The sequence below is a fragment of the Pseudomonas sp. DWP2-2 genome (assembly GCF_049897065.1).
In the GTDB taxonomy this organism is placed as follows: domain Bacteria; phylum Pseudomonadota; class Gammaproteobacteria; order Pseudomonadales; family Pseudomonadaceae; genus Aquipseudomonas; species Aquipseudomonas paracarnis.
In genome coordinates this window covers 114,774-171,730 of record NZ_JAFCVN010000001.1, presented here as the reverse complement: position 1 = coordinate 171,730, position 56,957 = coordinate 114,774, and the positions used below count along the sequence as shown (strand labels likewise).

Below are 56,957 nucleotides of genomic sequence, written 5' to 3'. Positions count from 1 at the left end.
ACCGGCGCTTTTGTGCTCGGCCACGCAGGTTTGCTCGACGGGCACCGCGTGACCACCCATTGGCACTACACCGAGCGGTTGATCAAGGCGTTTCCCAGCGCCATCGTCGAGACCGATCGCATCTATTTGCAGGACGGGCGCCTGATCACCTCTGGCGGCGTCACCGCAGGTATCGACCTGGCCCTGTCGGTCGTGGCCCAGGACCATGGCAAGCAAGTGGCGGTGGATGTGGCCAAAGTGCTGCTGGTGGTGATGAAGCGCCAGGGCGGCCAGGCCCAGTTCAGCCCGATGACTGCCGCCGTGGCGCCTCAGGAAACTCCGATCACCCGCGTGCAGAACCACGTCCTGGCGCATCTGGATCAACCCTTTACCATCGAGTCCATGGCTGAGTTGGCCGGAATGAGCGCACGCCACTTCGCGCGGCTGTTCGCCAAGGACGTGCAGATGACGCCCATGGCGTTCCTGCAGGGCGCGCGCATCGACCGGGCCCGGCACCTGCTGGAAACCACCGACCTGCCGCTCAAGACCGTCGCCTTCCACGCAGGCTTTGGCAGCGTGCGGCATATGCGTTTTCTGTTCAGCGAAAAGCTCGGGCTGAACCCTACCCAATACCGACAACAGTTCAGTTAACGACACCATGTCCGTCTCAGGCACCCGATTGTCCGTATCGCTCCCCGTGCCAGCATTGTCCTGTCATCGCCAACTGGCAAGATAGCGTCGAGCCCATGGAAAAAGGATGCGCAGGCACTCAAGCACGGGTGTTTCAGCGCTTTGACGGACATGCAAAATGGTACGGCGGTGAGCTTTGGCCCCTACACCTTTCATCGGCAGCAGCGGTTGGTCAGCAAGGCGGGCTGGCCGGTGCCACTGGGCGGGCGAGCCTTGGATATTCTCGCAGTACTGCTCGAAGCGCCCGGGCACTTCGTCAGCAAGGCGACCTTGATCGAACGGGTGTGGCCCAACAGCGTCGTTGAAGACAGCAACCTGCGTGTGCATATCGCCGCGCTGCGTCGTGCCCTTGACGGCCAACGCTGGATCCTCAATCACCCCCAGCGCGGTTACTGCTTCGCTGCGCCTGCGCAGGACGCGCTGCCGACGCTGCTGCCTCAGCACAACCTGGCTGCACGGCTCAGCCCGGTGTGGGGGCGAGATGAACTGGTGGGCGTGCTGGCGCGACGGTTGCCTGTGCAGCGGTTATTGACCCTCACAGGCGTGGCCGGTATTGGCAAGAGCACGCTGGCCCTGGCCCTGGCCGAGCGGGTATTGCCGCGTTATCGCGACGGCGTATGGTGGGTCGACATGGCCGTTGTGCAAACCCCGAGCGAACTGCTCGGTAGCCTGGCCAGGGTGTTGCAGTTGCATTCGACGCCCGCGAGCCTCAACGAACTGGGCCGGCGCCTGGCCTCGCGCCACGTGTTGCTGGTACTCGACGGCGCTGACCTGCTGCTGGGCGCGTGTCGACAACTGATGCGTGCGCTGCGCGAGGCGGCGCCGGGCATCAGCGTGCTGATCACCAGTCGCGAAGCCTTGCTGGCCCCTGGCGAGTGGATAGTGCGCGTGCCTCGGCTGGCAGTGCCGCCGCCAAAGGCGTTGGCCAATGTCGAGCAGGCGATGGCCTGTCCTGCGGTGCAACTGTTCGTGGCGCGCGCGCGTGCCAATCAGCAGGGGTTTGATTTGCGGCCTCAGGACCTGGCGCCGCTGGGCGACCTGTGTCGGCGTCTGGACGGCCTGCCGTTGGCCCTGGAATTGGCGGCCGCCCAGGTGGATGCGTTGGGCATCGGCGGTGTGCAGACGCAAGTACGCACAGGCTTGCAAGTGCTGGCCCGTGGGCGCCGCACGGCAGTGGAGCGCCATCGCTCACTGACCGCGGCCCTGGATTGGAGCTACGAGCGCTTGAGCCTGCCGGAGTGCTGGCTGTTTCTGCAATTGAGTCTGTTCAAGATGGCAGTCACCTTACCCACCCTGAGTGACCTGGTGACCGGTACCGAGCTCGAACATGCCGACCTGTCTTACCTGCTGGCGCGCCTGGTCAACGTCTCGCTGCTGAGCGTCGAGCCCGGCCTGGGTCCGGCGCGCTATCGGCTGCTCAACTGTGTGCGCAGCTACGCTTTGGGGCAACTGCGCGACCCGCGTCAGGTCGCGCGTTTGCAGCAGGGCTACGCGCCTTGCCTGGGGGCGTTCTCAGGCCGGCCGTTTGTCCTGCAACTCGTCGAGCAGGCAGCGCACGCGCAGTAGATCCTGAGTGGCGAAGCCTTCGCTGAAACGTGCGTGGATTGAACTGAGCAAGTCCCTGGCGAGCTGAATGCGCCCCTGCTGTTGCCACAGTAGCGCCAGGGCTGCGCCGCAGCGCAGCTCCCAGGCCAGGGCTCCTTGCTGGTGCGCCAGGCCCAGCGCCTCCAGCAGCAGGGTTTCAGTGGTGTGCTCATCCTCTAGCTGCAAGGCGTACACCCGCAGAATCTCCGGGGCGCACCAGCCCGCCGCGCCACTGCGCGCGCGTTCCAGGGTTGGCACATCCACAGCATGGGTGCCGAAGGTGATCAAGGTGTCTTGGATCAGGCCCAGGCCCTGCCAATCCGGTTGGCCAAGAATACTGGCGTAATGTCCGGCCCAGGTCTGGAACAACTGCACAGAATGCTTGTGCGACTGCTCCAGCAGCAGCCTTTGCAGGGCTTGGGCGTCGTCTTCGGCGCCGTTGTAGCGGGCGATCACCACCCCAGCCAGGGCCAGGGTGTAGCAAATCGAGGTGCCGTGGTTGATCTGTAGCGCCAACTCCAAAGCCTGACTGGCGGTGCGCCAGGCGCGCTCGGGAAAGCCCTGCAACCACAGGATTCGCGCCAGCACGGTCAAGGAGGCGACGCCCTGGTCGTACTGCACGCCAACCCCGAAGGCAAAGCGGTTCACGTGACCGCTTTGGGACATGCGCTGCAGCACCTGCTCGGCGTGGTGCCGGGCGAGCGTCTGGTTGCCGGTGTAATGCTGACCCAGCGCACGCAGCCGCTGCGCGCTAAGGCCCAGCAACGGCTCGGTGCGTGGGTCGAGGCGTTCGAACTGCACACTCAGCGCCTGCGCTGGGCCGTAGCGCCCGGCGCACAGGTTCACCGCCATCAGCCCGGAGACCGCCCGCAACTGGCCGCCAAGGTCCTGGGTTGTCTCGGCCAGGCGTGCGGCACCCTCGAATGCCGCAATGGTCCGAGGTGCGGCGCCCATGGCGTGGTAGGAGAGGCTGCCCAGGGCCAATTGCAGTTGCAGGGTCAATTGCGTGCAGGGCGCGGTGACCTGGCCGATCAGCGCCAGCGCCTGGTCCACATAGCCGCCGTGCTCACGCAGCAACGACAACTCTTGCCACAGCGGCATCGCGCTGACCGTCAGGCGGATAGCCAGCAGCTGCGCACCGTCGTCAGCAAAGCCCCAGTCGAGGGCGGCACGCACGTCTTCGCGCAGCGGTGCGTAACGGTCGATCCACGGCTGTGTGGCGATCAGGTCCCAGTCGCCTTGGGCCTGTTCCATCAGCGCCAGGCAGCGTGCAGCGTGGCGCTCTCGTGTGGCATGCAGTTCGCAGGCCTGGCTGAGCTTTTCCAGGGCGTAGGTGCGGGTGATGTCCAGCAGGCGATAGACCATCTCGTCATCGCTTGCTTCCACGTTCAACAACGACTTGGCCACCAGTTGCGTAATGGAGCCCAGCACTTCGGCGGGGGCCACTTGCTCCCCGGCGATCACCGCCGCTGCGCTGACCAGGCTGAAGCCGCCACGGAAGACCGCCAGGCGGCGCAGGCAGATTTGCTCGCACGCCGTTAGCAGGTCAAAGCTCCAGTCGAGCGTGGCGCGCAGGGTCTGCTGGCGGGGCAGGGCACTGCGTCGGCCGCGGGTCAGCAGCCGAAAGTTGTCTTCCATCTGCACCAGCAGGCCCGGCAAACCAAACCGTTCGATTTGCGCGGCCACCAGTTCGATCGCCAGGGGAATGCCGTCCAGGCGCTGGCAGATATCAATCGCCAGGGGCAGTTCAGCGTCGCTGAGGGCAAAGCTCTCCTGGTGGGACATGGCGCGCTCGATCAGCAATTGCATGGCCGGGTAACCCAGGGCCTGGGCGCGGTTGCCGGTGGCGGGCGGGCAGGCCAGCGGCTCAAGGCGCTGCACATATTCACCTTCGGCGCGCAGGGCTTCGCGGCTGGTGGTGAGGATGTGCAGGTGCGGTGCATGGCGCAGCAGGGTTTCACTGATCAGGGCGATGTCGTCGAGCAGGTGCTCGCAGTTGTCGATCACCAGCAGCATCTGGCGTGCCTGCAGACTGCGGGCGAGGCTGGCCAGGGAGGCATTCTCGCCCGGTGTCAGGCCGAGCAGGGCGGCGAGGTTGGGCAGGATCATGGACGCGGCACTGAGCGGCGCCAGGTCCAGCAGGTGAATACCGTCGCGGTAATGCCCGATCAGCAATTCCGCGACCCGCAGGGCGACGGTGGTCTTGCCGATGCCTCCGGCGCCGGTCAGGGTGATAAAGCGTTGCTGCGGCAGTTGTTGTACCAGGGCGTCGATCAGCGCTTGGCGGCCGATCATGCGCGTGCGCCGCAGGGGCAGGTTATGGCTGGGGCGTTTGGGCGCACCGTCGGTGGGCAGCGTCATGGGTTCGATGCTCAGTGGCGCAACAAAACTGTAGCCGCGCTGGGCGACCGTAACGATATAGCGCTGCCCGGCCTGGCCGTCGCCCAGCGCCTTGCGCAACGCAGCCATGTGCACACGCAGGTTGCCGTCTTCCACCACGCTTTTGGGCCAGACCCTTGCGATCAACTCCTGTTTGCTCACCACATTGCCGGCGTGCTCCAGCAGGATCAGCAGAATGTCCACCGCCCGCCGCCCCAGGCGCAGCGGGCGGCCGGCCTCCAGCACCAGGCGCTGGCGCGGGTGGATGCGGTAGGGGCCGAAATGCACGGCCTGGTCGCTCAAGTCATTCATGGCTGCCCAGGTTCTGGAGGAAGGGAGCGACCAGCATATTCCAGGTACGTGCAGACCACTAGGCAGCGATCACATCAGGTTTGCTGCGCGAGTGGTGATTTCGCCAGGTCATCGGGTTGACGCCTTCGCTGCGGGTGAACATATGGCAGAAGTGCGCCTGGTCGCAAAAGCCACATTCCAGGCTGATCTGGGTGAGGCTCAGGGACGAGCCGGTAATCAGTTCCTTGGCGCGCTGGATGCGTTGCTGGCGGATCCATTCCTGGGGCGACAGCCCGGTGGTGCACTTGAAGGCGCGGGAAAAATGGCTGCGCGACAAGGCGCAGGCCTGGGCCAGGTCGGCGATCGCCAGGCTTTCGCCGAGGTTGGCGAGGATCAGTTGCTTGGCGATGCGCTCGCGCCGGGGGCACAGGCCACCGGTGGCGGGCAACCGGGGGGAATATTGCTCGAGTCGGGCCATGACAAATATCCGCAGTCGATGGGAACGTTCCCGGTGGATGGGTGCAGTGTAGACGCGCTTCATCTTGTTGCCGGAGCGCCTGGCTGACGAGTTAATCGTTGTTAATTTCGCCAGGTGCGGTGCCGGAAAAGACAGCACAGCTATGCAATCCCAGGCGTGCAGTGCATGCTTCCCTGGCCCCCTGGAAAACGTTTGGATAGCGCCCATGAACCGCAACGATCTGCGCCGCGTCGATATGAACCTGCTGGTGATTTTCGAAGCCTTGATGTTCGAGAAAAACCTGACCCGAGTCGCCGAAAAACTGTTTATCGGCCAACCGGCAGTGAGCGCCGCGCTGGGCCGTTTGCGCGATTTGTTCGACGACCCGTTGCTGCTGCGTAACGGCCGTGCCATGGAACCCACGGCGCGCGCACTGGCGATACTCAAGGAGCTGCAACCTGCCATGGACACCATCTCGGGCGCCGTCAGCCGCGCCAAGGATTTCGACCCCTCCACCAGCTGCGCGGTGTTTCGTATCGGCCTGTCCGATGATGCGGAGTTCGGGCTGTTTCCGTCGTTACTCAGCCGCCTGCGCGAAGAAGCGCCGGGCATCATCGTAGTGGTGCGCCGCGCCAATTACCTGTTGATGCCTTCGCTGCTGGCCAGCGGTGAAATTTCCGTGGGGGTCAGCTACACCACCGACCTGCCGGCCAATGCCAAGCGCAAGAAGCTGCGGGATATCCCCTGCAAAGTCCTGCGCGGCGATGACGGCGAGGCGCCGCTGACCCTGGATGATTACTGCGCCAGGCCCCATGCAATGGTGTCGTTCTCCGGTGACCTGAGCGGCAATATCGACCTGGACCTGGCCCGCATCGGCCGCTCGCGCCGCGTGGTACTGGCGGTGCCGCAGTTCAGCGGGTTACGGGCGTTGCTGGCGGGGACGCAGATTATCGCGACCGTGCCGGATTACGCCGCGTGCGCGCTGACTGAAGGCACACGTCTGCGCGCCGAGGACCCGCCGTTTGCGATTGATGCGGCGGAGCTGTCGATGGTGTGGAGCGGGGTGCATGACAACGACCCGGCGGAGCGGTGGTTGAGGGGCAGGATTGCGGAGCATATGGCGCGGGCCACATAGATTTGCCGGCCATTGCAGGAGCGAGCTTGCTCGCGAAAAACTCCCAGGCGCCACGTTTATTCAGAAAGTAGGGGTTATCGTTGACGTTTTTTGCGCGCAAGCCCGCTCCTGCAACAAGCCAAACAGCACATACATCCAATTCTCCCCAGCCGCCAAGCCGCCAGACTCTCCCCATCGCTCAATACTCCGGGGAAGCACTCAGCCATGGATTCAACCACCAACACCGGCCCCGACGAAGTCGTCACCCTGGTCGTCAAGCACCGGGTCAAACCCGGTTTTGAAGTCGAGTACGAAGCCTGGTTGCGCCGCATCGTGCGCATCGCGGGCGAACGCCCTGGGCACCTTGGTGTTGACGTGGTGCGCAGCCAGCAAAACGGCATGGCGCTGTTCACTTGCGTGCTGCGCTATAGCTCCACCAGCGCCCTTGAGCTGTGGCTCGGCTCCCCGCAACGCCAGGCCCTGATCGACGAAGCCGCGCCGATGCTGGCGGACGGCGACCAGACGGAAATCGGCGCGGCCAATGAATTCTGGTTCACGCCCCAGGCCGAGGGTGGTGCCAAGCCGCCGCGCTGGAAGCAGGCGGTGGTCAGCCTGTTTGTGATCCTGCCGCAAACCCTGCTGCTGCCGTTTATCTGGGGGCCGATCCTGCGGTTGCACCCGTTTCTGTCCAATTACGTGGTCTCCACCTTCCTGGTCACCCTGACCATCGTGTTGCTGGTGGTGTACCTGCTGATGCCGGCGGCCACCCGCCTGTTCGCTCCCTGGCTTGAAGCCTCTGTAAAGGAAACCCTATGAACGCCGATCTGATTCTGTTCAATGGCCAGTTCCACACCGTGGACCGGGAAAACCCACGCGCCACCGCCGTGGCCATCCACCAAGGGCGCTTTGTCGCCGTGGGTACCGACGGCGAAGCCATGGCCCTGCGCGGCAGCGGCACCCAGGTCATCGACCTCAAGGGCCGCACCGTAATTCCCGGCCTCAACGACTCGCACTTGCACCTGATTCGTGGCGGGTTGAACTACAACCTTGAACTGCGCTGGGAAGGCGTGCCGTCCCTGGCCGATGCCTTGCGCATGCTCAAGGACCAGGCCGACCGCACGCCCACGCCGCAATGGGTACGCGTGGTGGGCGGTTGGAACGAATTCCAGTTCGCCGAAAAGCGCATGCCCACCCTGGAAGAACTCAACCAGGCCGCCCCGGACACCCCGGTGTTCGTGCTGCACTTGTACGACCGCGCCTTGCTCAACCGCGCAGCCCTGCGGGTGGCGGGCTACACCAAGGACACGCCGAACCCGCCGGGCGGTGAGATCGTGCGCGACAGCAACGGCAACCCCACCGGCATGCTGGTGGCGCGGCCTAACGCGATGATCCTGTATGCGACCTTGGCCAAGGGCCCGAAACTGCCTTTGGAATACCAGGTCAACTCCACCCGCCAGTTCATGCGGGAACTCAATCGCCTGGGCCTGACCAGCGCCATCGATGCCGGCGGCGGCTTCCAGAACTACCCCGATGACTACGCGGTGATCGAGCAACTGGCCAAGGATCAACAGTTGACGGTGCGCATCGCCTACAACCTGTTCACCCAGAAGCCCAAGGAAGAGCTCAGCGACTTCAAGAACTGGACCGGCAGCGTCACCCTGCATCAGGGCGATGACTACCTGCGCCATAACGGGGCCGGCGAGATGCTGGTGTTCTCGGCGGCGGACTTTGAAGACTTCCTCGAGCCCCGCCCGGACCTGCCGCTGACCATGGAACAGGAGCTGGAACCGGTGGTGCGCCACCTGGTGGAACAGCGCTGGCCGTTCCGTCTGCACGCCACTTACGACGAGTCCATCTCGCGCATGCTTGACGTGTTCGAGAAGGTCAACCGCGATATTCCGTTCAATGGCTTGCCGTGGTTCTTCGACCACGCCGAAACCATCACCCCGAAAAACATCGAACGCGTGCGTGCCCTTGGTGGCGGTATTGCGATTCAGGATCGCATGGCGTTCCAGGGCGAATACTTCGTCGAGCGCTACGGCGCCAAGGCCGCCGAAGCCACACCGCCGATCAAGCGCATGCTGGCCGAAGGCGTGCCGGTTGGGGCGGGCACCGATGCCACCCGCGTGTCGAGCTACAACCCCTGGACCTCGCTGTACTGGATGGTCAGCGGCCGTACCGTCGGTGGCCTGGAGCTGCACGCCGAGGGCTTGCCGCGCCTTACCGCATTGGAGCTGTTCACCCACGGCAGCGCCTGGTTCTCGTCCGAGCAGGGCAAGAAAGGCCAGATCAAGGTCGGCCAATTGGCGGATGTCGCCGCGTTGTCGGCGGACTTTTTCAGTGTCGAGGAAGAAGCTATCAAGTGGATCGAGTCGGTGCTGACAGTGGTCGGCGGCAAGGTCGTGTACGGCGCTGGCGACTTCGAAGATTTCGCACCGCCACGGGTACCGGTGCTGCCCGACTGGTCGCCGGTGGTCAAGGTGCCAGGGCACTGGCGCCCGACGTCGCCGATGCAGGCCCAGGTTCACCAGTGCAGCGGCCCTTGTGGCGTGCATGCCCACAGCCATGAAAAAGCGCGCCTTTCCAGCGTGCCGGTCAGCGACTTCCAGGGTTTCTGGGGGGCGTTCGGCTGCTCCTGCTTTGCTTTTTGAAAAACACCCCATCCCCAAAGGAGTTACCCATGACTTACAAGCGCTTGAACAAAGACGATGCTGTTGTGCTGTTGGTTGATCACCAGACCGGCCTGATCTCCCTGGTGCAGGATTTCTCCCCCAACGAGTTCAAGAACAACGTGCTGGCCCTGGCCGACGTGGCGAAGTTCTTCAACCTGCCGACCATCCTGACCACCAGCTTTGAAAGCGGCCCCAACGGCCCGCTGGTGCCTGAGCTCAAAGAACTGTTCCCCGACGCGCCGTACATTCCGCGCCCTGGCCAGATCAACGCATGGGACAACGAAGATTTCGTCAAGGCCGTCAAGGCGACCGGCCGCAAGCAGATCATCATTGCCGGTGTGGTGACCGACGTGTGCGTGGCATTCCCGACCCTGTGTGCCCTTGACGAAGGCTTCGAGGTTTTCGTGGTCACCGACGCTTCCGGCACCTTCAACGAAACCGTGCAACAAGCCGCCTGGGCGCGTATGACCGCCGCCGGTGCGCAACTGGTCAACTGGTTCTCGGTGGCCTGCGAGCTGCAAGTGGACTGGCGCAACGATATGGAAGGCCTGGCCAACCTGCTTTCGCCGCGCATTCCCAACTACCGCAACCTGATGAACAGCTACTCGGCGTTCGCTGCCAAGTAACCTGCTCTGTAAAACACCGCAAAACCCTGTGGGAGCTGGGCTTGCCCGCGATTGCGATGCATCAGTCAACAGTATTGCTGGCTGATACACCGCTATCGCAGGCAAGCCAGCTCCCACATGGGTTTATATTGCCCACAACATCAGCGCCTGACACAGCTCCAACATTTGATGGTGTTCACATTTTGGTTTGTGGTGTGACCACTGACGGGCTATAAAACAGCCTATCGTCCCCTGAGAAGCGACAATGAACCCCTTCGAAGACATGCGCCTGTTCTGCCAGGTCATGGAATCCGGCAGTTTCACTGCCGCCGCCGAGCAATTGGGCTTGTCCAAGCAATTCGTCAGCCGCCGCCTGATCCAACTGGAAGACCGCCTGGGCGTACGCCTGCTCAACCGCTCCACACGGCGCCTGGACGTCACGCCGCTGGGCCAGAGTTACTACGAGTCGGCCTTGCGCCTGCTCGGTGAGGTGGAGCAAGTGGAGCAGGGCATCGCCGGCCAGAACAGCGAACCCCGCGGCACCATTCGCCTCAGTGCACCCTTGTCGTTCGCCATGGCGCACCTGGGTTGCCTGTTGCCGTTGTTCCTGCGCCAGCATCCGCAGGTCTGCGTTGAAGTCGACCTGAGCGACCGCCCGGTGGACTTGATCGGCGAAGGCTACGACCTGGTGCTGCGCATCGGCACCCTGGAAGACTCCACCCTGATCGCCCGGCGGATCGCCGCTATCGAGCGGGTGTATTGCGCCAGCCCCGACTACCTGGCGCTGCGGGGTACGCCATTGAAACCCGAGGATTTAGCCACGCACGACTGCCTGCCTTACGGCCACGGCCGTCAGGTGCAATGGCGTTTCAAAGGCAAGGTGCAAGCGTTGAGCGTCAGTGGGCGCATGCGCGTCAACAACGGTGACCTGCTGCGCGATACCGCGATAGCCGGTTTGGGCGTTACCTACCTACCGACGTTCATTGTCAGCGAGGCCTTGAAGGATGGGCGTCTGGTCAAGGTACTGGAGGACTTCGCTCCTGAGGCCTTGACCCTGTCGGCGGTGTACCCGCAGCACCGCCAGAGTTCACGCCCGGTGCAAGCGCTGGTGGAGTTCCTGCGCGAACGCCTGGCTAGCGGCTGCTGAACAGTTGGCGGATCAGGTTGGGCGTGCTGCCCGTCCACCGCTTGAACGAGCGCCGAAAATTCGCCGCATCGTTGAAATTCAGGTACGCCGCTACTTGCTCGTTACTCCACCCCTTGGCCTGGTACAGGTGCAACGCCACATGCTTGCGCACCCGGTCGACCTGTTGCTGAAAACCGGTGTCGTGCCGTTGCAACTTGCGCTTTAGCGTGGCCGGGCTCATGGCGAAGGTGTGGGCGGCCTGTTCCAGGCTTGGTGGCTGGCGCACGTGTTCGCGCAGGTAGGCATCGAGGCAGTCCAGAAAACTTGTGGCAAAGCCCAGTTGCTCGATTTGTTCAAGGGCTTGCTGGCGCGCGACCTGGCCCGCCGTGGCCGAAGCACCCGGCCAGGTGTGGGCGAGGTATTCACGGGGGAGGCACATCATGTTCAGAGGGCGTTCGAAGCGCGTGTGTTCGCCCAGATGCACCCAGTATTGCTCGACATACCGAGGTTCGGCATGGCTGAAGCTGCACACCCACGGCAAGCGCTGGCCGCTGAGCCATTGGCTCATGGCAACCAGTGAAGTCATGCTGGCTTCGAGCAGAAAGCGCCAGTGTTCGCCGGCGCCGCAACTGTCCAACCAATACAGGTAAGCGTGGTGCTCATCCAGCTCCAGTTGCAGCGTGGCCAGCGGGCTGAGCAGCACTTGTTGCTGGATCAGGATATCCAGGGCCTGATGAAGGTTCTGTGCATGCCCCAGCGCATGACTGGCGGCGCCGTAGTAGCCGGGCAGCAGGCGTTGGCCAAACAGGAAACTGCTGTCATCGGCATCCAGCAGTTTGCGGCTGTTGCCGATCAAACCCAGGAACTGCTGCGGGCTCAACCGCGCATTGCCGGCCAGGATGTCTTCGTGGAACAGGCCGGTGCCGCGCAGTAGGCGATGGCTGTCGATGTCCCGGGACAAGCCCAGGTCGATCAACGTGGCGGGTTGATAGTGACCGGGGATGAAGCGGCTGTCGTTTTCATACCAGCTGGTTTTCACGGCCATTTCAGGCACTTTTCGCAAGGGGTTGCTTGGCCCGGGCCAGGCCCATATTCAGCCGCTTGAGCAGCTCGTGAGGTGACTCTTGCAAGGCCATCACCACCGCCGTGGTCGCCGTCAGTTGCAGGCGTTCGCCCTGTTGCCGGGTCTTGTGGGCGAGGCTCTGCACCGCGTGTTGCAACTCCAGCGCCAGGCCCTGGGCCTGGCGCTCGCCGGTGTTGGGCAGCAGCACCACAAAACGATCGCCCGCCAGGCGGCACAACAGGTCCTGGCGGCGCAGGTTGAGCAGCAGCACATGGCTGACCGCCTGTAGCACCGCATCACCCTCGGCATGCCCGTAGGCCTGGTTGATGGTGGCGAAGTTGTCCAGGTCCAGGGCCAACAACGACAGTGGTTGTTGCTGCGCTTGGCTGTCGCGCAGGCTGTCGGCGAGTTGGCGCTTGAGGTAGTCGGCACCGGCCAGGGGCGTGAGTTTGTCGAACAGCCGATGCTCGCGAAACAACCGCTCGCGTTTTTCCATCTGTGCGCTGATCGCCAGTTGTTCGTGGTGCCAGTGATAAATGCCAATCGTCAGCAGGATCATGCCCACCGGCATTGGCCCTGACTCCAGCCAGTGATCCCAGGAGATGCTGTCAGGCAGGCGGATGAATTCGTCGAGGCTGTCGATCCACCAGGAAAAAAAGATGCACGACAGCCCCAGCGCCAGGTATTGGGTGACCCGTCCGGCGGGGCGGCTTTTCAATACCAGGCCCAGCCAGATCAGCGCGAGCAGCGCCGAACCGCCTTCGCCGATGATATCCAGCCACACCCATTCGCTGACGCTCTTGAGCTCGCCGCAGGCCAGGTGCAGGATCAGCCCGAGGTTGGCGGCGATCAGGAGCAATGCGAGTTTCCAGCGGTGGGGTTTGAGCACGGAAAACATGGCCACGGGTCCTTGGGCAAATGAGTAATGGGCGTCAGCACAGCAGATGGATGTGACGGTTGGATGACGGGCGGGGAGGGTCGAATCAGCTCATGCCCTCGGCCTATTTTTTAGCTGGACATAGAGCCCATGTGGGAGCTGGCTTGCCTGCGATGGCGACCTGACAGGCGACACTGTTATACCGAGTACATATCCATTCCTGCGATAACGGCCACTTAGGGTTCCGCTTTTACAGCGGCTCACTTTTGAAAAGAGCCCAAAAGTAAGCAAAAGGCTCTTGCCCCACCACTCGGCACCTCGCTTAGGCTCGGTGTGCCCGTAATCCGCCAGTGATTTGGGGGGCCGCCGCCACGCGCCATCCATGGCGCGGGGCGGCTAAACCGGCATCCCTGCCGGTTTACCCCCCAAATCCCTGTCGAATTCCGGCCAGCGTGGTTTAACGGGGCGCCTAAGATCAAGATCAAGAGCAGATCAAGAGCGGCTCGCTTCGCATCGTGGTTACCTGGGCGGCACATTCGACTTCTCTGTCGATTGAACTGCCGTCTTCGCAGACAAGCCAGCTCCCACATTTGGACTGTGGGGTGTCAGAGAGATAAGCATCGGCTGTCCGGCCGCTATCGCAGGCAAGCCCGCTTGCTCCCGCATCTGACTGAGGTCATTTCAGCTCATTTATCCGCTCCAGAAGCCTGTAAACCCCGCTTTGACAGGCTCTGCCCGCAACCTTGTCACAGAACCGTCACGCCTGCCCCCTAGCGTGCCCTCCCAGTTGCCGGGCCCCTTGCCTGGCGCCAACGGATTCTTGGGGAGGGTTTCATGTACAAGCGCACCGGGCTCGTCAGCTTTACGCTTACCGCCTTGGCTCTGGCGATAGCCTGCGAGCGGCTCAACGCCGCGGAAGCGGCCACCGAGCATGTCGATGTGGTCGGCCAAGCCGCTGCGATCGACAGCGCCCTCAAGGAGCAGCGCTCTTCCGACAGTATCAAGAGCGTGGTGCATGCCGACGGCGTCGCCCAGTTGCCGGATGAGAACGTTGCCGAGGCGGTGCAGCGCTTGCCGGGCATCAGCGTTGAACGTGACCAGGGCGAAGGCCGCTTTGTCAGCGTGCGCGGCCTGGGCCCGGACCTCAACAGCGTGACCATCAACGGCACCCTGGTGCCATCCCCCGAGAGCGAGCGCCGCGCCGTGGCCCTCGATGTTCTGCCTTCGGAGTTGGTGCAGTCGCTGTCCGTGATCAAGACGCTCACACCGGACATGGACGCCAACTCCCTCGGCGGCACCGTCGATGTGAAAAGCCTTTCGGCGTTCGACCACAAGGGCCTGTTCTATACCGGCAGCACCGAGGCCAGCTACGACAAGAACACGCACCAGACCAGCCCCAAATTCTCCGGCGCCGCCAGTAACCGGTTCAGCCTCGGCGACGGTATCGACAACTTTGGCGTGGCCGCGGCCCTCAGTTGGCAGAAGCGTGATTTCGGCTCGGACAACGTCGAAACCGGCGGCGCCTGGGACTTCAGCAACGGCGCCCGGCTCAACGAATTCGAGCAGCGCGACTACGACATCAGCCGTGAACGCGCGGGTGGTGGCCTTAACTTCGATTACAAGCCCGATGACCTCAGCAGCTACTACCTGCGCACCCTCTACAGTCGCTACAAGGACACCGAAACCCGCAACGCTGCCAGCCTCGAGTTTGCAGACCCGCAAGCGCCCGGCGAATTGGGCGACGCCGAGGGCAAACGCAAGCTCAAGAACCGCGAGGAAACCCAGCAAATCCAGTCCTACGTAGTGGGCGGTGAACGCATGCTCGGCCTGTGGACCTTGAGCGGCCAGGCCGGTTACAGCCGTTCCAGTGAAGACAGCCCGGGGCATATTGCCGGTGCGACCTTCGACGGCGGTGACTTTGCCGACAGCGGCTTCTACGACACGGCCAAGCCGCGCCCGCTCGTTGGTAGCGGTTTCTACGACCCCGCCAATTTCAGCCTGGACAAAGTCGACTGGGAAAAACAGCACACCCAGGACACCGAGAAGAACCTGCGCCTGGACCTGGCCCGCGACTATGACCTCAGCGGTTACGCATCCCAGTTCAAGTTCGGCGGCAAGGTCAGCCGGCGCCACAAGGACAATGACCTGGAGGCCTGGGTCTACAAGGACCTGGATGAACAGGGCTTGAGCGATGAACAACTCAACCTAACGCAGTTCCAGAAGGGCAACGTCGACTACCGCCTCGGCCGCTTTGGCCCAGGTATCAGCGCGGGCAATATCCGTCAGTTGATCGGCGGCCTCAATCGCGATGACTTCTATGACCCGACCGAATCCACTGTCAACGACTTCACCATCCGCGAAGACATCAATGCCGGCTACCTGATGAACACCGTCGATATTGACGACTGGCGCTTCATCGCCGGTATGCGTTACGAGGGTACCGAGTTCGAAGCCAAGGGCACCGGTGCCACGGACGGCCAGTTCAGCGCCACCGAGACCAAGCGCCGTTATCACCACTGGCTGCCGGGCCTGCATGCGCGCTACCAGATTGACAAGAACACCCAAGTGCGCGCCGCCTGGACCAAATCGGTGGTGCGTCCGACCTTTGGCCAACTGGCCCCGGGTTTTGTGATTGACGATGACGAGGCCACGTTCGGCAACCCGGACCTCAAGCCTCTGGAATCAAGCAACCTGGACCTGGGCATCGAGCATTTCATGGGCCGTGCCGGTACCGTGTCGGCCTTCGTGTTCTACAAAGACATCCAGAACTTCGTCTACAACACCGACGTGGCTGGTACCGGTGCCTGGGCCAACTTCGCCGAGGCGCACACCTTTGCCAACGGCGACAGCGCCAAACTGTATGGCCTGGAACTGGCCTACTCACAGAAGTTCGACTGGCTGCCTGCGCCATGGAACGGCCTGATGATCGGTGCCAACAGCACCTTCAGCCGTTCCCGCGCGGACATCGAGGGCTTCGACAGTGCCAGCGGGCGCAATCGCAAGCGCAACATCAGCCTGCCCAACCAGTCGGACACGGTCGGCAACCTGATGCTCGGTTGGGAAGACGACACCCTCAGCCTGCGCCTGTCGGCCAATTACAAATCGGCCTATTTGTATGAGTTGGCGTCGATCAATGACAAGGCCCATGACCTGCACGTCGACGCGCAAACCTTCGTTGATTTCAGTGCGCGCTACTCACTGACCAAGAACCTGCAGGTCAGCTTCGAGGCACAGAACCTCACCGACGAGTCGTACTTCGTCTACACCGGCCACCGTAGCTACAACGGCCAGTACGAAGAGTACGGCCCCACCTACAAGTTGGGCCTGACCTTCACCCATTTCTAACCCTGGCCCCTGTAGGAGCGAGCTCGCTCGCGAAAAACTTCAACGATGACGCGGGGCGCCTGAATGAATGCGGCGCCTGGGAGTTTTTCGCGAGCAAGCTCGCTCCTACAGGGCATCAGGGCAAGCCCTCCCAAACGGGATCTCCATTGTTTTCGAAGGATTGTCTGTTCATGAGAATTTCCAAGCTGTGCCTGCTGGTCGTACTGGTTAGCAGCGCCAATGCGTTCGCCACTGACCTACCGCTGACCCCTTGGGCACCCAGCCTGAACGCCCAGGCCGTTGCCTTCCTGCCCGGCGGCACCCAGCGCGTGGCCGCCAGTGCCCGCGACGGCCTGCTGCTGCTCGACGATAAAGGCGTCGAACTGGCCCGCTTCAAAGGCCGTTTCAGCAGCCTCGACACACGCGCTGCCGGCACTCAATCGCTGATCGCCAGCCTCGATAACGACCGCCAGCAGGCCTTGCTGATCGGTCTCGATGGCGCCGGCAAAACCTGGGGTACGCCGCTGTACCTGCCGACCCGCGACTTCGCGGTAAATAGCCTGTGCCTCTATCGCGATTCGGCGGCCAACCTGTTTGTGTTTCTGGTCGGTGAAGAGGGCAAGGGCGAGCAGTGGCTGGTGGGCAATGATTCGACGCTGTTGGCCCAGGCGCAGCGTGTTCGCAGCCTGCCACTGCCGCCATCGGCGCAATACTGCCAAGTGGACGATGCGACCGAACGATTGGTGGTGAATGAGCAAAACGTCGGCTGGTGGGCCTACCCGGCACACCCGGAAGCCGAGGTGACGCGCACGCCCGTGGCGCTGTTCGACGATCCCCAGCGCGAAGCAGGCGCCATGGCACTGGTGCCGGGCGGGATGCTCGCGTTGGACCCGAAAACCGCGCAATTGCACCTGTTCCAGCAAGTCGGGGAACGTTGGGTTGAGCAACCCAGCCGGGCCTTGCCGGGCCTCAAGGAACCGGAGCAGTTGGTGATACAGGGCCGGCAACTGCTGGTGCGGGACGACGACAGCGAGCAGCTCTATCAGGGCCGCCTTGACTGGCAAGCCACGCCGGTGCCGGTTGCGCCGATACTTGCGCAAGTCGCCGCACTGCGCCAGACCGAACCCGTGGGTCGCCAAGGCGACGCGGCGGATGACCCGGCCATCTGGGTTCACCCTGAAACGCCGGCCAAAAGTCGTGTGCTGGGGACCAACAAGAAACAGGGCCTGCTGGCCTACGATCTTGACGGCAAGCTGTTGCAGGAGCTGGCAGTGGGGCGCCTGAACAATGTCGACATACGCCCTGGCTTCAAACTCGGTACGCACACCGTCGACCTGGCCGTGGCGAGTAATCGCGACCGCAATACCCTGAGCCTGTTCAGCATCGACCGCCAGAGCGGCGAGTTGCTTGAAGCCGGTGAGGTCCCCACGCCACTCAAGGACATCTACGGCATCTGCCTGTACCAGCCCGCCAGCGGTGAGCTCTACGCGTTCGCCAATGACAAGGATGGCACCTTCCTGCAATACCGCCTGAGTGCACCGGCTGGCCGTGTGCAGGGCGAGTTGGTGCGTCAGTTCAAGGTCGACAGCCAACCCGAGGGCTGTGTGGCCGATGACCAGCGCCAACGCTTGTTCATCGGTGAGGAAGATGTCGGCGTGTGGGCGATGGATGCCCGTGCCGAGCAACCGGCCACGCTCACTTCGGTGATCAAAGTAGGCGCGCAACTGCACGCGGACGTCGAAGGCCTGGCGCTGTATCAAAGCCCCGCACGGGATTACCTGGTGGTCTCCAGCCAAGGCAATGACAGCTACCTGGTGCTGGACGCCGAGCCGCCATTCGCTGTGCGCGGCGCCTTGCGCGTTGGCCTCAATGCGGCCGCCGGCATTGATGGCGCCTCGGAAACCGATGGCCTGGAGGTCACTGCCGTCAACCTCGGCGGGCCATGGAGCGAGGGCATGTTGGTGGTGCAGGACGGGCGCAAGCGCATGCCCGAGCAAGCCCAGAACTTCAAGTTCGTGCCCTGGGCCGAGGTGAGCCGTGCGTTGAAATTACCCTGAGCTGTCATCACGCAGTCATCCGTTTTTAATCGAATAGGAGCTTCACCATGCACGCGACGATGGAACATATGACGATCTGGAGCTTGATCAGCGACGCCAGCCTGTTGGTCAAGGCTGTGATGGTCACTTTGCTGCTGGCGTCCTTGCTCAGCTGGTACCTGATCATTCAGCGCAGCAGTGTACTGCGTGGTCTGGAACGGCAGCTCAACGGCTTCCTGGCGCGCTTTCGCGTCGTGTCGGACCTGCAACCTTTGTATCGCGAAACCGTGCAGGCGGGCGAGGGCGGTGTGGCGCCGATCTTCATTGCCGGCATGCAGGAATACCAGCATCTGCACCACCACGATCCGGCAGTGCTCGAGGGTGTGGAGCGCGCCTTGCAGGTAGCGATCACCGAGCAGGAGCTGGAGCTGGAAAAGGGCTTGCAGTTTCTGGCGACGGTGGGGTCGGTCAGCCCCTACATCGGCCTGTTCGGGACCGTGTGGGGCATCATGAATTCGTTCCTCGGCTTGTCGCAGGTGCAACAGGCCACGCTATCGACCGTGGCACCCGGTATTGCAGAAGCCTTGATTGCTACGGCCATTGGCCTGTTTGCGGCGATTCCGGCAGTGATCGCCTATAACCGTTTCGCGGCCCGCAGCCAGACCCTGCTCACACGCTACTACGCTTTCGGCAATGAACTGCAAGTGCACCTGCACCGCATGCTGCGCGGTACCTCGATCAACCTGGCCGTGGCCGCCTGAACAAGGAGCAAAGCGATGTTGATCAGGCCGCAACGCAAGCACGGGCCCAAGGCCGAGATGAATGTGGTGCCCTACATCGACGTGATGCTGGTGCTGCTGGTGATCTTCATGGTCACTGCGCCCATGCTCACCCAGGGTGTAAAGATCGAACTGCCCAAGGTCGCCGCCGAGGCGCTGGCCACCGATACGCGCCAGCAGATCCTGACGTTGTCGGTGCAGGCGGACGGTGGCTACTACTGGAACCTGGGTGGCGAGCTGGATACGCGCCAGCAGACCGACAGCGCGGTGACCCTGGAAGAAATGAGCGCCAAGGTCATGCAGGTGGTGACGGCGCGCAGCGATACCCAGGTGTATATCCGCGCTGACGACAATGCAGGTTATGGCCGTGTAGTGGCGGCCATGGCGGTGCTGCAGAAGGGCGGCATCAGCAATCTTGGGCTGGTGACAGAGGCCCCACAATGACAACGATGATCCTGCACAGTCCGGCACTGGCCTTGGCGCCCAACGGCGATGGTTTATGGCGTAAAGGCCTGGCAGCGAGTCTGGCCGTGGCGCTGCATGGTGCGGTGGCAGTGGCGTTGATGCTGGGCTGGTCGACGGAGCGACCAGGGGTGGATGCGCCGCGGGTGATGCACACGCAGTTGGTGGTTTTACCCGCTCCGGCGCCGGCGCCGGCGCCTGTGCCGACACCCGAGCCCGTAGCTGCCGCGCTGGCAGAACCTGTTGTCATCCCGGTACCGACCAGGCCGACGGTTGATCCGCAGGTGCAGGCGCAAAAGCTCGAGAAAGCCGCGCTGGCGCGCAAGCGGGTTGAAGAAAAGAAACTCGAGCAACAACAGCAGCGCATGGCGACCGAGCAGCGCAATCGGGAGTTGGAACAGCAACGTCTGAGTCAGGAGCGTGCCGCTTCGGAAAAAGCCCGAGCCGCCGTGCCTGCGCCTACCCCTGCATTCGACAGCCGCCAGTACCAACCCTTGAGCAAGGCCGCCCCCGACTACCCCGAACGCGCCCTGGACAAGAACATCGAAGGCGACTGCTCGGTGGAGTACACCGTCAACACCCAGGGGCACGTGGAAAACCCCAAGGTATTGGAAGGCTGTCACCCGTTGTTCATCAGGCCCTCATTGGCGGCGGCCAATACTTTTCGCTACCAGCCGAGAATCGTCGATGGCAAAGCTGTTGCCGTACCGGCAGTGCGCAACACCTTCCACTACCGCATCAAATGAACTTCTCCAGCCACCTTCCCAAAACCTGTGGGAGCTGGCTTGCCGGCGATAGCGGTGGCTCAGTTGAATATTCAGTGGCTGGCCCCCCCTTTGCGGGCAAGCCGTCAGACATTCGCGAGGTTACTTAACTCAAGGCCCGCCACATACCGTTCCAGATTAGCCAGGAACGTATCCGCAATTTCCTCCTTGCTGCGGGTCGAAATAGCCGAAGTATGCGGCGACAGCCGTACCCTCGGATGGCTGTACAGCGGATGCCCATCGGGCAGTGGCTCTGGCTCGGTGACGTCGAGGGAAGCCAGGCCGATCTGGTTGTTATCCAACGCGTGCAACAGCGCTTGCTGATCGAGCAGGCCACCGCGGGCGATATTGATCAGGTGCAGCCCCGGCTTTGCGCTGGCCAGTACATTACGATCGATGATATGCCGCGTTGCTTCGGTCAGGGGGGCCGCCACCACCAGGTGATCGGCGCGGGCAAACAGGTCGTGGATGTCCTTGGCCGCTTCCACGCCATCGAGGCCGAACGGGGTTGTGCTTTGACGCAGCGCCACCACCTTGAGCCCCAGTGCCAGAGCCTTTTGCGCCAGGCTTGTGCCAATCGCGCCAAAGCCCAAAAGGCCCAGCGTGGTGCCCTTGAGCGGGCGCAGCGCGGTGAACTGCCACTGGGCATCCTTTACCCAGATGTCCGGCAAATGCTTGGCCGCGGCAAAGATCGCCGCCAGGGCGAACTCGGCCAGGTTATCGGCGGCGCTGCCACGGGAAGTGGTCACGGGTGGGCCGTTGAATAGCCACTGGGGGTAGAAGTCGATACCCGACGACACCAGGTGCACCCACTGTGCGCCGTAGGGCCAGCCCGGTGGCGGGGTGTCGGGGGCGGTGTAGCCCCGCACATTGATCGGGCGCAGCAGCAGGATATTGGCGTGGGCCGGCAAGTCACTGGGCACACCGACCGGCACGCCGATTACCTGGGCTTCGGGGTGCAGTGGGGCAAGGCGCTCCCGGATCACCTGGTTGTAATCTTCGTCCAGTTGGCTGGCAATAATCACCTGGCTCATGTGCGTTCCTTTTGGCGCTGGTTGAACACAGCTTTGCCGACGCCTTGCAGCACGGCGTCATTTTGCGGAGTGTGGATGCGGCTGCACAGCACATCGCGGTAATGCCGTTGCAGTGGGCTGTGCCGTGATAGGCCAGGGTTGCCCGAGGCTTCGATGGCCAGCTCGACCGCACGGATCGCATTGCCGGTCACCAGGTACTTCACTTGTGCGGCATTGGCCGTCGGCGTGTGGCCTGCGGCAGCAGCATCGAGCAGGCTACGGTTGGCGAACAGCAAAGTGTCGATATGGCCGACGGTCTCCTGAAAACGCGGCAGGGTGGACAGTGCCGCGCCGAGATTCGACGGCTTGCGCTCCTCCAGCCAGTCCACCAGCCGGTCTCGTGCCGCCTGGGCCACGGCGTCGTACACCGAGGACAACAACACCGACATCCAGAGGAATCCTTCGCCATCCAGCTCCGCTTGCGGGGCGCTCCAGGGGCTGACGCTGACCGCATGGTCCAGGGGCACCCATACGTTGTCCAACACCACCTCATGGCTGCAGGTGGCGCGCATGCCCAAGTGGTCCCAGGTGTCGATGATGCTGACGCCGGGGCTGGCCTTGGGCACCAGCCAGGCGCCTACCAGCGGGTCGGCGTCATCGCTGCGCGCCCACACGCTGAACCAGCTCAGGCCATGGCTGCCGGTGGAGTAGAGCTTGCGCCCACTGATACGCCAGCCGTCGGCGGTGCGCACGGCGGTGGTGGCCGGCAAACCGCCACGGGCTGGGGTGCCAAGGTCAGGTTCGACACGCAGGGCATTGATCAGCGCGCCGTTCTGCACCGCCTCCTGCGCGACCTGCACGCGCAGGTGTGCGGGCCAGCTCTGGTTGTCTTGCAGGCGGGCGTGTTGCAGGTATTGCATCACCAGGATCAATGCCGTGGACGGTTCGCCCTTGGCGATGGCGCTAATGACCTTGCGCGCCTGGGACAGGCTGGCGCCACCGCCGCCGAGTTTTTTCGGCACGGTCAGGGCGATGAGTTGGTGTTGGTGCAGGAGCTTGAAATTAGCGTGGGGGAAGGCGCCGCTTTCGTCATAGAGGGGCGCGGTACTGGCCAGCTCGGCGCTGAGATGATCAAGCAGGGCGTCGAAATCGACGGCTTCCACAGCCTTGAGAGACGGTTGAGTCATAAGTCTGTACTCGGTCAAAAATGTGGGAGGGTGGCAAGCCCTGACCCCCTTGTAGGAGCGAGCTTGCTCGCGAAAAACTCACAGGCGCCGCGTTTATTCAGGAAGTACGCGTTATCGTGGGCGTTCTTCGCGAGCAAGCTCGCTCCTACAGGGGGTAGTATTCAGGCCAGGGCTTGTTCGGTGGCTTCGATCACGCTGTAGCGGTTCGCTGGCACTTCCAGGCCGAGGTTGTCCCGTAGGGTGTGGCCGCTGTACTCGGTACGGAACAACCCTCGCTGTTGAAGCACCGGCACCACCAACTCAGTGAAATACTGCAGGCCATCCGGCAGTACCGAGTTGATGATGAAACCATCGCTGGCGCCGCTCTCGAACCAGGTCTGGATGGCATCCGCGACGTGTTCCGGGGTGCCGACAAAGTCGCGCTGGGGCCGCGAGAAACGCAGGGCCACTTCGCGCAGGGTCAGGCCTTCGTCACGGGCCAGTTGCTTGATACGTTCGGAGCCACCTTTCTGGCTGTTGGCGCCCAGGTCGCCCAATTCAGGGAAGGGCGCATCCAGCGGGTACTGGCTGAAATCATGGTCGTTGAACGGCCTGCCGAGTGCGACAATGGCGTCTTCCACGGTGACCAGTGCCACGGCTTGCTGGTAGCGGCTTTCCACTTCGGCGGCATCGCGCCCGACAATCGGGCGGATGCCCGGCAGGATCGACAGGCTGTCCGGGTCGCGGCCAAAGCCCTTGGCGCGGCGTTTCAAATCGGCGCTGTAGGCCTTGGCCTCATCGATAGTTTCCACATGCACAAAAATCGCATCGGCGTTTTCGGCGGCAAAGTTACGCCCATCCTCCGAAGTGCCCGCCTGGAAAATCGCCGGTTGGCCCTGGCGCGAACGCGCGATGTTCAGCGGGCCTTTGACCGAGAAGAATTCGCCCTTGTGGTTAAGCGCATGCAACTTGCCTGGGGTGAAGAATTCGCCGCTGTGTTTGTTATAGGCAAAGGCATCGTCCTCCCAGGAATCCCACAGACCCTTGACCACATTCAGGTGTTCCTTGGCGATGCGGTAGCGCACGGCGTGGGGCGGATGCTCGGCCTTGCCGAAGTTATCGGCGGTGCCACTCAGCCACGAGGTGACGACGTTCCAGCCGGCACGGCCGCCGCTGATGTGGTCCAGGGAGGCGAACTGGCGTGCTACCTGGTAAGGCTCGGTGTAGCTGACGGTCACGGTGGCGACCAGGCCGATATGAGTGGTCAGCGCGGCCAGGGCCGAGAGGATCGTCAGCGGCTCGAAACGGTTGAGGTAATGGGGGCTGGACTTGGGGTGGATATGCAGGCTGTCGGCGATGAACACGAAGTCGAACCGGGCGGCTTCGGCCAGTTCGGTCTGCTGCTTGTAGAAGCCGAAATTGGTGCTGGCGTCGGGTTGTGCCTGCGGGTGGCGCCATTCGCCCCAACCGTGGCCGACACCGTGCACCATGGCACCGAGTTTCAATTGACGTGGCTTGCTCATGTTCTGCTCCTTAGCGCGAGGCTTGTTCGAGGGGGATACGCTTGGCGTTGAAGCTGGAATCGAAGCCCTGGGAGACGTCGATGTGTTGGCTCAGCAGGCCTTCTTTTACATAGGTGTCGGCGGTGGCTTGCAGGCCATGGATCACCGTATCGTCAATCGTGACCGGGGAAAGATGGGTGTCCTGGGCCACTTCTATATGCACGGCCAGTGGCAGGCCAGTGATCTTGGCCTGGGCAGCGGCGTATTGCTCGGGATGGGTATTGGCCCAGGCGTAGGCGCGATCAATGCGGGCGACAAAGTCGTCCAGTTGCACGCGCTTGTCGGCAATGGCTTGGCCGGTGGCGGCGAAGTACAGATGATTGCTCAGCAGGTGCTTGCCGCTCACCAGCACGCGAGCATTGCTCTGTGAGGTGACCACGGTGGTGTAAGGGTCCCACGTCGCCCAGGCATCGGCGGTGCCGTTGTCGAGTACCAGCCGGGACTCGGCGGGCAGCAGGAAGATGAACTGCACATCCTGGGTGGTCAGCCCGGCATCGTTCAGGGCCTTGATCGCCAGGTAGTGCCCGATGGAGCCGCGCCCGGTGACGATCTTCTTGCCCTTGAGGTCGGCCGCGGTCTTGATCGGTGAATCCTTGGGCACCAGCAGCGCCGTGGTGTTACGGCCCTCGGCATGGATGATGCTGATCACCTTGATCGAGGCACCGGCGCCGAGGGCGAACACATAAGGGGCATCGCCCAGGGCGCCGATATCCACAGCGCCGGCGTTCAGCGCTTCGCCCAGGGGCGAGGCCGAGGGGAATTCCGACCATTTGATCTCGTAGGGCACGTTCTGGCTTTCGCCCGAGGCTTCCAGCAGCGCCTTGATCGTGGATTTCTGGTTGGCCACGCGCAGCGGTTGCAGGTCGCCAGCCTGGACGGTGGAAAGCAGGCCGAGGGCGAGGGCAGCGCCCAGCAACAGGCGTTTGAATGGAATGGCGTACAGCATGGGAAAAACTCCAGGCGTTGGGTAAAGGAAAGTACCTCCGCCTGGAGAAGGGGTCGGTTGAGCGAAACGGTGCAGCGGTGAATCAGATCACGTAGAAACCATGGGTGCCGTCGCGGGCCAGTTGTTCCACGAGGCCGAACTCCCAATCCAGGTAAGCCTGCATGGCTTCCCGAGGGTTGTCGGTGCCTTCGTAAGGGCGGCGGTAGCGGTCGATACGCGGGGACGCCAAGTGGCTTTCGCCTGACTCAAGGGGCAGTTGCGCTTGGATCCAGCCGGCCGTGCCGTCCTGCAGCAAAAAGACCGGCTTGCCGGTAAGGGCCTCGACTTCCGGCACGGCCAGGCGCGCCAGTTGGCTGCTGCCGCAGGTCAACACATAGCGCTGGGCGCTCGGTACCTTGCTCAGGGCCTCGGGCAGTTGCGCGCGTAGCACCCACCGAGCGCCGGGGATATGACGTTTCACGTAGTTGGCGCTGGCCGTGAAGTCCAGCACCTGCGTGTCGCCATGGCCGAGCCAGTCGGCAAGGGTGTGGGGGCTGATCAGTTCGGCCTGGGGCGGCGGCGGTACTGGCGCGACCCATGCGCCGCGCTCGCTGAAGTGCTCCGCTTGCAGGTCATCCAATACGTACACCTGCCAGCCCAACTGGGCCAGCCACGACGCGGACATATTGGCGCGCACACCGTCGTCGTCCACCAGTACCAGGCGCGCACCGCGCACACTGGCAACGTGGTCGGTTTCCTGCACCAGTTGCCCGCCCGGGGTGGCGCGGGCGCCCGGCAGGTGGCCGGCTTCGAATTCTTCTGCGGTGCGCACATCGAACAGGTAGGTGGTGCGGGTCGCGTCCTGTTGCCAGCGGTGCAGATCATTGAGCGTCGCACGCTTGACCCCGGCTTTATCGGCAACACCATGTGCCTTTTGGGCGGCGAGTTGGCGATGGTTTTCCGAGGTCGGCGCAAAGCGGCGCGCCTGGCCATGGTCGAGGGTCTGCCCGGCCAAGGTCCAGCCGATGGTGCCGTTGCGCAGGGCTGCCACCGGGTTGGGGAGGCCGGCGTTGATCAACGACTGAGTGCCGATAATGCTGCGGGTGCGCCCGGCGCAATTGACGATAATGCGCGTAGACGGATCGGGCGCCAGCTCACGGGCGCGCAACACCAACTCGGCCCCCGGCACGCTGATGCTGCTGGGGATGCTCATGGTCTGGTATTCGTCGAAGCGGCGCGCATCGAGCACCACCACATCGGCCTGGCTGTCGAGCAGGGCCTGGACCTCTTCGGCGGCCAGGGACGGTGTGTGGCGCTGGCTCTCCACCAGTTCGCCAAACGCCTTGCTGGGTACATTGACGTCGATAAACAGCTCGCCACCGGCCCGACGCCAACCGTCCAGCCCATCCTCCAGCAGGCTGACCTGGGTGTAGCCCAGTGCAACCAGGCGTTCGGCGGCGCGCTGGGCCAGCCCTTCGCCGTTGTCGTACAGGGTGACTTGGGTATCGCGGCGTGGAATGCGCGCGTACACCTCCAGTTCCAGCTTGGACAAGGGAATATTCGCGGCGAACAGCGGATGGGCCTCGGCAAAGGGGGCTTCTTCGCGCACGTCGATCAGCGCGACTTCTTCGCGTGCCAACAGGGCCTGGCGAATCTGCGCAAAGCTGCGGGTCGATAGGGTGGTCATAGGGCAGGGCTCTTTTCTTTGGACAGGTCCCAGATGTTCGGGAGATAGGCGTTGGAATAACCGGAGATAAACAGTTTCTCGCTGCCGTCGGGTTGATACACCGCCCGGCGCACCGCGCCGATATTGGCGCCGTATACGTGGATGCTGATGGACACTTGGTCGCCGTGGGCATTGCTGACCTGATGGATATCGCCGACTTTGGGCGACACCGCCTCGACCTGGCCCGGCAGCAATTGCACGGGTTCGCCTTGCGCTACCAGGCCGCCGCCCGGTGCCCGGGCAAACCCCTGGGAAACCTCCGCGCCGCGCAACATACCGATCAGCCCCCACACCCGGTGGTCATGAATCGGCGTGCGTTGCCCTGGCCCCCACACAAAGCTGACCACGCTGAATCGCTGGCGCGAATCGGCATGTAGCAAGAATTGCTGGTAGCGCTCGGGGTCGGGCTGGGCGAATTCGTCGGGCAGCCAATCATCGTGGCTGACCAGTTGCGCCAGCAGCTTGCCGCCACGGTGCAGCAGGTCGCCTTCACGCGGGTTGCCGTCGATCAATTCCGCCAGGGCGCCTATGAAGGCTCTGAGTCTCTCGGGGTGTCGGGCCTGGGTCATGACCATTCCATCGGGCTGTTGGTATGCTTTTATCTAAGCATAATGTTTATTTTTAATATGCTATTTTTTAATGATTAGCTTATAGCCGGAGGTAATTTAGAACCGGTTTGAATAGTGTTAGACGTTATTGATCACTGGTTGGGCTATCCAGACCTGTGTGCGGCCACTATGCTTCACGCACATCTTAATGACTGATCTGTATGTGCGGCCCAAATGAAAATTGACGATATCGATGCCTTTGTCGAAGTGATTCGTTGCCAGTCCATCAGCCATGCCGCCGCGTCGTTGCAGCTGACCCAGCCAGCCATCACCCGCCGCGTGCAGAACTTCGAGCAGGCTCTGGGAGTGGAGCTGTTCGACCGCAACACCAAGCCCCTCAAGCCAACGCTGATCGGTACCCGTGTCTATGAGCAATGCCGGTTGATCCTGCGCGAGATGGATGCCCTGCGCGAACTGGTGGCCACCGATGCACCGCCCACCGGCGTGCTGCGCCTGGGCGTACCGCAGACCATCGGCGATGTGGTGCTGCTGGACGCACTCAAGCACCTGCGCAGCGAATACGCCGACTTGCGTGCCCAGGTTGCCACCGGCTGGGGCAGCCAATTGGTCGGCAAGATCGAACGCGGCGAACTGGATGCGGCGGTGGCGTTGTTCCCCGCGGGCAAGATCTTCCCGGACAACCTGGTCGGTGAGTCCATCGGCAAGATGGAGTTGGTGGTGGTCTGTGCCAAGGCGCAGTTGCCGAAGAAGCCTTGCAAGCTGGCGGACGTGTACCAGAGCGGTTGGATCCTCAACCCGGACGGTTGCGGGTTCCGTGCGGGGTTGCAGCGCACCTTGTCTGACCAGGGCCTGGCGCTGCGGGTAAACCTGGAAACCTTTGGCACCGAACTGCAACTGGGCCTGGTGGCCGACGGCCTCGGCCTTGGCCTGGTGCCACGTCCGTTGCTGGAACGCAGTGCTCATCGCGAGCAGCTGGCGGCGATGCCCCTCAAGGACTTCAAGCCGGTGATGGATTTGTGGCTGATCTATCCGCATTTTCTCGGCAACCTGCAAGGGCCGGTGGATGCGTTTGGTCAATGGGTGGCGGATGCTTTGCACAAGATCCGCAGCGCTGCCTGACGCCTTGTCAGCCGACGCTTATCCACCTGACACCCCGCGATTAAACCGTGGGAGCTGGCTTGCCTGCGATGACGGGCTGCCAGCCGACATTTACCTACCTGACACCCCGCAATCCAACTGTGGGAGCTGGCTTGCCTGCGATAGCGGCCTGACAGCCGATACAGGGTGTCAGACCGAGTACATATCCATTCCTGCGGTAACGGCTACTTAGGGTTCCGCTTTTACAGCGGCTCACTTTTGAAAAGAGCCCAAAAGTAAGCAAAAGGCTCTTGCCCCACCACTCGGCACCTCGCCTAGGCTCGGTGTGCCCGTAATCCGCCAGTGATTTGGGGGGCCGCCGCCACGCGCCATCCATGGCGCGGGGCGGCTAAACCGGCATCCCTGCCGGTTTACCCCCCAAATCCCTGTCGAATTCCGGCCAGCGTGGTTTAACGGGGCGCCTGAGATCAAGATCAAAAGCAGATCAAGAGCGGCTCGCTTCGCATCGTGGTTACCTTCTCCAGATGGCCGGCTTGCCCTTTTTGTAGGAGCGAGCTTGCTCGCGAAAAACGCTCAGGCGCCGCGTTCATTCAGGAAACACGCGTTATTGTTGACGTTTTCGCGAGCAAGCTCGCTCTACACAGGGTTTGCATCACTGCACGTCCACCCGCTGCACCTGCAACCCCAACTGTTCATATGCTTGCACCTCCGGCGCGTCCCACTCGGTAATCAGCGTATGAATACGGCTGCAAGGCGCCACCACAAAGGGTTCCACCGCGCCGAGCTTGTCTGAGGTGGTCACGGCGATGACGTGGGACGCGCTGTCGAGCAAGGCTTGCTTGACGGCGACTTCACCAAAATGCAGCGAGGTGATGCCCACTTGCGGATGCAGTGCGCAAACCCCGGTGAACAACAGGTCGGCCTTGACGCTCTGGATCAGCCGCACCGCGTCATGGCCGCCGGTGGAGAGCGTGGCGGGGTTGAGTTGGCCGCCGGCCAGGATCACTTTTATATGCGGATGGTCGGCCAGGGCGATGGCGATCATGGGGGATGGCGTGACCACGGTCAGGTGCAGTGCATGGGGCAAGCACTGTGCGATCTGCAAGGTGGTGGAGCCAGAATCGAACAGCACGATCTGGCCGTCTTCAACCCGCTCCGCCGCCACGCGAGCGAGGTGGCGCTTGACCTCGTTGGTTTCCCCGACACGGGTAAAGAAATCCTTGCCGGTGTCCTTGGGTCGGGGCAGGGCGCCGCCATGTACGCGTTGCAACAGGCCGGCGGCAGCGAGTTCGCCGAGGTCGCGGCGGATGGTGTCCTGGGACACGGCAAAATGCTCGACCAACTCGGAGGCAGTGACCTTGCCGTCGCGTTCCAGCAACAACAAGATCTTCTGTTTGCGCAGGGAAGGCAGGTCGATGGCTTGATGAGTGTTATGCATGTTTGTGCGCTTTATTGCGGGTTTGTGCGAGATTAATCGCCGGCCCATCTAAACGCAACGGCTGGTTGCCCACGCTCCTGCCGGTTACTCTCTGTGTTCAGTTCAGGGAGAGGTGACCCGATGCCGTTGATCACAACCATCGAAGACTTACGCAAGCTGGCGCAAAAACGTGTCCCCCGCATGTTCTACGACTACGCCGATTCCGGCTCCTGGACTGAGAGCACCTACCGCGCCAACGAAACTGATTTTGCGCGTATCAAGTTCCGCCAACGGGTGGCGCGCAATATCGACGAGCGTTCGATCCGCGCCAGCATGATCGGCCAGCACATGGCCATGCCCGTGGCGTTGGCGCCGACTGGCCTGGCGGGCATGCAGCACGCCGATGGCGAAATCCTCACTGCCCGTGCCGCTGCTGCGTTCGGGCTGCGCTACACCTTGTCGACCATGAGTATCTGTTCGCTGGAAGACATCGCCGAGCATGTCGGCCAGCCGTTCTGGTTCCAGTTGTATGTGATGCGCGACCGCAGTTTTATCGAGCAGTTGATCGAGCGCGCCAAGGCGGCCGGGGTGGATGCATTGGTGCTGACCCTGGATTTGCAGATTCTGGGGCAGCGCCACAAGGACTTGATCAATGGTTTGTCCGCGCCGCCCAAGCTGACCCTGCCGAACATTCTCAACATGATCACCAAGCCTCGCTGGGTGATGGGCATGCTGGGTACCCAGCGGCGTGGTTTTGGCAATATCGTCGGGCATGTGAAGGGCGTGGCCGACATGAGTTCGCTGTCGTCGTGGACCGCCCAGCAATTTGACCCGCGCCTGAGCTGGGACGATGTGGCGTGGATCAAGCGGTGCTGGGGCGGCAAGCTGATCATCAAGGGCATTCTCGATGTGGAGGATGCGCGCTTGGCGGCCGATTGCGGTGCCGATGCGTTGGTGGTGAGTAACCACGGTGGCCGCCAGCTTGATGGCGCGCCGTCGAGCATCAGCCAATTGCCGGCGATTGTCGAGGCCGTGGGCAACCGCATTGAAGTGTGGCTCGACGGCGGTATTCGTTCCGGCCAGGACGTGCTCAAGGCCATGGCGCTGGGCGCCAAGGGCACCATGATTGGTCGCCCGCACTTGTATGGGCTAGGGGCTATGGGCGAGGCGGGCGTGACCAAGGCCCTCGATATCATCGCCCGCGAACTGGATGTGTCGATGGCGCTCTGTGGCTATAAGGATATACGCGAAGTGAATCGCGAAATCCTGTTGCCCGGTACCTTTCCTGGAAGCACGGCTTGAGCAAAAAAACCGTAAAAATATAAAAAGAGTTGTCCACGAAAACCGTGGGTATCTCTGTGGATAACTTTGCGAAGGCCCGGCAGCGTTGGCGATTTCAGCGAAGATCATTATTTGATCAACTTGTATTTCGGGCCAACATGGCCAGGGTTTGCGCTTGACAGCCAAGCGCGAACCCAGTGTCGAAAAGCGTATTTACGAGGCGTTATCGCGGCCTGTGGAGTGTGTCACCACCTGAGCCGGCATCTTCGTGCGCATCAGGTTTTCCAGCGCTTGGCCATAGCTGAGCCCTGCGAGGTTCATGCTGTTGTTATGGCTGGCACCTGGCACCAGCAACAGGTGTTTGGGTTGCTGGGCGGCTTCGAATAACTGCTGGCTGAAGCGCGGCGGCACGTAGCGGTCGTCGAGGCCGTGGACCACCAGCAGCGGCATGTGGATGTCGGCAATCTTGTCGATGGAATCGAACTTCTGCGACAGCAACCAGCGTACCGGCAATGAGGTGTTGGCAACGGCCGTGGCGACATCTGCCAGGGAGGTGAACGTGGACTCGATCACCAGCCCACGCACCGGCAATGGCACCTGCTTGCCCAACTCGGCAGCGAGGTCGATGGCGACCGCGCCACCCAGGGAGTGCCCGTAGATCAGGCGTTTGCCGGGGTCTGGTTGCAGGGTCTGGAAACGCTCCCAGGCAATGCGTGCGTCCTCGTACACCGTGGCTTCCGAGGGCAGGTCGCCCTGGCTTTGGCCAAAGCCGCGATAGTCGATGGCCAGGACCGAAAAGCCCAGGGCATGCAGTTGCTCGATGCGAAACAATTGGCCCGTGAGGTTCCAGCGTACCCCGTGCAGGTAGAGGATGGCGGGCGCGTCTTTGTTGGCTGCCGGGTACCACCAGCCATGAATGTTCTGCCCTGCTTTGAAACTGGCGGGCGTGAGTTCGAATTCCTGCACCGCCTTGGGCAGGCCGGTGTACCAGCCGGCGGTTCCCGGCTCGATGCGAAACACAAGTTCGCGCTCCTTGTGTTGCAACACGGCGCAGCCGACCGGCAGGCCGACAATCAACACGGCCATGCACAGCCAGACAAGCCAGCGCAGGCCCCGGCGGGGCATAGAAACAGAAGACATGAAGGTTCCAGAACAAAGATGAAGCACGGGTTTTACCAGATGGCCTGGGCGGGTAGGCATTAATGCGACGGCCGTGACGGATGAAAGTGTTACAGCATTGAACAATCCTCGCGCGGGTTGATAGGGTGGACGGCTCGAACCTGCCCTACCTGCAAAGGCCCACACATGAACAACAGCCCCGTGCGCATCACCGCCGAAGAAACCCTCTCGGACAACTGGTACCTGCTGAAGAAATACAGCTTCGACCTGCGCCGTCGCGACGGCAGTTGGCAAGCCCAGACCCGCGAGGTGTATGACCGGGGCAACGGTGCGACCATCCTGTTGTACAACCGTGAGCAACGCACAGTCTTGCTGATTCGCCAGTTCCGCATGCCCACTTTCGTCAACGATTACCCCGGCTACCTGATTGAAGCGGCGGCCGGTTTGCTCGATAACGCCAGCGCCGAAGAACGCATCCGCCTGGAGGCCGAGGAAGAGACCGGCTATCGCGTCGGGCATGTTGAGAAAATCTACGCGGCGTTCATGAGCCCGGGATCGGTGACGGAGCGGATTCACTTTTTTATCGGTGAATACCAGCCAGGCGACCGAGTGGGAGCGGGCGGAGGCCTGGAAGAAGAGGGCGAGGATATCGAGGTACTGGAGCTGGGCTTTGAGCAGGCACTGGCGATGGTGCAGAGCGGGGAGATTGTGGATGGCAAGACGATTATGTTGTTGCAGCATCTGGAGCTGCGGATGTTGAAAGAGGGGTGGTGAGGTATGCCTTCATGTGCATAGGTATCTACACAACTTTGGCACGACGCTGAATCTGTGGCGAGGGAGCTTGCTCCCGTGACGGCCTGGCAGCCGACACAGATATAACTGATGCCCCGCGATCCAATGTGGGAGCTGGCTTGCCTGCGAAGACGGCCTGACAGTCAACACAGTTGGACCGTGTACATATCCATTCCTGCGGTAACGGCCACCTAGGGTTCCGCTCTTACAGCGGCTCACTTTTGAAAAGCGCAAAAGTAAGCAAAACGCTCTTGCCCCACCACTCGGCACCTCGCTTAGGCTCGGTGTGCCCGTAATCCGCCAGTGATTTGGGGGGCCGCCGCCACGCGCCATCCATGGCGCGGGGCGGCTAAACCGGCATCCCTGCCGGTTTACCCCCCAAATCCCTGTCGAATTCCGGCCAGCGTGGTTTAACGGGGCGCCTAAGATCAAAAGCAGATCAAGATCAAGATCAAGAGCGGCTCGCTTCGCATCGTTTTAACCGTTGAGCTTACAGACTTAAGTAGATACATATGCCTTCATGTGGGAGCTGGCAATTAGCAGACTGACGGTTATTGTCAGAAATTTCCCACAGGAGTACAAATGTACTCCATGACAAACCTGACTCCCCGCCGCACCGCCATCCTGACCTTCATTCGCGAGCGCATCGCGCAACAAGGCCAGCCTCCCAGCCTCGCCGAGATCGCCGAGGCGTTCGGCTTCGCCTCGCGCAGCGTCGCCCGCAAGCATGTGGTGGCGCTGACCGAAGCTGGGTTTATCGAGGTCAACCCCAACCAGGCCCGTGGCATTCGCTTGCTCAATCAACCTGCGCGTCCCGAGTGGCTGGATGTACCGGTGCTCGGTCGTGTGGCGGCCGGTCGGCCGATTGGCGCCGATGCCGAGGTGCACAGCCGCTTGCAACTGGACCCCGCCACTTTCGCCAAAACCCCCGATTACCTGCTGCGGGTGCAGGGCGATTCGATGATTGAAGATGGCATTCTCGATGGCGACCTGGTGGGCGTGCGCCGCAGTGCCGAAGCCTTGAACGGGCAGATTGTGGTGGCACGCCTGGACGGCGACGTCACCATCAAGCGTTTCGAGCGCCACGGCGACAGTGTTCGCCTGTTGCCGCGCAACCCGGCCTATCAACCCATCGTGGTCGGGCCCGAGCAGGACCTGGCCATCGAAGGCGTGTTCTGCGGCCTGGTGAGGCAAGGCTGATGGGCGCCGTGGTTGCCCTGGACTCGCTGTTCAATGGCGGGCGAGTCTGGAAGGGCCGGCCCGCCGCCCCCCCGGCCAGCGTGCACCCCACGGGGCTGGCGGCGCTGGATGCGGTGCTGCCCAGTGGCGGCTGGCCGGAATCGGCCTTGAGTGAAATCCTGATGGCCCAGGACGGGGTGGGCGAGTTGCAACTGGTGCTGCCTACCCTGGCGCGCCTGTCGGCCCTGGGCGAGCGCATTGTGCTGGTGGCGCCGCCCTATACCCCCTATCCCCATGCGTGGCAGAACGCCGGGGTGGATGTGCGCCAGCTGTCCATCATCCGGGCCGAGGAGCGTGACGCGTTGTGGGCGGTGGAGCAATGCCTGCGTTCTGGCAGTTGCGGGGCGGTGTTGTGTTGGCCGCGCAAGGCCGATGATCGTGCCTTGCGGCGTTTGCAGGTGGCGGCCGAAACCGGGCAGACCCTGGCGTTTGCCTGGCGCTCCCTGAGCGAGGCGATCAATGCCTCGCCTGCCGCCCTGCGCCTGGCGGTCGAGGCCAGGCCCGCGCAAGTGCGGGTGCTCAAGTGCCGTGGCGGGCTGGCCCATCCGGCGCCAATTGCCCTGGCGGGGCATTGAGGTTGCCATGCGTTGGGTGTGTATTGTCTTCCCGCAATTGGCGCTGGACGGGGCACAGCGTGTGCACCCCGAACCCGAGCAGCCGCTGGCGCTGCTGGCCGGCACGCCGCAGCGGCGCGTGTTGCAAACCGTCAACGCCGCCGCACGCGCCTTGGGCCTGCGCCCCGGGCAATCGTTGACGGCAGCCCATGCCCTGGTCAAGCAGTTTGCCTGTGTCGAATACGACCCGCTGGAGATCGAGCGCCTGCAGCAGTTTCTGGCCGCCTGGGCCTACCGATTCAGCTCCCAAGTCAGCCTGTATTACCCACGGGCCTTGTTGTTCGAGATCGAATCGAGCCTGGGCCTGTTCGGGCCCTGGCCGCAACTTGAGGCGCGTTTGCGCAAAGAGCTGACCGAACTTGGCTTTCGTCATCGCATCGTCGCTGCGCCCAACCCGGCGGCGGCGCGGATATTGGCAAACGGCTACGACGGCCTGGCCGTGGCCGATGACAGCGCCCTGATGCAGGCCCTGGCGTCGCTGCCTGTCGACCGTGCAGGCCTTGAACCCCAAGCCGCCACCGCCTTGTCGCGCATGGGCCTGCGCAGCCTGGCCCAGGTGCAGGCCTTGCCCCGGCATACCCTGACGCGACGTTTTGACGCCAGCCTGCTCAAGCACCTCGACGCCCTGAGCGGGCAGCGGCCATTGGCCCTGGATTTTTATCAACCGCCCGACCAGTTCGATGCACGCATCGAGTTGAATTTCGATGTGCAATCCCACCAGGCGCTGTTGTTCCCCTTGCGGCGTTTGACCGGCGACCTGTCCGCGTTCCTGTGCGGCCGCGACAGTGGCGTGCAGCGCTTTGACCTGCACCTGGAACACGCCCAGGCACAAGACAGCGTGATCAAGGTGGGCCTGCTCAGCGCCGAGCGCGAGCCTTCAATGTTGTTCGAACTGGCCCGTGGGCGCCTGGAGCAGGTACAGGTCACCGCGCCGGTGCGGGGTGTGCGCCTGGTGGCCGAGGACTTGCCGGTGTTCGTGCCGCAACGCCAGGACCTGTTCGACGACCGCCCGCAACAAACCCTGCCGTGGGAACAGTTGCGCGAACGCCTGCGTGCACGCCTGGGGGATGAGGCGGTGCAGGGCCTGCGTTTTCAGGCCGACCATCGCCCCGAATGCGCCTGGCAGGCTGCGACCGACCACCAGGCGTGCCCGAGCTTGAACAAGGTCCGCCGCCCAGGCTGGTTATTGCCGCAACCGACCTTGCTGGCCGAACACGGCGTACAGATCCTGATGGGTCCGGAGCGCATTGAATCGGGCTGGTGGGATGGCGCCGATGTCCGCCGCGACTATTACCTGGTCCAGACCCGCGCCGGCCAGCAGGGTTGGGCCTATCGCACGGTGGGGCAAGGCGATGGGCTGTGGTTGCAAGGGTGGTTTGCATGAGCATCCCCTCAGCTGGAGCGCACTTACTGTGGCGAGCAAGCTTGCTTGCGCTGGGGTGCGTAGCGGCCCCAATAAAAGCCGGAGACTGCTGCGCAGTCAGCGGGAGCAAGCTCCCTCGCCACAGCAAGCTCGCTCCTACAACAGGGGGTGGGGGCGCATGAATTATGCCGAGCTGCACTGCCTGTCCAATTTCAGCTTCCAGCGTGGTGCCTCCAGTGCGCTGGAGCTTTTCGAGCGCGCCAAGCGCCAAGGCTACAGCGCCCTGGCGATCACCGATGAATGCACGCTGTCAGGCATCTTGCGTGCCTGGCAAGCCGCCAAAGCCGTGGACTTGCCGTTGATTATCGGCAGCGAAATGCACATCGAAAATGGCCCGAAACTGGTGCTGCTGGTGGAGAACCTGAGCGGTTATCAGCACCTGTGCCGGCTGATCACCCTGGCCCGGCGTCGGGCTGAAAAGGGCAGTTATCGCCTGCTACAGGAAGATTTCGAGCAACCGTTGCCCGGCCTGTTGGCGTTGTGGGTGGCGCAAGACAGCGACACCCAGGCCAGCCTCGACTGGCTGCGCCGCACCTTCGACCAGCGTCTGTGGCTGGCGGTGCACCTGCACTGTGGGCAGGACGATGCGCGCCATCTGCAACAGCGCTTGCAACTGGCCCACAGCCTGCAAATCCCTGCCGTGGCCTGCGGCGATGTGCATATGCATGCGCGAGGCCGCCGTGCCCTGCAAGACACCATGACCGCCATCCGTCACCACGTGCCGGTGGCCGAAGCTGGCACGCGCCTGCACCCCAATGGCGAACGCCACTTGCGCAGCCTCGACGCGCTGGCGGCGCTGTACCCCCAGGCCTTGCTGGATGAAACCCTCGCCCTCGCGCGGCGCTGCACCTTCGACCTCGGCCAGTTGCGCTATCACTATCCACGCGAGCTGGTACCCGCGGGGCATGACGCCCAATCCTGGCTGCGCACCCTCACCGAAGAAGGCATCGCCCAGCGCTGGCCCGAAGGCATCGACGACAAGACCTTGCAGCAAATCCATCGTGAACTGCAGCTGATCAGCGAGCTGGGTTACGAAAGCTATTTCCTTACGGTGCATGACATCGTGCGTTTCGCCCGCAGCCGTTCGATCCTGTGCCAGGGCCGTGGTTCGGCGGCTAACTCGGCGGTGTGTTTTGCCCTGGGCATCACCGAAATCAACCCGAGCCTGACCAACCTGCTGTTCGAGCGCTTCCTGTCCAAAGAGCGCAACGAGCCGCCGGACATCGACGTGGACTTTGAGCACGAGCGCCGCGAAGAGGTGCTGCAATACGTGTTCCAGCGCTATGGCCGCACCCGTGCAGCCTTGACGGCGGTGGTCAGCAGTTACCATGCCACGGGCGCGGTACGTGATGTGGCCAAGGCCCTCGGGCTGCCGGCGGACCAGATCAACGCCTTGGCCGATTGCTGCGGGCGCTGGAGCGATGAGGCGCCGCCGTTGGAGCGCCTGCGTGAAAGCGGCTTCGACCCGGACAGCCCACTGCTGCGGCGTGTCTTGACGTTGACCCAGCAACTGATCGGTTTTCCGCGGCACCTGTCCCAGCACCCTGGCGGCTTTGTGATCAGCGAATACCCGCTGGACACCCTGGTGCCGGTGGAAAATGCGGCCATGGCCGAGCGCACCATTATCCAGTGGGACAAAGACGACCTCGACGCCGTCGGTTTGCTCAAGGTGGACATCCTTGCCCTGGGCATGCTCAGCGCGATCCGCCGCTGCTTCGATTTGCTGCGCCGACATCGCCACCGGGACTTGAGCCTGGCCACGATTCCCAAGGAAGACCCGGCCACCTACGCCATGATCAGCAAGGCCGACACCATCGGTGTGTTCCAGATCGAGTCGCGGGCGCAGATGTCGATGTTGCCCCGGCTCAAGCCGCAGACGTTTTATGACCTGGTGATCGAGGTTGCCATTGTGCGGCCTGGGCCGATCCAGGGCGGCATGGTGCATCCGTACTTGCGTCGACGGAATAATGAAGAGCCCACCACCTATCCGTCGCCGCAATTGAAGGCCGTGCTGGAACGCACCCTGGGCATCCCGCTGTTCCAGGAACAGGTGATGCAAATCGCCATGGTCGCCGCCGACTACAGCCCCGGCGAGGCCGACCAGTTGCGCCGCTCCATGGCCGCCTGGAAACGCCACGGTGGCCTGGAGCCCCATCAGCAGCGCCTGCGCACCGGCATGCTGAAGAATGGCTACACCGAAGCCTTTGCCGCGCAGATTTTCGAGCAGATCAAGGGCTTTGGCAGCTATGGTTTCCCGGAGTCCCACGCCGCCAGTTTCGCCTTGCTGACCTATGCCAGTTGCTGGCTCAAATGCCATGAGCCGGCGGCCTTCGCCTGCGCCCTGATCAACAGCTGGCCCATGGGCTTCTACAGCCCGGACCAGATCCTGCAGGACGCTCGGCGCCATCGCTTGCAGATCCGCCCGGTGGATGTGCAGGCCAGCGACTGGGAATGCAGCCTGGAGCCCATCGATGGCCAGCAACCGGCGATTCGCCTGGGCTTGCGCATGATCTCGGGGTTTCGCGAGGACGACGGGCGGCGTATCGAAGCGGCGAGGCAGCAGCGGCTGTTCAATGACATCGCTGACCTGGACGCGCGCGCCGGGCTGGATACGCGTGCCCAGGCGCTGTTGGCGGATGCCGGGGCCTTGCGCGCCCTGGCCGGCAACCGCCATCAGGCGCGCTGGGACGTGGCCGGTGTGCATCAGCAACTGGGCTTGTTTGCCGGCCTGCCGAGCCCCGATGAAACGCGGGTGGCATTACCCGAACCTACGGTCGGCGAAGATTTGCACGCCGATTACGCCACCCTCGGTACCACCCTGGGGCCCCATCCCCTGGCGTTGTTGCGCGCCGAGTTACGCCGGCGCCGCTGCCGCAGTTCCCAGGAATTGCTGGCGGTGGAACATGGGCGCAACGTGAGCATCGCCGGGTTGGTCACTGGCCGCCAGCGCCCTGGCACGGCGAGCGGCGTGACCTTTGTCACCCTGGAAGATGAGTTCGGCAACCTCAATGTGGTGGTCTGGCGCGACCTGGCCGAGCGTCAGCGCCAGGCGCTGGTGGGCTCGCGTTTGCTCAAGGTGGACGGCCGGTGGGAGGCGGTAGGTGAGGTGCGGCATTTGATCGCGGGGCGCCTCACCGATTTGACGCCGTTGCTGGATGGAATGGTGGTGCGCAGCCGGGATTTTCATTGAGTTCCAGGGGTTTGTGCATTCCTCTGTGCTCAGGATGAAACCATCCACCGCTGGCGCGCTCCAAAACTTGCGACTGTCTTGTCCCTGCACAGAGCCCAATCATGCAATTTTTATCCAACCCCCATGGCTGTGAAGGCTGGGCCGGCGAAATGGCCCAGCGGATTCGCACGTTTGACTGGTCAAGTACCGACCTTGGCCCCTTGGATCAGTGGTCCACGAGCCTGGCTTGCACCGTGCAAATGATGCTCGCCTCACCCGTGCCGATGGTGATGCTGTGGGGGCGGGCGGGGTACATGATCTACAACGACAGCTATTCGGTATTTGCCGGCGGGCGCCATCCCTACCTCTTGGGCACTCCGGTCGAACTGGGCTGGCCGGAAGTAGCCGAGTTCAATCGGCACGTGGTGGATACGTGCCTGGCGGGCGGTACCTTGTCGTTCAATAACAAGGAGCTGGTGTTATCGCGTCACGGCCAACCGGAAAGCGTATGGCTGGACCTCTATTACAGCCCCGTGGCCGGGGACAACCAACAGCCGGCCGGGGTGCTGGCGATTGTGGTGGAAACCACCGAACTGGTGAAGTCCGAGCGGGTGCGCCAGGAGCTCACCCATAATCTGGAGCAACGCGTAGCCGCTGAAGTGCAGGCGCGGTCTGCCGCAGAAGACCAGTTGCGCCAGTCACAGAAGCTGGAAGCGATTGGCGGCCTGACCGGTGGCGTGGCCCATGACTTCAATAACCTGCTGCAAGTGATCGCCGGCAACCTGCATTTGCTCGCCAGGCATGAGCCGGACAATTGTCAGGTGCAACGTCGCGTCACCGCGGCCATCGCCGCCGTGGAGCGAGGGGCCAAGCTGTCGTCGCAACTGCTGGCCTTTGCCCGTCGCCAGCCCTTGTCTCCGGCGGTGTACAACCCGCAGCGCATCTACGCCGGCCTGGGCGAGCTGTTGCAACGGGCGTTGGGGGAAACCATCCATATCGACGTGCAACTGCCCCAGGACTCCTGGTGCATCAATGTCGACCGCAACCAGCTGGAAAACGCGCTGCTCAACCTGGCGATCAACGCCCGCGATGCCATGCAAGGCGAGGGTGTGATTCGTATCACCGGGGAAAACGTCATCCTCAACCCGGACGATTGCATCGGTAAAAGCATCAAGCCCGGCGAGTACGTGCGCCTGGCAGTGGCTGACACCGGCGTGGGTATGTCCGAGGCGACCCTCAAGCGCGCATTCGAACCCTTCTTTACCACCAAGCGCGAAGGCCACGGCACCGGCCTGGGGTTGAGCATGGTGTTCGGTTTTGTGCGCCAAAGTGGCGGGCACGTGGACATGTGGAGCGAGGAGGGCAAGGGCTCGGTGGTGCAGATGTATTTCCCCCACTGCCTGGAGCCTGAATGCTTCGACGACTACAGTGATGCGGACCTGCAAGGCGGCGGCCAGGAAACCATCCTGGTGGTCGAGGACAACGAAGGCGTGCGCCTGACGGTGGTCGAGTTGCTGCAGCAATCGGGCTATACCGTACTGACCGCCGAGGATGGCGACCGCGCGATGCAAGTGTTGCAGCGCGGCGTGTCGCCGGACCTGATCTTCACCGATGTGGTGATGCCGGGTCGGGTCAAGAGCACCGATCTGGCCACCTGGGCCCGCGCGCAGAACCCGCCGGTGCCGGTGCTGTTTACCTCGGGCCACACCCGCGACATTCTGTCTTCCAATCATCTGCTCAGCGCCGATATCCACCTGCTGAGCAAACCCTACAGCCCCGATGCCCTGACCCAACGCGTGCGCAGGGTGCTAAGCGCAAGACAAGGTTGCCCATGACTTCACAGCGCAACATCCCACCGCTCACCGCCCGGCAAACGGGCTTCGTCAGGGTGCGTGGCGCCCGTGAACATAATTTGCGCAATGTCGATGTGGATATTCCCCGGGACGCCCTGGTGGTGTTTACCGGCGTGTCTGGCTCCGGCAAATCGTCCCTGGCGTTTTCCACGGTGTACGCCGAGGCCCAGCGCCGCTATTTCGAATCGGTGGCGCCCTATGCGCGGCGCTTGATCGACCAGGTCGGCGTGCCGGACGTAGACAGCATCGAAGGCTTGCCGCCTGCCGTGGCCCTGCAACAGCAACGGGGTACACCCAGTGCGCGCTCGTCGGTGGGCAGTGTCACCACCTTGTCGAGCTTGATCCGCATGCTCTATTCCCGCGCCGGCCGTTATCCGAAAGGGCAGGCCATGTTGTATGCCGAGGACTTCTCGCCGAACCTGCCCCAGGGCGCGTGCCCGCAATGCCACGGCCTGGGCCGCGTGTATGAAGTGACCGAAGCGCTGATGGTGCCCGATCCGTCCTTGACCATCCGCCAGCGTGCAGTGGCGTCCTGGCCGTTGGCGTGGCAGGGCCAGAACCTGCGCGACATCCTCGTGACCCTGGGTTATGACGTGGACATCCCGTGGCGCGAGCTGCCGAAAAAGCAGCGCGACTGGATCCTGTTCACCGAAGAAACCCCCACCGTACCGGTGTACGCCGGCTTCACCCCGCAGCAGACCCGCGAGGCGTTGAAACGCAAGTTGGAGCCCAGTTACCAAGGCACCTTCAGCGGCGCTCGGCGCTATATCCTGCACACCTTCGCCCACACCCAAAGCGCGCTGATGAAAAAGCGTGTATCGCAGTTCATGCAAGGCAGTGCCTGCCCATTGTGCAAGGGCAAACGCCTGAACCAGGCGGCGTTGTCGGTGAAGTTTGCCGGGGTGGATATCGGTGAGCTGTCGCAATTGTCCCTGGCGCAATTGGCCGAGTTGCTGCAGCCGGTGGCCGCGGGGCACGACACGATGAAGCTGTCGGTGGAAAAACGCCTGGCGGCCCAGCGCATCGCCCAGGACCTGCTCGAACGGGTCAACACCTTGATCGAACTGGGCCTGGGCTATCTGTCCCTGGAGCGCAGCACGCCGACCCTGTCGTCCGGGGAACTGCAGCGTCTGCGCCTGGCTACCCAATTGGGCTCGCAGTTGTTCGGTGTTATTTATGTGCTCGATGAGCCTTCGGCGGGCCTGCACCCGGCGGATGGCGAAGCATTGTTCACCGCGCTTGATCGTTTGAAGGCCGCGGGCAATTCGCTGTTTGTGGTGGAACATGACCTGGAAACCATGCGCCGCGCCGACTGGCTGATCGACGTGGGCCCGGCTGCCGGCGAACATGGCGGGCAAGTGCTGTACAGCGGGCCGCCCGCAGGGTTGGCGGATGTCGAGGCCTCGCAGACCCGCGAATACCTGTTTGCCTCACCTCGCCCGGCCAATGTGCCAAGCCGCGAGCCGGCCGGTTGGCTGAAGCTCAAAGGCGTGACGCGAAACAACCTGAAAGATTTGAACGTGGATTTCCCGCTGGGCTGTTTCACCGCGGTGACGGGGATTTCCGGCTCGGGCAAATCCAGCCTGGTCAGCCAGGCGCTGCTGGAATTGGTGGGCACGGGCCTGGGGCGTGTGCTGGAAAGCGACGATGAACCGAGCCTGGAAGATGCTGCACCGCAAGCCAGTGGCGGGCGCATCAGCGCCGGGCTCGAGCACATTCAGCGCCTGGTGCAGGTGGACCAGAAGCCCATCGGCCGCACGCCGCGTTCCAACCTGGCGACCTACACCGGGCTGTTCGACAACGTGCGCAAACTGTTTGCCGCCACGCCAGCGGCCAAGAAACGCAATTACGATGCCGGGCAGTTCTCCTTCAACGTCGCCAAGGGCCGTTGCCCGAACTGTGAGGGTGAAGGTTTTGTCAGCGTTGAATTGCTGTTCATGCCCAGCGTGTACGCGCCATGCCCGACCTGTCACGGCGCGCGCTATAACCCCGACACCCTGGCGATCAAATGGCAGGGCTTGAACATCGCCCAGGTGCTGGGGCTGACGGTGGAGCAAGCGGTGCAGGTGTTTGCCGAGCAGCCGGGCATCCTGCGTTCGTTAGTCGTGTTGCGCGATATCGGCCTGGGTTATCTGCGCCTCGGGCAGCCGGCCACCGAGTTGTCTGGCGGTGAGGCACAGCGCATCAAGCTCGCTACCGAGTTGCAACGCAATGCCCGGGGCGCCACCTTGTATGTGCTGGACGAGCCGACCACCGGGTTGCACCCCAGGGACGTCGATCGTTTGCTCAGCCAACTGAACCAGTTGGTGGATGCGGGGCATACGGTGGTTGTGGTGGAGCATGAAATGCGCGTGGTGGCCCAAAGTGACTGGGTGATTGATATCGGGCCGGGAGCAGGGGACTTGGGCGGGAGAGTCGTGGCGTGTGGGGCGCCGCAGAAGGTGGCCAAGAGCAAGACCAGCCGGACTGCGCCGTTTCTTGCTCGGGAGCTGGTCTGACTGGAGGCTGGCCTTTTGTGGGAGCTGGCTTGCCTGCGATGATGGCCCCCAGCCGACCCCTATCTGCCTGATCCAACACGATCCATTTGCATTGTCTGTGGAAGCAGTGTTTGGCTCAGCGGATCGAGTCCAGCATGCGCCCCAACATGGCATCACATCCCGCCAATTGCGCTACGCTCACAAACTCATCCGGCTTATGCCCCTGCTCCATGCTCCCGGGCCCGCATACCACGGTGGGAATGCCTGCCGCATCAAACAGCCCGCCTTCGGTGCCAAACGCTACGGTGCCGAACGCTTGCGAGCCGCAAAACGCCGCAATCAGCTGCGCCGCCTGGCTGTGCTCATCCGTGACCAGCCCCGGGTAGGCCGACAGCTCTGTGAACCGAATGGAGCTCTGCTTGCTGACCGCCTGCATACGCGGCAGTACCTGCTGCATGGCGTACGCTTGCAGTTCTTGAGCGACTTCAGCGGGGTCCGAGGCGGGCAGGGCGCGTACTTCAAAGTCAAAGCGACAATCGGCCGGGACGATGTTCAATGCCTTGCCACCACTGATCAGGCCGGTCTGTACCGTGCTGAAAGGTGGGTTGAAACGTGGGTCCTGGTGCGAACGCAAGCGCTGGCCGATGCGCCCGAGTTCGCAGATCAGATCGGCGGCATGTTCGATCGCATTCACCCCCGAGGGCGCATACGCCGAATGACATGCTTGACCCTGTATGTCGCAGCGCATCGCCAACTTGCCCTTATGACCCAACACCGGTTTGAGTTCGGTCGGTTCGCCGATGATGCACAGCATGGGTTTCACCGGACGCTGTTCCAAAACAGCGAGCAATGAGCGTACGCCCAGGCATCCGACTTCTTCATCGTAGGACAGGGCGATATGCACCGGCAGGCGCAACGGCGTTTTGACCAGTGCGGGTACCAACGCCAGTACGCACGCGATATACCCCTTCATGTCGGCGGTGCCGCGCCCGAACAGCTTGCCGTCACGCTCGGTCAACGTGAACGGCGGCAGGGTCCAGGGTTGCCCATCCACTGGCACCACGTCGGTATGCCCCGACAGCACGATACCTGGCAGCTCAACCGGGCCGACGCTGGCAAACAGGTTGGCCTTGGTGCGTTGCGCGTTGTAGACCAACTCGCTGGCGATACCAAACCCGGCCAGGTAATCGCGCACAAACTCGATCAACTGAAGGTTGGACTCACGGCTGGTGGTGTCGAAGCCCACCAGCGTTTCCAGCAGGTCGCGGCTGCGGCTCATCGCTCGTCTCCGGCCACGCCGTAGCCGGGGGAGCGGTCGGGGGCGAGGGCGCGATCGATATAGTCCTGTACCTGTGGGCGGTAGGCGTCCCAGAGTTTTTGCAATTCGCCAATCGGCGCTTCGTCGGCCCAATCCACGCGCAAGTTGATGATCGGCCAAGTCAACTCGCCCACCACCACCAGCGCGGCGGAATGCACCGGGCCGGCTTCGCCACCGGCGGCGATGGCGGCATGCATCGCTGCCAGCAACCGGTCTGCGAGCTGGCCTTCGCCCTGTTCAAAGGCCGAGACCATCGCGGTGATGACTTCACGGTCGGCGAGCATATTGCCCGCCGCCACGCATTGCTCGCCCGATACCGCGTGATGGGTACCCAGGGTCTGGCTGCCGCTGAAATGCACGCTGCGGCCCAGGTAGTCTATCGCCGTCAGTTGCCGATACTGGCTGTAGCCGTTGCGGGTGAGTGCTTTGTCCACGGCATCGGTTGGGGCCAGGCCCTGTTCCAGCCCGTCGAGCACGCCTGGGCCGAGGGCCGGCAAGGTGATGTTCTGGGTCGATACCGCGCCCACGCCGGGCCGCAGCCATGGGCAGCGAGCGCCTACGGCGATACTTGATGAGCTGATGGCAACGCCCAACTGGCCGGTTTCCGCGCAGCGGCCAACGATTGAAAAGGTCATGGCTAGCCTCCTTACTCTGGGATAACCGCGATCACATCAATTTCCATCAGCCACTGCGGCTGGCCCAGGGCCGAGACCACCAGCCCGGTGGAAATCGGGAATACGCCCTTGAGCCACTTGCCCACTTCCTGATACACCGGCTCGCGGTAGCGTGGGTCGATCAAGTAGGTGGTGGTTTTGACGATGTGGCTGAGGTCGCTGCCGGCTTCTTCGAGCAGTTGCTTGACGTTTTTCATCGCCTGTTCGGCCTGGGCCCGAGGGTCGCCGAGGCCCACCAGGTTGCCATCGAAATCAGTGCCCACCTGGCCGCGTACATACACGGTGTTGCCGGCGCGCACGGCCTGGCACAGGTCGTTATCCAGGCTCTGGTTGGGATAGGTTTCTTTGGTGTTGAACATGCGGATGCGAGTGTGAGTAGGCATCAAAAAACTCCAGGAAAAAGTGATCAGGCGCTGACAGGGGTCTGGCGGGCAACCGGCGCAGCTTCGCGGTACTCGAGGTACTGACGCTGGATAGCGATATGGTCGGCTACGTATTTGGCGTCGTGCCACACCCCCCAGATAAACGACGAGCCACGCCGCGATTGCCATGGCAAACCGAGGAAGTAGATGCCGGCTTCGCTGGATACACCACGTTGGTGTTGCGGCTTGCCGGCGGCGTCGAAAGCGTCCACCTGTAGCCAGCTGTAGTCCACGACAAACCCGGTGGCCCAGATGATCGAGGTGATGCCCGCTTGGGCCAGGTCCAGCGTCAGGATTGGCTGCTTGATGCATTCAGCGTCGGGAAACACGCGACGTGCTTCGGGCTCCAGGGGCAGGTCGAGACCATTGCGTTCGATATACGCGTCGGCCGCGTCCAGCAGGGCCCGGTAGTTCTCATCCCCGCGTGCCAGGTTTTCCACCAGGTTGGGTTGGAACGTCGCCACCGTACCGTCGAAGGCTTGGGTCAGGCCAACCAGGGTCATGCCTTGCTGGGCCAGTTCACGGAAGTCGATGGTCTTGCCGCCGTGGGCGCCGCTCACAGCAATGGTCACGTGTTCACGGCCAGGTTTCATCGCCGCCTGGTCCCACTCGCCCAGAACCCCCAGCCACCAGCAGAAATCCCGGTTGCGATAGGCGCGGGGCGGGCGGTCATGGGCGCCTACCGACAGGTAGACCTGGCGACCGGCGCGCTGCAGTTCATCGGCGATTTGTACGCCGGAAGAACCGGCGCCCACCACTAATACGGCGCCTGCCGGCAGTTGCCCTGGGTTGCGATAGTCGGCGGAATGGATCTGGTGCAGTGCCGTGCCTGTAGGCGCTATGCCTGGAATCACGGGCTTCTGGAATGGCCCGGTGGCGGCGACCACGCGGTTGGCTTCGATCACACCTTCACTGGTGTGCACGGTGAAGCCGGGGCGGCCGATGTTACGTACCACTGACGTCACGTCCACGCCAGTGCGGATCGGCGCATTGAATTTGCGTGCGTAGGCTTCAAAGTAATCGGCGACACGCTCTTTTGGCGCGAAGCCATCGGCAGGGACGTCGTCGAATTCCAGACCGGGGAAGCGGTCATGCCAGGCCGGGCCGTTGGCGACCAACGAGTCCCAGCGCCCGGTGCGCCAGCGTTCGGCGATACGGCTGCGCTCCAGCACCAGGTGCGGCACGCCTTGCTTGCTCAAATGCTCGCTCATGGCCACGCCAGCCTGACCTGCGCCCACCACCAGCGTGTCTATTTTTGTTATTGCTTGAGTCATGTGTCTGTCCTTGCGTAATGCAGTTGGATTCAGCTTGGGCATGACGTCAAGTTAGGGGGCGGGCGGTGATTAATAAAATATTATTAAGTTGGGAATTGAGCATAAATATCGGATGCAGAGGGGGCTGTAGGAGCTAGCTTGCTCGCGAAAAACGTCAACGCTAACGCGTGTTTTCTGAGTCAACGCGGCGCCTGTGGTTTTCTCGCGAGTAAGCTCGCTCCTACAAACAGCTTAGAGCTCTCCGGAGTACTTCACCGCCGCCGCCGCCCGCGACGGTACCTTCAGACTGCGCAGCAGGGAGGACACATGAATGCGCACGGTAAACGGCGAGATATCCAGGGCCTTGGCGATTTCCTTGTTGGTCTTGCCCTGGGCAATCAGGCGCAACACTTCCTGCTGGCGGGTGGTAAGGGTATGAGTGTCCAGCGGCAGCAGGCCCGACGGCGCGAACTTGACCAGCACTTCGCCGGCGCGTATCGCCAGCAGCGCCTGGCCGATCTCGTCCGGGGCGATGTTCTTGCCGATAAAACCGTCGACGCCCAAGGCCATGACTTGTTCGATCAGCGCAGGGTCGTCGACCATCGACACCACCACCAAGGTGGTGCGTCGCAGTTGCTGGCGCAGTTCGGCCAGTTGGCTGATGCAGGTCAGGCCGGGAAAGCGCAAATCGAGGATCAGGGTATCGACCTCGCCCGCCTCGCGCAGCAACGTATTCACCGTGGCCAGGTCGCCGGCCTCTTGCACCTGGGCGTCGGGCAGCAAGCGTTGCACGGTGCGCGCCATGCCTTCGCGAAACATGGGGTGGTCGTCGGCGATGATGATCCGGCCGGTCATGGTGAGCTCCTTCCTGGGGCCAGGTTGTGTCGAGGCATGCTACTTTATTTACTGTCGGCGCAGGAGCGAGCTTGCTCGCGAAGCACGCCCAGGCACCACGTACTTCCAGGTAAAACGCGTTGTCGCTGACGTTTTTTCGCGAGCAAGCTCGCTCCTACAGATGATAGGTCAAGGATATGACGATGAGCCCCGAGACCAACTCCGAACTCGATCAGGCTAATCTGCGCATCGTGGTGGCCAGCATCGCTATCGTTTACATCGGCGTGCTGGGCTTTTTGCCTGGGCAGTCGTTGGACACCTATCTGCCGGTGATCCTGTATATCTTCGTGTTCCTGCTGGCATCCATCGTGTTGCGCCAGGTGATCGCACGCTGGCCCGGGCATTATCCGGCGCGGCGGATCTTCGGCATGATCCACGACTACACGGGCACTTCGTTCGGCCTGGTGATGGGCGGTGAGGCGGCATTGCCGCTGTATGCGGTGATGGTCTGGGTGAACCTGGGCAACGGCATGCGCTACGGTTCGCGCTACCTGGCAATCGCGACGGGGCTGGCGTTGCTGGCGCTGTTGATCGTGTACCAACTCACGCCGCTGTGGCAGGCGCAACCCTTCATGATGCTGATGCTGATGATCACCAGCACAGTGATCCCGGTGTACGCCCATATCCTGTTGGAGCGCACACGCAAGGCTTCCGAGCAAGCCATCGCCGCCAACCTGGAAAAGTCGCGCTTTCTTGCGCAGGCCAGCCATGACCTGCGCCAGCCGATCCACTCCATCGGCCTGTTCACCGCCTGCTTGCGCGAAGCCCGCTTGGGGGAGGACGAACAGCGCCTGGTGGACAATATCGACCGCTCTTTGCTTAACGTGTCGCAATTGTTTCGTTCGATTCTCGACCTTTACACCCTCGACAACGGACGCCTGTTGCCCAAATACCAAGTGATTCACCTGGGTGACTTTCTCGCCGACCTGGTGCGCCAGAACGCCGAGGCTGCGCGTTGGGCTGGAGTGCAGTTGCGCTTGCGCGCCTGCGCTCACTGGGTGCTGGTCGACCCGGCCATGTTGGCAACGATGGTGCAGAACCTGCTTTCCAATTGCTTCAAATACGGCGCGCAACGACCAGTGCTGATCGGTGTGCGTGTTCGCGATAACGGCTTGGTAGTGGAGGTGCACGACCAGGGGCGGGGCATTGCCAGGGAGCATCTGTCAAAGGTCTTCGAAGAGTTTTATCGCGTGCGCCAACTGCGTGACAAGGACGTTGAAGGCGTGGGCCTTGGGCTGTCCATCGTCAAGCGCCTGGGGCAGTTGATGGGGTTGCAGGTGAGTCTGCGTTCGCGGGTGGGCCATGGCACCTCAGTGAGTCTGCATGGCCTGGCCCTGGCCACCGCGCCGCGTCAACCGGCAGTGCGTGACGATGCTCGCCAGGCCGGTCTGCTCAGCGGTCTGAAAGTGTGCCTGGTGGAGGATGACTACAACGTGCTGCTCGCCACCCAAGCTTTGCTCGAGCGCTGGGGGTGCGAGGTGCAGGCCGAGTCCACGGGGCAGGGCTTGGTCAGCGACTGCGACATCATCGTTGCCGACTACGATCTGGGCAACCATGCCACCGGCATTGAATGCATCGACCAGCTACGCGAACAACGCGGCTGGGCGGTGCCAGCGCTGATCCTCACCGGGCACGATGTGGAGAAAATCCAGGCCGCGTTGCATGATCGGCAGATCGCTATCCTCTCCAAACCGGTACGCCCTGCGGAGCTGCGCGGCACCCTGCGTGAGCTCAGTCAGGAAAAAATTACTGCATGAACGGCGTCAACCCATTGCCTTTGGCGCCCTTGGGCATGCAGTAGGCCGCGGGCTTCATCAGGCCGAAGCTGGCAATCGCGAACGCGCCGCCGCTCGCACCGCTGGGCACGGAGCAGTTGTACTCGCCGGAGGCTGTGTTAGCGACGTAGTAGGTGGTCATGGAGTCGCTGCGCACATTGGAAATACGTTTTACCGGCTCGCCCAGATTGGTTTCCGAAAGCTTCTTGAGATGATCTTCGGTGGGTTTGATATTGCTGCAACCGGCGACGCCGATGATCAAGGCGCCCAGCAGGGCAAGGCGAGTGACAGGGGAGTGGAGTTTCATGGTGCTTCTTCCTTGGGGTTGTTTTGGTTTTTCCAACGCGCAAAGAACCCGCGCGCATTGAGTGCGCGGTGTGGGTGAGAACGTTGGAAGTGCCGCGGAATATAGCGCCGCCGTGGGGTGGGGTCGATTAGCACAAATGGGCTAGTGGCAGTTTGAGGTCATGGAAGGAGCTTGCGATGCTGGAGATAAAACGTGCCACGCCGGATGACGCCGAGCGTGCGTTCGAGATTCGACGCGAGGCCATTCGCGGCCAATGCATTGGCGCCTACAGCGCTGAGCAAATGGCGCTCTGGACCCGAGGTCACGCCAGCGATGGCTACAGCGTGTTGATGGAAAAACAGTTCTACATGGGCTGGCTGAATGACGAGCCTGTCGCCACCGGTATGCTCGATCTTGCCGACGGTGAAATAGGGGCCTTGTTTGTATTGCCCGCTTACATGGGGCAAGGCCTTGGCAAGGCAATGCTTGCTCATCTGGAAGGCGTGGCACGCCAGCAAGCGATTGAACAGGTTGTGCTGGATGCGACCTTGAACGCGGTAAGTTTTTATAGCGCGTGCGGGTATGTAGGCGATGAGCAGGCGGTGTATCGCTCTCCGTCCGGGTTGGTGCTGGCGTGTGTGCCGATGGTGAAGCGGCTGCGGGTTATGAGCCCCGCTTGAATGCAGCGCGCAATTGCTCGATCACCTGCGCCACCCCTGGCCCGTGAACCTGCGGCGGGGTGAGGCTCTCGCCAAACTCGCGCCATACAAACAGGGTCAGTTCAGCGCCATCGGTCATGGGTTCGAGGGGCGGCGTACCGAAAGCGTACAGCGAGCGGTAGCGTTCGTCCTGCCAGAACGCTCGCTCCACCCAGTCATAGACAGGAATGAAGTGAAAGTGCAGCGGGAAACCCGGCATATGTCCGTAGCGGCTGATATATAGCCACTTCGGCTGGAGCTGGGCTTGCATCACTCGTTGGATGTTGGCGAGCAAACCGCCCATTTCGGCCAGTGCGGCTTCTGGCATGTCAGCGAGGGAGTCAACCGGTACCTTGGCGCCAAGCATCAGGTAGCCCGGCAGCTTCGACGCTAGGTGGTGGTTGAGCTGCCAGTGCTCGGTCTGGTGAAGGATGAAGGCCGGGTCGATGTGCATACGCGCGCGTCCGTGTGGGCGGGAGCGCCAGGATAACAAAACTGCGGGCTTGCTCGCGAAGGCGGCCTGATAGCCGACCAGATGTCAGATCAGACCGCGTACATATCCGTTATTCAGGTAACGGCCACCTAGGGTTCCGCAATGGCGGCGGCTCACTTTGCAAAAGCGGCAAATCAAGCAAAACGCTCTTGCCCCATTACTCGGCACCTCGTTAGCGGGGCCCTATCGCCCTGCTTAGCCGCCGGCCACTGGACTGCGCCAGTCGTCCGAACCGGACGTCCCGGCGACCTCGTGAGTCCAGATGATCTTGCGATAGCTGAAGTGCACGTCCTCCAGATGGGTGAAGTGGGCGTTGTCGGGGTCCTGGCAGTTGGGCATGCGCGATTGGATGTCCACGATGGTCGCGCCTTCCAGTTCAATGGTGAAATAGTGCTCCAGAGTCCCGGAGGAAGAGTTGCGCAGCCATTCCAACCGGCAGGACACTTCTTCGCCGGTAGTCAGGGCGCTGAACAGCAAAGGTGAGGATTTATCGAAAACCTTGCTGATCATCAGCGGTTTGTGCACGCGCTGACCGGTTGGCTGGCCGGATTGCGGGTCGCGAGGAATGATCACCTGGTGGGCAAATGCTTGTACCAGTATCTGGTCCTCATGACCTTCCTGATAAATGCTGCCTACCGAGTCCTGAGTAAATGTGCCTGCCGTAATCAAACCTTGTTTGACACCGGTGATGGAGAGATACGCGGGTGTTGGCATGACGGGTTTCCTTGCCTGATTGAGTAGGTATTGCCGAACAGCAAAAGCGCTGAAGGGGCAGAGGCCTATAACAAGAAGCGTGCCTGAAAGTATGAAAGCCAATGAAATAAAGACCAAGGCGGCTCTGTGTTCGTTTGTTCAGAGCTTATTGTCGAGCGGTAGGTGGATTTCAGCGCTATTAGTTTCACGCCTGCGCGCACTTAGTTGCTCATGCCCTATAAGTTGTAAATGCGCGGCTGTCGGAGATAAAGCGTGGATTTTTCGATGAAGAGGTGCGCAAATAGTTGCGCATTCCTTTATTTGTTGGGTGTGTAGGACGTTTCTTAAGTTCCGTTCCGTTACTTGCTGATTGTTTTTGTCGTGGCTAAGGTTCACTCACTTCGATGAGTTTTGAATGGAAGTTCAAGGGCGTTTCGACAATGGCGTTAAGTCCTCCTATTTACCTCGGACGGATGTGTGCAACTCAAAATGGCTTATTCAGAAGAACTTTATGTTCATTACCGCAAGCTTGCACGGACAGCATGTTGCTCAAGCAGTTTTGTTGGTAGTGACGTGCGTTTTTCGAGCGAGTTTGAAGCGCTGGAGGCCGAGCTTGGCAAAGCCCAGTCTATCCATGTTGCGGGCCAGCCGGATTGGCAGAGGGTCAGCGAAATCAGCGAGCATTTGCTGCGTGATCACTCCAAGGATCTACGCGTCGCCGTCTGGTTGGTCTGGGCCCTGTATCAACGTGATTCATTTGCCGGATTGCTGGCCGGTCTCGGTTTGCTGCGTGACCTGTGTGAACTCCATTGGGAGCAGGTTTACCCTGGCAAGCTACGAACCCGTGCTGCGGCGTTTGGCTGGCTGGTGTCGCGCCTTGAGCAAGCGTTTGCACTCAACCCGTCGCTCAGCGATCAACGGCCTTTATTCCAGGCCCTGTTGGAACACCTGGCATGTCTCGACCAGCTATGGGGCGAACAACTTGGAAGCGATGCACCTTTGCTGCTGCCGATTCGCCGGCAATTGTCGGAGCGCTTGGCGCAGGGTGTATCCGAACCTGGCGGTGTCGCGAACGTCATTGCCCAGGTCAAGCAGACGACCCAGTTGCTGAGTCCCGGGCAACCGATCAACAACGAAAAAGACGCGCACAGACTGCTGCGCACTTTACAGGAGCAGGCCCGCCCGTTATGTGCCTGGTGGTTGCGCCAGGACGCAACCGACCTGCGTGCCTTGCGCCTGGGTCGAACCTTGGCGTGGTTGATGCTCGTCAATTATCCCGACGCCAACAGTGAGCGAGTAACGGCGTTGCGCCCGTTGGTCGCGGACAAGCGCAAGCGCTATCAAGAGCGTCTCAGCCAAGGCCATCACGCCGATCTGTTGCCTGAGCTTGAGGTAAGCCTGGCGGGTGCGTTGTTCTGGTTGGATGGTTTGCGCATGGTCTGGGAGTGCCTGGACGCCTTGCATGCAAACCTGGCCATGACTGAACTGGAGATGCATTTGGCTCTGCTGCTGCAGCGCCTGCCGCACCTGCCTGAATATCGGTTCAACGACGGCACCCCCTTTGCCGACCCTACGACAGGTGAGTGGATCGCGCTGCATGTGATGCGTCACGTGCACAAGCCCGAGCCCTCCCATGTTGTCGCCGACAGTCACACGCAGCCCTGGGAGACCACATCGCAAGCGGTGATGCCTTGCCTGCGAAAGGACGGCCTCAAGGCAGCAGTGGCCGTACTCAAGCAAGGGCTGCAGGCGGCGTGCGGTGATCGAGCGCGCTTTCATTGGCGCCTGGCGCTGGCCAGGTTGTGCGTGGCGGCTGGCAAGCATGAGCTGGCCAGGCTTCAGCTGGAAGAACTCGACCTTCAATTACAGCGCACAGGTCTGGAAAGTTGGGAGCCGGCGCTGACCTTGCAAGTCGGCAAGCTTCTGTACCGCTGCTATGAGCTGTTGCCACAAACCCAGCCCATATGCGACTGCAAAGACGCACTGCATCGCAGGTTGTGCCATTTCGATCTTGAAGCAGTACTTGAATAGCGCCTCATCAAAAAGGAAAAGCACCATGGCCAAAGACGGTTCGGTAGCCCCCAAGGAACGTATCAATATTACTTTCAAACCCGCTGTCGGTGGGGCCCAGGAAGAAGTCGAGCTGCCGTTGAAGCTGCTGGTGCTGGGAGATTTTTCCCAGCGTGCGGACCATCGCAAACTCGAGGATCGCAAGCCCATCGGTATCGACAAGCACACCTTTGACGAGGTGTTGGCCAAGCAAGCCTTGAGCCTGACGCTGAGCGTACCCAATCGCCTGCAGGATACCGCTGATGTGGAGGAGTTGCCGATCCAGGTGCAGATCAACGTCATGAGGGACTTCAACCCCGCAAACCTGGTCGAGCAGATCCCGGCGTTGCAAAAGCTGATGGCATTGCGTGAAGCCCTGGTGGCGCTCAAGGGGCCGCTGGGGAACACGCCGAACTTTCGCAAGGCTATCGAGCAGGCATTGGCCAATGACGACTCCCGCGCTCGAGTCCTGGCCGAACTGGGGCTGGACAGCCCTCAAGCATTGCCGTTTCAGTAAAGGGACACTGACACCATGAACACGATTGAACACAGCTCGAAACTCGTACAAACCACCGAAACCTGCAGCATCCTCGATAACATCATTGCCCAGACCTTGCTCAGTGCCGACGACGAGGCTTACGGCATCGCCAAGCGCGGCGTGTCGGCGTTCATTGCAGAGCTGGTGAAGCCACATAACTGTGATGAGCCGGTAAAGAAACACCTGGTCGACCGCATGATTGCCGAGATCGATACCAAGCTCAGCCAGCAAATGGATGAAATCCTGCACCATCCGGACTTCCAGGCACTGGAGGCTTCATGGCGAGGCTTGCAGTTGCTGGTCGAGCGCACCAATTTTCGCGAAAACATCAAGATCGAGCTCTTGAATGTCTCGCGCCAGGACCTCCTGGACGACTTCGAAGACTCATCGGAGATCACCCAGTCCGGGCTTTACAAACATGTCTACAGTGCTGAATACGGCCAGTTCGGCGGACAGCCGGTGGGCGCAATCATTGCCAACTACTTTCTCTCGCCCAACGCACCTGATGTGAAGCTGATGCAGTACGCATCCAGCGTCGCCAGCATGGCCCACGCGCCTTTTATCGCCGCTGCCGGGCCCGGGTTCTTCGGTTTGGAAAGTTTCACCGGGCTGCCGGACCTGAAGGATCTGCGAGATCATTTCGAAGGTCCGCAATTTGCCAAGTGGCAAAGTTTCCGGCAGAGCGAAGACGCCCGTTATATCGGCCTTACCGTACCGCGCTTTCTGTTGCGTACCCCGTATGACCCCCTTGAGTATCCAGTCAAGACCTTTGCCTACCAGGAGAATGTGGTTAATAGCCACGAGCATTACTTGTGGGGCAATACCGCGTATGCCTTTGCCACCCGCCTGACCGACAGCTTTGCGCGATTTCGCTGGTGCCCGAACATTATCGGCCCGCAAAGCGGCGGAGCGGTCGAGGACCTCCCGCTGCATCACTTCCAGAGCATGGGCGAGATCGAAACCAAAATCCCTACCGAGGTGCTGGTATCGGACCGACGCGAATACGAGTTGGCACAAGAAGGTTTCATCGCCTTGACCATGCGCAAAGGCAGCGATAACGCGGCGTTCTTTTCCGCCAGCTCCGTGCAGAAGCCAAAATCCTTTGGTATCAGTGAGGAGGGCAGGGCCGCAGAGCTGAATTACCGGCTGGGCACCCAATTGCCTTATATGATGGTAGTCAACCGCTTGGCGCACTACCTCAAAGTGCTGCAGCGCGAGCAGTTGGGCGCATGGAAAGAGCGCACAGACCTGGAGCTGGAACTCAACAAGTGGATTCGCCAGTACGTGGCGGACCAGGAAAATCCTAGTGCCGAGGTACGTGGGCGGCGCCCGTTGCGAGCTGCACGCATTGTCGTCAGTGATGTCGATGGCGAACCTGGCTGGTACCGGGTCAACCTGACTGTGCGCCCGCATTTCAAGTACATGGGGGCAGATTTCACTTTGTCCCTGGTCGGTAAGCTGGATAAAGAATGAGCAGAGGCTACGGCATGCCAGAGCACGGCAGCCTTTTCGAACGCCTCGAATGCGGTGCGTCGCCCCCGGAGGGCGGGGCGGCGTCCATTGCTGCCCATCTGGGGAAAATGCTCAGCACTCGCGCGGGCAGTGTCAAGACATTGCCTGATTATGGGCTGCCGGACCTCAATGACATGCGGCTTAGCTTGCATGAGTCCTTGAGCCAGTCGCGTCTACATATCGAGCGCTTTATCCAGGCCTATGAACCGCGGTTGACGAATGCACGTGTCAGGCTGTTGCCGGGGGCGCGTGAATCCCTGGAGTTGGCGTTTGCCATCGAGGCTGAGCGGGCCATTGACGGCATCCTGCAGCCCGTGGTGTTCCACGCCCGCCTCACGGATGCCGGGCGGGTTGAGGTTTTTACCGATGACGCTTGACCGATATTTTCAAAGCGAACTCAGTGCCCTGCGCCAACTGGGCAGGCGTTTTTCAGAGCGCAATCCCGCCCTGGCGCCGTTTCTCGCCGAGGCTGGCCAGGACCCGGATGTCGAACGCTTGCTGGAGGGTTTTGCCTTTTTGACCGCGCGCCTGCGCCAGAAGCTGGATGACGAACTGCCGGAGTTGACGCATTCGTTGATGCACTTGCTCTGGCCTCATTACATGCGGCCGATACCGGCCTTCAGCATCCTGCAATTCGATCCGTTGAAACGCGCTGGTCCCGGTGTTCGAGTGGGTCGGGACACCGCCGTGGAAAGCGCCACCATCCA

Annotated in this window: 48 protein-coding genes (2 of these 48 cut by a window edge); 28 read left to right on the top strand and 20 right to left on the bottom strand. The window is 62.2% G+C overall.

Translation table 11 applies throughout. The features are described from left to right. Together ACP7CZ_RS00695 and ACP7CZ_RS00690 are read left to right on the top strand one after the other, a co-directional pair. Positions 1–630 carry the 3' portion of a GlxA family transcriptional regulator gene (locus ACP7CZ_RS00695; RefSeq protein WP_294169538.1) on the top strand. 321 nt of this gene lie to the left of the window's left edge, so 630 of the gene's 951 nt are visible here — the last part of the coding sequence; the start codon falls outside the window, past its left edge; its stop codon occupies positions 628–630. 150 nt (positions 631–780) lie between these two features. Continuing rightward, positions 781–2,235 carry a winged helix-turn-helix domain-containing protein gene (locus ACP7CZ_RS00690; RefSeq protein ID WP_236455378.1) on the top strand — a complete coding sequence of 485 codons (1,455 nt, stop codon included), beginning with the start codon at positions 781–783 and terminating at the stop codon, positions 2,233–2,235. Here ACP7CZ_RS00690 and ACP7CZ_RS00685 read toward each other — a convergent pair. Then, positions 2,182–4,944, bottom strand: a complete 2,763-nt coding sequence (locus ACP7CZ_RS00685; protein WP_294165466.1) for an ATP-binding protein — start codon at positions 4,942–4,944, stop codon at positions 2,182–2,184. The two genes, ACP7CZ_RS00690 and ACP7CZ_RS00685, sit on opposite strands and share 54 nt — an antisense overlap. Positions 4,945–5,002: 58 nt before the next feature. Then, on the bottom strand, positions 5,003–5,401 hold the full coding sequence (locus ACP7CZ_RS00680; RefSeq protein WP_034127392.1) for a helix-turn-helix domain-containing protein: 399 nt from the start codon (positions 5,399–5,401) through the stop codon (positions 5,003–5,005). 205 nt (positions 5,402–5,606) lie between these two features. On the opposite strand from ACP7CZ_RS00680, the gene ACP7CZ_RS00675 reads away from it, so the two are divergent. The 5 genes from ACP7CZ_RS00675 to ACP7CZ_RS00655 all read left to right on the top strand — a co-directional run bounded on the left by ACP7CZ_RS00675 (position 5,607) and on the right by ACP7CZ_RS00655 (position 10,918). Next, complete coding sequence (locus ACP7CZ_RS00675) at positions 5,607–6,515, top strand: LysR family transcriptional regulator (protein WP_003191909.1); 909 nt, start codon at positions 5,607–5,609, stop codon at positions 6,513–6,515. A 204-nt stretch (positions 6,516–6,719) separates the two neighbouring features. Further along, a complete protein-coding gene (locus tag ACP7CZ_RS00670; RefSeq protein WP_054898659.1) occupies positions 6,720–7,310 on the top strand; it encodes an antibiotic biosynthesis monooxygenase in 591 nt (196 codons plus the stop codon). Further along, the gene (locus ACP7CZ_RS00665; protein ID WP_057974876.1) at positions 7,307–9,145 is read left to right on the top strand and encodes an amidohydrolase; all 1,839 of its coding nucleotides are present in this window, start codon (positions 7,307–7,309) and stop codon (positions 9,143–9,145) included. Before ACP7CZ_RS00670 ends, ACP7CZ_RS00665 begins: the two co-directional genes overlap by 4 nt. Before the next feature lie 29 nt (positions 9,146–9,174). After that, positions 9,175–9,792, top strand: coding sequence for an isochorismate family cysteine hydrolase YcaC (gene ycaC / locus ACP7CZ_RS00660; protein ID WP_003191905.1), 618 nt, complete (start codon positions 9,175–9,177; stop codon positions 9,790–9,792). Positions 9,793–10,036: 244 nt separating this feature from the next. Next, positions 10,037–10,918, top strand: a complete 882-nt coding sequence (locus ACP7CZ_RS00655; protein ID WP_054898661.1) for a LysR family transcriptional regulator — start codon at positions 10,037–10,039, stop codon at positions 10,916–10,918. On the opposite strand, the gene ACP7CZ_RS00650 is transcribed toward ACP7CZ_RS00655, so the two are convergent. Next, complete coding sequence (locus tag ACP7CZ_RS00650) at positions 10,905–11,942, bottom strand: AraC family transcriptional regulator (RefSeq protein WP_294172553.1); 1,038 nt, start codon at positions 11,940–11,942, stop codon at positions 10,905–10,907. The two genes, ACP7CZ_RS00655 and ACP7CZ_RS00650, sit on opposite strands and share 14 nt — an antisense overlap. A gap of 1 nt (position 11,943) precedes the next feature. After that, on the bottom strand, positions 11,944–12,858 hold the full coding sequence (locus ACP7CZ_RS00645; RefSeq protein WP_294172556.1) for a GGDEF domain-containing protein: 915 nt from the start codon (positions 12,856–12,858) through the stop codon (positions 11,944–11,946). A gap of 813 nt (positions 12,859–13,671) precedes the next feature. Here ACP7CZ_RS00645 and ACP7CZ_RS00640 point away from each other — a divergent pair. From ACP7CZ_RS00640 to ACP7CZ_RS00620, 5 genes are all read left to right on the top strand, one after another. After that, positions 13,672–16,182 carry a TonB-dependent receptor gene (locus ACP7CZ_RS00640; protein WP_294363282.1) on the top strand — a complete coding sequence of 837 codons (2,511 nt, stop codon included), beginning with the start codon at positions 13,672–13,674 and terminating at the stop codon, positions 16,180–16,182. Positions 16,183–16,352: 170 nt separating this feature from the next. Beyond that, entirely contained in the window at positions 16,353–18,218 is a 1,866-nt protein-coding gene (locus ACP7CZ_RS00635) for a phytase (protein WP_294164642.1), read from the top strand. A 47-nt stretch (positions 18,219–18,265) separates the two neighbouring features. Further along, entirely contained in the window at positions 18,266–18,958 is a 693-nt protein-coding gene (gene tolQ, locus ACP7CZ_RS00630) for a protein TolQ (protein WP_197884069.1), read from the top strand. Positions 18,959–18,973: 15 nt separating this feature from the next. Then, a complete protein-coding gene (gene tolR / locus ACP7CZ_RS00625) occupies positions 18,974–19,420 on the top strand; it encodes a protein TolR (RefSeq protein WP_072448832.1) in 447 nt (148 codons plus the stop codon). Next, positions 19,417–20,184 (top strand): energy transducer TonB, encoded by a 768-nt coding sequence (locus ACP7CZ_RS00620; protein WP_294164644.1) that lies wholly within the window; start codon positions 19,417–19,419, stop codon positions 20,182–20,184. The genes tolR and ACP7CZ_RS00620 overlap by 4 nt, the downstream gene beginning before the upstream one ends. A gap of 104 nt (positions 20,185–20,288) precedes the next feature. Here ACP7CZ_RS00620 and ACP7CZ_RS00615 read toward each other — a convergent pair whose 3' ends face one another. The 6 genes from ACP7CZ_RS00615 to ACP7CZ_RS00590 all read right to left on the bottom strand — a co-directional run bounded on the left by ACP7CZ_RS00615 (position 20,289) and on the right by ACP7CZ_RS00590 (position 27,163). Further along, complete coding sequence (locus ACP7CZ_RS00615) at positions 20,289–21,236, bottom strand: D-isomer specific 2-hydroxyacid dehydrogenase family protein (protein ID WP_054898668.1); 948 nt, start codon at positions 21,234–21,236, stop codon at positions 20,289–20,291. Next, positions 21,233–22,402 (bottom strand): acyl-CoA dehydrogenase family protein, encoded by a 1,170-nt coding sequence (locus tag ACP7CZ_RS00610; RefSeq protein ID WP_294164646.1) that lies wholly within the window; start codon positions 22,400–22,402, stop codon positions 21,233–21,235. Before ACP7CZ_RS00610 ends, ACP7CZ_RS00615 begins: the two co-directional genes overlap by 4 nt. Before the next feature lie 161 nt (positions 22,403–22,563). Continuing rightward, positions 22,564–23,904 carry an LLM class flavin-dependent oxidoreductase gene (locus tag ACP7CZ_RS00605; RefSeq protein WP_294169523.1) on the bottom strand — a complete coding sequence of 447 codons (1,341 nt, stop codon included), beginning with the start codon at positions 23,902–23,904 and terminating at the stop codon, positions 22,564–22,566. Between the two features lie 10 nt (positions 23,905–23,914). Further along, the gene (locus ACP7CZ_RS00600) at positions 23,915–24,889 is read right to left on the bottom strand and encodes an ABC transporter substrate-binding protein (RefSeq protein ID WP_060764778.1); all 975 of its coding nucleotides are present in this window, start codon (positions 24,887–24,889) and stop codon (positions 23,915–23,917) included. An 82-nt stretch (positions 24,890–24,971) separates the two neighbouring features. Beyond that, positions 24,972–26,555 (bottom strand): rhodanese-related sulfurtransferase, encoded by a 1,584-nt coding sequence (locus ACP7CZ_RS00595; protein ID WP_198791233.1) that lies wholly within the window; start codon positions 26,553–26,555, stop codon positions 24,972–24,974. Next, positions 26,552–27,163 (bottom strand): cysteine dioxygenase, encoded by a 612-nt coding sequence (locus ACP7CZ_RS00590; protein WP_014718170.1) that lies wholly within the window; start codon positions 27,161–27,163, stop codon positions 26,552–26,554. Before ACP7CZ_RS00590 ends, ACP7CZ_RS00595 begins: the two co-directional genes overlap by 4 nt. Before the next feature lie 213 nt (positions 27,164–27,376). On the opposite strand from ACP7CZ_RS00590, the gene ACP7CZ_RS00585 reads away from it, so the two are divergent. After that, complete coding sequence (locus ACP7CZ_RS00585; RefSeq protein WP_003191880.1) at positions 27,377–28,282, top strand: LysR family transcriptional regulator; 906 nt, start codon at positions 27,377–27,379, stop codon at positions 28,280–28,282. A 631-nt stretch (positions 28,283–28,913) separates the two neighbouring features. On the opposite strand, the gene ACP7CZ_RS00580 is transcribed toward ACP7CZ_RS00585, so the two are convergent. Further along, entirely contained in the window at positions 28,914–29,699 is a 786-nt protein-coding gene (locus tag ACP7CZ_RS00580; RefSeq protein ID WP_054898675.1) for a DeoR/GlpR family DNA-binding transcription regulator, read from the bottom strand. A gap of 120 nt (positions 29,700–29,819) precedes the next feature. Here ACP7CZ_RS00580 and ACP7CZ_RS00575 point away from each other — a divergent pair, with 120 nt between their 5' ends. Beyond that, positions 29,820–30,980 (top strand): alpha-hydroxy acid oxidase, encoded by a 1,161-nt coding sequence (locus ACP7CZ_RS00575; protein ID WP_054898676.1) that lies wholly within the window; start codon positions 29,820–29,822, stop codon positions 30,978–30,980. A 192-nt stretch (positions 30,981–31,172) separates the two neighbouring features. Here the strand turns inward: ACP7CZ_RS00575 and ACP7CZ_RS00570 are convergent, their stop codons facing one another. Further along, positions 31,173–32,099, bottom strand: a complete 927-nt coding sequence (locus tag ACP7CZ_RS00570) for an alpha/beta hydrolase (RefSeq protein WP_294172416.1) — start codon at positions 32,097–32,099, stop codon at positions 31,173–31,175. Between the two features lie 165 nt (positions 32,100–32,264). On the opposite strand from ACP7CZ_RS00570, the gene ACP7CZ_RS00565 reads away from it, so the two are divergent. The 7 genes from ACP7CZ_RS00565 to uvrA all read left to right on the top strand — a co-directional run bounded on the left by ACP7CZ_RS00565 (position 32,265) and on the right by uvrA (position 43,666). Then, positions 32,265–32,852 (top strand): NUDIX domain-containing protein, encoded by a 588-nt coding sequence (locus ACP7CZ_RS00565; RefSeq protein ID WP_034125680.1) that lies wholly within the window; start codon positions 32,265–32,267, stop codon positions 32,850–32,852. Between the two features lie 600 nt (positions 32,853–33,452). Next, on the top strand, positions 33,453–34,070 hold the full coding sequence (gene lexA / locus ACP7CZ_RS00560) for a transcriptional repressor LexA (protein WP_054898514.1): 618 nt from the start codon (positions 33,453–33,455) through the stop codon (positions 34,068–34,070). Beyond that, complete coding sequence (gene imuA / locus ACP7CZ_RS00555) at positions 34,070–34,684, top strand: translesion DNA synthesis-associated protein ImuA (protein WP_003191873.1); 615 nt, start codon at positions 34,070–34,072, stop codon at positions 34,682–34,684. Before lexA ends, imuA begins: the two co-directional genes overlap by 1 nt. 7 nt (positions 34,685–34,691) lie before the next feature. Further along, entirely contained in the window at positions 34,692–36,107 is a 1,416-nt protein-coding gene (locus ACP7CZ_RS00550) for a Y-family DNA polymerase (protein WP_294164605.1), read from the top strand. A gap of 157 nt (positions 36,108–36,264) precedes the next feature. Beyond that, a complete protein-coding gene (locus ACP7CZ_RS00545) occupies positions 36,265–39,336 on the top strand; it encodes an error-prone DNA polymerase (RefSeq protein WP_294164604.1) in 3,072 nt (1,023 codons plus the stop codon). A 101-nt stretch (positions 39,337–39,437) separates the two neighbouring features. Beyond that, on the top strand, positions 39,438–41,150 hold the full coding sequence (locus ACP7CZ_RS00540; protein ID WP_034126118.1) for an ATP-binding protein: 1,713 nt from the start codon (positions 39,438–39,440) through the stop codon (positions 41,148–41,150). Further along, positions 41,147–43,666 carry an excinuclease ABC subunit UvrA gene (gene uvrA / locus ACP7CZ_RS00535; RefSeq protein ID WP_198791230.1) on the top strand — a complete coding sequence of 840 codons (2,520 nt, stop codon included), beginning with the start codon at positions 41,147–41,149 and terminating at the stop codon, positions 43,664–43,666. Before ACP7CZ_RS00540 ends, uvrA begins: the two co-directional genes overlap by 4 nt. 115 nt (positions 43,667–43,781) lie before the next feature. Here the strand turns inward: uvrA and argE are convergent, their stop codons facing one another. The 5 genes from argE to ACP7CZ_RS00510 form a co-directional block, all read right to left on the bottom strand. Next, on the bottom strand, positions 43,782–44,924 hold the full coding sequence (gene argE, locus ACP7CZ_RS00530) for an acetylornithine deacetylase (RefSeq protein ID WP_054917132.1): 1,143 nt from the start codon (positions 44,922–44,924) through the stop codon (positions 43,782–43,784). After that, a complete protein-coding gene (locus ACP7CZ_RS00525) occupies positions 44,921–45,598 on the bottom strand; it encodes a DUF1028 domain-containing protein (RefSeq protein ID WP_294164602.1) in 678 nt (225 codons plus the stop codon). Before ACP7CZ_RS00525 ends, argE begins: the two co-directional genes overlap by 4 nt. Positions 45,599–45,609: 11 nt before the next feature. Beyond that, on the bottom strand, positions 45,610–46,020 hold the full coding sequence (locus ACP7CZ_RS00520; RefSeq protein WP_014718154.1) for a RidA family protein: 411 nt from the start codon (positions 46,018–46,020) through the stop codon (positions 45,610–45,612). 23 nt (positions 46,021–46,043) lie between these two features. Next, the gene (locus tag ACP7CZ_RS00515; protein ID WP_372241968.1) at positions 46,044–47,375 is read right to left on the bottom strand and encodes a flavin-containing monooxygenase; all 1,332 of its coding nucleotides are present in this window, start codon (positions 47,373–47,375) and stop codon (positions 46,044–46,046) included. Positions 47,376–47,564: 189 nt separating this feature from the next. Beyond that, positions 47,565–48,167 (bottom strand): LuxR C-terminal-related transcriptional regulator, encoded by a 603-nt coding sequence (locus tag ACP7CZ_RS00510; RefSeq protein WP_034126113.1) that lies wholly within the window; start codon positions 48,165–48,167, stop codon positions 47,565–47,567. A gap of 182 nt (positions 48,168–48,349) precedes the next feature. Here ACP7CZ_RS00510 and ACP7CZ_RS00505 point away from each other — a divergent pair, with 182 nt between their 5' ends. Continuing rightward, positions 48,350–49,963 carry an ATP-binding response regulator gene (locus ACP7CZ_RS00505; protein ID WP_294164594.1) on the top strand — a complete coding sequence of 538 codons (1,614 nt, stop codon included), beginning with the start codon at positions 48,350–48,352 and terminating at the stop codon, positions 49,961–49,963. On the opposite strand, the gene ACP7CZ_RS00500 is transcribed toward ACP7CZ_RS00505, so the two are convergent. Further along, a complete protein-coding gene (locus ACP7CZ_RS00500; protein WP_044273082.1) occupies positions 49,953–50,288 on the bottom strand; it encodes a hypothetical protein in 336 nt (111 codons plus the stop codon). The two genes, ACP7CZ_RS00505 and ACP7CZ_RS00500, sit on opposite strands and share 11 nt — an antisense overlap. 176 nt (positions 50,289–50,464) lie before the next feature. On the opposite strand from ACP7CZ_RS00500, the gene ACP7CZ_RS00495 reads away from it, so the two are divergent. Continuing rightward, on the top strand, positions 50,465–50,947 hold the full coding sequence (locus ACP7CZ_RS00495) for a GNAT family N-acetyltransferase (protein WP_054917124.1): 483 nt from the start codon (positions 50,465–50,467) through the stop codon (positions 50,945–50,947). Here ACP7CZ_RS00495 and ACP7CZ_RS00490 read toward each other — a convergent pair. Together ACP7CZ_RS00490 and ACP7CZ_RS00485 are read right to left on the bottom strand one after the other, a co-directional pair. Then, on the bottom strand, positions 50,931–51,419 hold the full coding sequence (locus tag ACP7CZ_RS00490) for an HIT family protein (RefSeq protein ID WP_072448377.1): 489 nt from the start codon (positions 51,417–51,419) through the stop codon (positions 50,931–50,933). The two genes, ACP7CZ_RS00495 and ACP7CZ_RS00490, sit on opposite strands and share 17 nt — an antisense overlap. A gap of 234 nt (positions 51,420–51,653) precedes the next feature. After that, positions 51,654–52,172 carry an Hcp family type VI secretion system effector gene (locus tag ACP7CZ_RS00485; RefSeq protein WP_034126109.1) on the bottom strand — a complete coding sequence of 173 codons (519 nt, stop codon included), beginning with the start codon at positions 52,170–52,172 and terminating at the stop codon, positions 51,654–51,656. Positions 52,173–52,640: 468 nt separating this feature from the next. Between ACP7CZ_RS00485 and tssA the strand changes: the two genes are divergently transcribed. The 5 genes in view from tssA to tssF are tightly spaced (at most 25 nt apart) and all read left to right on the top strand, a layout consistent with a single transcriptional unit that may run on beyond the window. Beyond that, the gene (gene tssA / locus ACP7CZ_RS00480; RefSeq protein WP_294164584.1) at positions 52,641–54,182 is read left to right on the top strand and encodes a type VI secretion system protein TssA; all 1,542 of its coding nucleotides are present in this window, start codon (positions 52,641–52,643) and stop codon (positions 54,180–54,182) included. 25 nt (positions 54,183–54,207) lie between these two features. Beyond that, positions 54,208–54,717 (top strand): type VI secretion system contractile sheath small subunit, encoded by a 510-nt coding sequence (gene tssB, locus ACP7CZ_RS00475; RefSeq protein WP_054898526.1) that lies wholly within the window; start codon positions 54,208–54,210, stop codon positions 54,715–54,717. Positions 54,718–54,732: 15 nt separating this feature from the next. Next, positions 54,733–56,211: a type VI secretion system contractile sheath large subunit gene (gene tssC / locus ACP7CZ_RS00470; RefSeq protein ID WP_054898527.1), complete on the top strand. Its 1,479-nt coding sequence runs from the start codon at positions 54,733–54,735 to the stop codon at positions 56,209–56,211. Between the two features lie 14 nt (positions 56,212–56,225). Further along, positions 56,226–56,627 carry a type VI secretion system baseplate subunit TssE gene (gene tssE, locus ACP7CZ_RS00465; RefSeq protein ID WP_054898539.1) on the top strand — a complete coding sequence of 134 codons (402 nt, stop codon included), beginning with the start codon at positions 56,226–56,228 and terminating at the stop codon, positions 56,625–56,627. Further along, positions 56,617–56,957, top strand: partial view of a type VI secretion system baseplate subunit TssF gene (gene tssF / locus ACP7CZ_RS00460; protein WP_198862093.1) — the 5' end (the start) only. 1,447 nt of this gene lie beyond the right edge of the window; 341 of the gene's 1,788 nt are visible here — the first part of the coding sequence; its start codon is at positions 56,617–56,619; its stop codon lies off the right edge, out of view. Before tssE ends, tssF begins: the two co-directional genes overlap by 11 nt.

Coding starts and splice junctions, on each gene's coding strand:
- ACP7CZ_RS00590 (WP_014718170.1), bottom strand. CDS start 27,163: ATGACCCAGGCCCGACACCCCGAGAGACTCAGAGCCTTCATAGGCGCC.
- ACP7CZ_RS00550 (WP_294164605.1), top strand. CDS start 34,692: ATGCGTTGGGTGTGTATTGTCTTCCCGCAATTGGCGCTGGACGGGGCA.
- ACP7CZ_RS00650 (WP_294172553.1), bottom strand. CDS start 11,942: ATGGCCGTGAAAACCAGCTGGTATGAAAACGACAGCCGCTTCATCCCC.
- ACP7CZ_RS00600 (WP_060764778.1), bottom strand. CDS start 24,889: ATGCTGTACGCCATTCCATTCAAACGCCTGTTGCTGGGCGCTGCCCTC.
- ACP7CZ_RS00580 (WP_054898675.1), bottom strand. CDS start 29,699: ATGCATAACACTCATCAAGCCATCGACCTGCCTTCCCTGCGCAAACAG.
- imuA (WP_003191873.1), top strand. CDS start 34,070: ATGGGCGCCGTGGTTGCCCTGGACTCGCTGTTCAATGGCGGGCGAGTC.
- ACP7CZ_RS00655 (WP_054898661.1), top strand. CDS start 10,037: ATGAACCCCTTCGAAGACATGCGCCTGTTCTGCCAGGTCATGGAATCC.
- ACP7CZ_RS00585 (WP_003191880.1), top strand. CDS start 27,377: ATGAAAATTGACGATATCGATGCCTTTGTCGAAGTGATTCGTTGCCAG.
- ACP7CZ_RS00605 (WP_294169523.1), bottom strand. CDS start 23,904: ATGAGCAAGCCACGTCAATTGAAACTCGGTGCCATGGTGCACGGTGTC.
- ACP7CZ_RS00615 (WP_054898668.1), bottom strand. CDS start 21,236: ATGAGCCAGGTGATTATTGCCAGCCAACTGGACGAAGATTACAACCAG.
- ACP7CZ_RS00610 (WP_294164646.1), bottom strand. CDS start 22,402: ATGACTCAACCGTCTCTCAAGGCTGTGGAAGCCGTCGATTTCGACGCC.
- ACP7CZ_RS00690 (WP_236455378.1), top strand. CDS start 781: ATGCAAAATGGTACGGCGGTGAGCTTTGGCCCCTACACCTTTCATCGG.
- ACP7CZ_RS00635 (WP_294164642.1), top strand. CDS start 16,353: ATGAGAATTTCCAAGCTGTGCCTGCTGGTCGTACTGGTTAGCAGCGCC.
- ACP7CZ_RS00540 (WP_034126118.1), top strand. CDS start 39,438: ATGCAATTTTTATCCAACCCCCATGGCTGTGAAGGCTGGGCCGGCGAA.
- ACP7CZ_RS00595 (WP_198791233.1), bottom strand. CDS start 26,555: ATGACCACCCTATCGACCCGCAGCTTTGCGCAGATTCGCCAGGCCCTG.
- ACP7CZ_RS00575 (WP_054898676.1), top strand. CDS start 29,820: ATGCCGTTGATCACAACCATCGAAGACTTACGCAAGCTGGCGCAAAAA.
- ACP7CZ_RS00640 (WP_294363282.1), top strand. CDS start 13,672: ATGTACAAGCGCACCGGGCTCGTCAGCTTTACGCTTACCGCCTTGGCT.
- tssC (WP_054898527.1), top strand. CDS start 54,733: ATGAACACGATTGAACACAGCTCGAAACTCGTACAAACCACCGAAACC.
- ACP7CZ_RS00570 (WP_294172416.1), bottom strand. CDS start 32,099: ATGTCTTCTGTTTCTATGCCCCGCCGGGGCCTGCGCTGGCTTGTCTGG.
- tssA (WP_294164584.1), top strand. CDS start 52,641: ATGGCTTATTCAGAAGAACTTTATGTTCATTACCGCAAGCTTGCACGG.
- tssB (WP_054898526.1), top strand. CDS start 54,208: ATGGCCAAAGACGGTTCGGTAGCCCCCAAGGAACGTATCAATATTACT.
- tssE (WP_054898539.1), top strand. CDS start 56,226: ATGCCAGAGCACGGCAGCCTTTTCGAACGCCTCGAATGCGGTGCGTCG.
- ACP7CZ_RS00525 (WP_294164602.1), bottom strand. CDS start 45,598: ATGACCTTTTCAATCGTTGGCCGCTGCGCGGAAACCGGCCAGTTGGGC.
- tolQ (WP_197884069.1), top strand. CDS start 18,266: ATGCACGCGACGATGGAACATATGACGATCTGGAGCTTGATCAGCGAC.
- ACP7CZ_RS00515 (WP_372241968.1), bottom strand. CDS start 47,375: ATGCCCAAGCTGAATCCAACTGCATTACGCAAGGACAGACACATGACT.
- ACP7CZ_RS00485 (WP_034126109.1), bottom strand. CDS start 52,172: ATGCCAACACCCGCGTATCTCTCCATCACCGGTGTCAAACAAGGTTTG.
- ACP7CZ_RS00665 (WP_057974876.1), top strand. CDS start 7,307: ATGAACGCCGATCTGATTCTGTTCAATGGCCAGTTCCACACCGTGGAC.
- ACP7CZ_RS00495 (WP_054917124.1), top strand. CDS start 50,465: ATGCTGGAGATAAAACGTGCCACGCCGGATGACGCCGAGCGTGCGTTC.
- lexA (WP_054898514.1), top strand. CDS start 33,453: ATGTACTCCATGACAAACCTGACTCCCCGCCGCACCGCCATCCTGACC.
- tolR (WP_072448832.1), top strand. CDS start 18,974: ATGTTGATCAGGCCGCAACGCAAGCACGGGCCCAAGGCCGAGATGAAT.
- ACP7CZ_RS00565 (WP_034125680.1), top strand. CDS start 32,265: ATGAACAACAGCCCCGTGCGCATCACCGCCGAAGAAACCCTCTCGGAC.
- ACP7CZ_RS00545 (WP_294164604.1), top strand. CDS start 36,265: ATGAATTATGCCGAGCTGCACTGCCTGTCCAATTTCAGCTTCCAGCGT.
- ACP7CZ_RS00675 (WP_003191909.1), top strand. CDS start 5,607: ATGAACCGCAACGATCTGCGCCGCGTCGATATGAACCTGCTGGTGATT.
- argE (WP_054917132.1), bottom strand. CDS start 44,924: ATGAGCCGCAGCCGCGACCTGCTGGAAACGCTGGTGGGCTTCGACACC.
- uvrA (WP_198791230.1), top strand. CDS start 41,147: ATGACTTCACAGCGCAACATCCCACCGCTCACCGCCCGGCAAACGGGC.
- ACP7CZ_RS00520 (WP_014718154.1), bottom strand. CDS start 46,020: ATGCCTACTCACACTCGCATCCGCATGTTCAACACCAAAGAAACCTAT.
- ACP7CZ_RS00490 (WP_072448377.1), bottom strand. CDS start 51,419: ATGCACATCGACCCGGCCTTCATCCTTCACCAGACCGAGCACTGGCAG.
- ACP7CZ_RS00505 (WP_294164594.1), top strand. CDS start 48,350: ATGAGCCCCGAGACCAACTCCGAACTCGATCAGGCTAATCTGCGCATC.
- ACP7CZ_RS00670 (WP_054898659.1), top strand. CDS start 6,720: ATGGATTCAACCACCAACACCGGCCCCGACGAAGTCGTCACCCTGGTC.
- ACP7CZ_RS00645 (WP_294172556.1), bottom strand. CDS start 12,858: ATGTTTTCCGTGCTCAAACCCCACCGCTGGAAACTCGCATTGCTCCTG.
- ACP7CZ_RS00685 (WP_294165466.1), bottom strand. CDS start 4,944: ATGAATGACTTGAGCGACCAGGCCGTGCATTTCGGCCCCTACCGCATC.
- ycaC (WP_003191905.1), top strand. CDS start 9,175: ATGACTTACAAGCGCTTGAACAAAGACGATGCTGTTGTGCTGTTGGTT.
- ACP7CZ_RS00510 (WP_034126113.1), bottom strand. CDS start 48,167: ATGACCGGCCGGATCATCATCGCCGACGACCACCCCATGTTTCGCGAA.
- ACP7CZ_RS00500 (WP_044273082.1), bottom strand. CDS start 50,288: ATGAAACTCCACTCCCCTGTCACTCGCCTTGCCCTGCTGGGCGCCTTG.
- ACP7CZ_RS00680 (WP_034127392.1), bottom strand. CDS start 5,401: ATGGCCCGACTCGAGCAATATTCCCCCCGGTTGCCCGCCACCGGTGGC.
- ACP7CZ_RS00620 (WP_294164644.1), top strand. CDS start 19,417: ATGACAACGATGATCCTGCACAGTCCGGCACTGGCCTTGGCGCCCAAC.